This window comes from Inquilinus sp. 2KB_23 (assembly GCF_052115705.1).
Taxonomy (GTDB): domain Bacteria; phylum Pseudomonadota; class Alphaproteobacteria; order DSM-16000; family Inquilinaceae; genus Inquilinus; species Inquilinus ginsengisoli_A.
Map to the genome: position 1 here is coordinate 55,775 of NZ_JBFRHF010000030.1, position 51,027 is coordinate 106,801.

Below are 51,027 nucleotides of genomic sequence, written 5' to 3' on the forward strand. Positions count from 1 at the left end.
GCGTCGATCCCGGCATCTGGAAGGAGCGGGGGCTGTCGGCCGACGTGCCGGTGGCGATGAGCTGCGTGCCGGTGTGCTGGGGCGAATCCTCGAACGCCAAGGCGAAGTCCTATTTCGACGCCTATTTCGCCGCGGGCGCGCCGAAGGGCGTCACCTCCTCGGTCTCGCTGCTCTACTACGACTATGTCCACATGCTGGCCGAGGCCTGGACCAAGGCCGGCAGCTTCGATCCGGACAAGGTGGTCGACGCGCTGCTGGTGCTGCACCACCAGGGCGTGGTGTCGGACGACCTCAGCTTCAACGCCCATCACCAGGTCACCCACGCGACCGAGGTCTGCGTCGCCGACCCCGCCGGCAAGCTCAGCTGCGCCATGCAGCAGCCGCCGGCCGATGCGCCGATGTGAGCCGGCGGAACTGACCTGACCGGTAGCCGGCGGCGCCTTTTCGCCTCGCCGGTCCCGGCCTGCCGGAGGGCAACCCCCACCCCCTCCGGCAGGCCGGCCCATCTCGCCCCGCCGATCCGTTTCTTCCGGGACCCCGCCTTGGACATCCTCCTGCAGCAGATCCTGAACGGGCTGTCGATCGCCAGCGTGATCACGCTGATCGCGGTCGGGGTCACCCTGATCTTCGGCCTGACCGGCATCATCAACTTCGCCCATGGCGAATTCCTGATGGTCGGCAGCATCGTCACCTGGCTGGCGGTCGGCGCTGGCTGGGGCTTCCCGCTGGCACTGGTCGCCGGCGTCGCCTCGGTGGCGCTGTTGGGGCTGGTGCTGGAACGCGGGCTGTTCCGCTTCACCCTGAACCGGCCGACCAACGGGTTCATCGTCTCGCTCGGCCTGATCGTGGTGCTCCAGCACATCGTCATCCTGTTCTGGAACGCCAACCAGAAGAGCATCCCGCGGCCGCTGAACACCATCTGGGACGTCGGCGGCGTGCGCATCGCGGCGGTTCGGGTGATGGTGATCGTGGTGACCACGGCGGTGGTCGCCCTGACCTTCTTCATGATCACCCGCAGCCGCTACGGCCGGGCGCTGCGCGCCAGCGTCGAGGACCGTGACACCGCGGCGCTGATGGGCATCCCGGTGCGGCGCTACATCACCGGCGTCTTCGTCTTCGGCAGCGCCCTGGCCGGCCTCGGCGGCGCCCTGCTGATCGCCCTGTTCCCGATCACCCCCTTCACCGGCGGCACCATCGTGATGAAGGGCTTCGCGGTGGCGCTGATCGGCGGCCTGGGCAACCTTACCGGCGCCGTGGTGGCCGGGCTGATCCTCGGCCTGGTCGAAGGCTTCAGCGCCGGCTACGGCCTGTCGGAGTGGACCGACGCCTATTCCTTCGCCCTGATGATCATCGTGCTCCTGGTCCGGCCCAACGGCCTGTTCGGCGGCACCAGCGGCCCGCGCGTCACGTGAACGTTCCCCCGGGCCCTCCGCAATCCAAGGCTTCCGCGATGCAGTCCCGCTCTCCCGCCGGCCGCCTGGTCCTGGCGCTCGCCTTGTTCGCCGCGCTGGCGCTGGTGCCGCTGCTGGGGCCCAGCAACCGGCTCTTGTCCCTGGCCATCACCGCCGGCATCAATGTGGTGGCGCTGTACGGGCTGTCGGTGCTGTTCGGCCAGACCGGCATTCTGTCGATGGGCCATGCCGCGCTGGTCGGGGTCGGCGCCTACACCGCCGCCATCCTGGCGCGCGACTTCGGCTTCGACTTCTGGACCGCGATCCCTTTCGCCGCCGGGACCACGGCGCTGCTGGCGGCGGTGGTCGGCTTCCCCTCGCTCAGGGTCAGCGGCCACCATTTCGTGATCCTGACCTTCGCCTTCGGCCAGCTGCTGACCATCGTCCTGACCAATGGCGGCGACTTCACCGGCCGCGCCACCGGGCTCGACCTGGGGCAGCCGGTATCGCTGTTCGGCCTGGGGCTCGACCCGCTGCCGCAATTCTACTTGCTGACCCTCGGCTTCGTGGCGCTCAGCGCCGTGGCCAGCTGGGCCATCGTCAACTCCTCCTACGGCCGCACGCTGCGCGCGATCCGCGAGAACGAGAAGCTGGCGGCGTCGCTCGGCATCAATGTCGGGCGGCACAAGATCGGCGCCTTCGTGGTCAGCGGCGTCTTCGCCGGTGTGTCCGGCGTGCTGCTGGCCTATTTCCTGCGCCACATCTCGCCCAACCAGTTCTCGTCCTTCCCCAGCATCTACCTCGCCTTGATGGTGATGATCGGCGGCGCCCGGCTGCTGCTGGGGCCGCTGGCCGGCGGCATCCTGGTCGCCTTCCTGCCCGAGATGTTCGCGCTCGACCCGGTGCAGTCCCGCATCCTCTACGGCGTCTGCCTGATCGCGGTGATCCTGCTGCTGCCGAACGGGCTGATCGCCGGCGCCATCGACGGCTGGCGCAAGCTGTTCGCCCAGCGTGGCCGGCTGTCGGATGGGGCCCAGGCCGAGCGGCTGCCCGCCGCCAAGGCACCCGCTTCGAAGGCAGGAGGCTGACTATGGGCGCGCTCGAAATCCGCGGCCTCCGCAAGCAGTTCGGCGGCGTCGCGGCCCTGGCCGGGGTCGACCTGACCATCGTCGAGGGCGAGATCCTCGGCATCGTCGGCCCCAACGGGTCGGGCAAGACCACGCTGTTCAACGTCATCACCGGCGTGCACAAGCCGACCGCGGGCACGGTGACCTGGCGCGGCCGCGACATGACCGGCACCCCCGCCCATGCCGTGTCGCATGCCGGCATCGCCCACACCTTCCAGCAGGCCATGGCCTTCCCCGGCCTCAGCGTGCTGGAGAATGTGCAGATCGCCACCGAGCATTGCCGCACCGACGGCGAGCGGCCATTCCCCTGGCCGACGCCGGACGACCTGATCGGCTTCGTCGGGCTGCAGGCGCTGCGCCACGAGATCGCCGGCGTGCTGCCCTTCGGCAACCTGCGCCTGCTCGGCATCGCCCTGGCGCTGGCGACGCGGCCGTCGCTGCTGCTGCTGGACGAGCCGGCGGCGGGACTGAACGACAAGGAGACGACGACGCTGGTCGAGCTGGTGCAGCAGCTGCCCGGCCACGGCATCAGCGTCTGCGTCATCGACCATGACATGAGCCTGATGCAGCGCCTGTGCCGCCGCCTGGTGGTGCTGGATTTCGGCAGCAAGATCGCCGACGGCCCGACCGCCGAGGTGCTGGCCGACCCCAAGGTGCTCGAAGTCTATCTCGGAGGCGCGCTGTGACCTTATTGCAGGTGTCCGGCGTCTCCACCGGCTATGGCCCGACCACGGTCAACCGCAACGTGTCCCTGACCCTGGGCCAGGGCGAGATCGCCACCATCCTCGGGCCCAACGGCGCCGGCAAGACCACGCTGCTGCGCACCATCGCCGGGCTGGTGAAGCCGCGCGGCGGCAGCGTCGTCTTCGACGGCCGCGACATGACCGGCCAGCCGCCCGACGTCATGGCCAAAAGCGGGGTCGTGCTGGTGCCGGAAGGCCGGCGCATCTTCGCCGACATGACGGTCGAGGAGAACCTGCGGCTGGGCGCCTATGCAAGGCGGGACCAGGGTGCGGTCGATGCCGACGTCACGCTGATGGAAGGGTTCTTCCCGATCCTCGCCACCAAGCGCCGCGACAAGGGCGGGTCGCTCAGCGGCGGGCAGCAGCAGATGCTGGCGATCGCCCGCGGGCTGATGGCGCGGCCGCGCGTGCTGCTGCTCGACGAACCCTCGCTAGGCCTGTCGCCATTGATGGTGAAGGAAATCAAGGCCATCATCCTGGCCATCGGCGAGCGGTTCGGCGCCTCGATCCTGCTGGTCGAACAGAATGCGGGGCTTGCCTTGGGCGTGGCCACGCATGGATATCTGATGCAGCAGGGCCGCGTCGTCGCCTCCGGGCCGATCGACGAGCTGAAGAGCGCGGACCTGATGCGGGACCTCTACCTCGGCGGCGCGCCTGCGGCGGCCACTGCCTGAGGTTTGCGAAGCGGAGCAGGGCTGTGACGACGGATCTCACCATCTCCTATGGCCGCGGCCATCTGCCCATCCGCCTGCCGGCGGGGGCGCAGGTGACGGTGGTGCGCAAGCAGCCGCTGCCGGCCATCGCCGACCCGCATGCGGCGATCGCCCGAGCGCTGGCGCAGCCGATCGGCGCACCGTCGCTGGCCGAACTGGCGCGCGGCCGGCGCAGCGCCTGCATCCTGATCTGCGACATCACCCGGCCGGTGCCGAACCGGCTGTTCCTGCGGCCGATGATCGAGACCATGGTCGCCTCGGGCATCCCGCTCGACCGCATCAGCGTGCTGGTCGCCACCGGCCTGCACCGGCCCAATCTGGGCGAGGAGCTGGCCGAGCTGGTCGGCGACCCCTGGGTCCTGGAGCATGTCCGGGTCGACAACCACGACGCCCGCGATGATGCCGCCCATGTCGATTTCGGCCGGACCGCGACGCGGGGTACCCCGGTCAAGATCGACCGCCAGTTCGTCGAGGCCGACCTGCGCATCGCCACCGGGCTGGTCGAGCCGCATTTCATGGCCGGCTGGTCGGGCGGGCGGAAGGTGATCGCCCCCGGCGTCGCCCATCACGAGACCATCCGCACCTTCCACTCCGCCCGCTTCATGGAAGATCCGCTCGCGGTCCAGTGCAACCTGGTCGGCAACCCGCTGCATGAGGAACAGCTGCAGATCGTCGGCATGCTGGGCGAGGTCTACGGGCTGAACACGGTGCTGGACGAGGACCGCAACCTGGTCTGCGTCACCTTCGGCGAGATCATCGCCAGCCATGCCGCGGCGGTTGACTTCGTCAGCGGCGCCACCCGGGTGCCGGTGCCGCGCAAGTTCAAGACGGTGGTGACCTCGTCGGCCGGCTATCCGCTCGACAAGACCTACTACCAGACCATCAAGGGCATGGTGACGCCGCTCGACATCCTCGAGCCGGGCGGCACGCTGATCATCGCCTCGGAATGCTCGGAAGGCTTCGGCTCGCCGGAGTTCCGCGACGCCCAGACCCGGCTGGTCGAGCTGGGGCCGGAGCGGTTCCTGGCGACGCTGACGGCGAAGACCCTGGCCGAGGTCGACGAATGGCAGACCGAGATGCAGCTGAAGACCCTGCGCCTCGGCCGGATCGAGCTCTTCACCTCGGGCCTGAGCGAGGCCGAGCGCGGCATCACCGGCACGGCGCTGGTCGGCGACCTCGACGCGGCGATCGCCGCCAGCGTGGCGCGGTCGAACGACCCGGCGGTGGCGGTGATCCCCGAGGGACCGTACGTCATCCCGTACCATGCAAACGGTCTCTGATACCGGCGAGCTTGCGATCAGCCTGAAAGAACCGTCATTGCGAGGAGGCGAAGCCGACGAAGCAATCCGGGGGCCACGCCAAGCGGCCCTGGATTGCTTCGCTGCGCTCGCAATGACGATCTTTTCTTGGGCTCGCTTGTCTGAGAGCCCCTCAGCCCGCCTTCACCTCGGACCGCAGGGCGGCGTAGCGGTCGCGGGCGCGGGTCAAGTGCACCCGCATCGCCCGGCGGGCGGCGGTGGCATCGCCGGCGCGGATCGCGGCGAGGATCGCCTCGTGCTCCTGCCCGACCCGGCGCAGATGGCGCTCGCGCTCCGTCTGCGACAGGGCCGCGACCGGGATGCGCTGGCGCGGGATGACCACGTTGAAGACATCGAACACCCGGGCGAAATAGGCGTTGCCGGTGGCGGCCAGGATGGCGCGGTGGACGGCCAGGTCCTCGCCCAGCCCGACGGTCTCGGCATCGGCCCCGGGCGCCGAGATCGCCGCCAGGAACGCCGCCTGCGCCGCCTCGATGCGCTCCAGCCCGGCCGGGTCGCGCCGCTCTGCGGCCAGCCCCGCGGCCTCGACCTCGATGCTCAGCCGCAGCTCCAGCACCTGCAGCACGTCGGCGATCGATTCCAGCTTGTCCGGCTCGATCGAGAAGGACCGGGGCAGGGCGGTCTCGGCGACGAAGGCGCCCAGCCCCTGGCGCGTGGTGATCATGCCGCGGGCGCGCAGCGAGGCCAGGGCCTCGCGCACCACCGTCCGGCTGACGCCGGTGGCGGAGACGATGGCCTGTTCCGTCGGCAGGCGCTGGCCCGGGGCCAGATCCCCGGATTCGATCTGCGCCACCAGGGTCTCGATCAGCCCGGCCGTCAGATTGGGGGCCTTTCGAATCGCGCCGAAAGCCGCCGGATCCCTGCTCATCCTGTCCTTCAAACCCATTGCTCAGCGGCGGCCAGGATCGCAGCGCCCGCCGGGCCGCGCAAGTGCGCGCGGCCCGGCCGTTGATGCCGCGTTGTGGCCGCCGGGACAATCTGGAACAGTCCGCCCATGGAATTGCATCTCGATCCGGTCGGCGGCCTCGCGGGCGACATGTTCATCGCCGCTCTGCTCGACCTGTTCCCGCAGCACGAGGCCGGGCTGCAGGACAGCCTGGCCCGCACCGGGCTGCTGGCCGGCGTCGCCTGCCGGCTGCTGCCGCACAATGACGGAATCCTGGTGGGCCGGCGCTTCCGGGTCGAATGGACGGACGGGCACCACCATCACGGCGCGGACCACCACCACACCGCCTGGCGCACGATCCGCGAGGCGCTGGAGCGGTCGGACCTCGACCCCGCGGTCCGGGGCCACGCCATCGCCATCTTCCGGCACCTCGCCGAGGCCGAGGCGCGGGTGCATGGCGTCGATGTCGAGGCGGTCAGCTTCCACGAGGTCGGGGCCTGGGATTCGATCGCGGACATCGTCGGCGCGGCGCATCTGATCGCGGCGGTGGATGCCGACCGCTGGACCGTCGGCGACATCCCGCTGGGGTCCGGCCGGGTGCGCACCGCGCATGGTTTCCTGCCGGTGCCGGCGCCGGCGACCGTGCTGCTGCTGCAGGGCTTCGCCACCATCGACGACGGCGTCGCAGGGGAACGGGTGACGCCGACCGGCGCCGCCATCCTGCGCCATCTCTGCGGCGACAACGCCCGGTCGACGCAGCGGCGGACGCTGTCGGGCTCGGGCATCGGCTTCGGCACCCGCATCCTGCCGGGCCTGAGCAATTGCGTGCGGGTGCTGCGTTTCGACGGGGCGGCGGGGCCGGAGATCGACGGCGATGCGGTGCTGGTGGTGGAATGCGAGATCGACGACCAGTCGGGCGAGGACCTGGCGCTGGCGCTGGACCGGCTGCGCGCCCACCCCGCGGTGCATGACGTGATCCAGGCCCCGGTGTTCGGCAAGAAGGGGCGGATGATGGCGCAGATCCGGGTGCTGGCCCGGCCGGAGGCGCAGGACGAGGTGCTGCGGCTGTGCTTCGAGGAAACCACGACGATCGGCCTGCGCCACCAGGTGCAGCGCCGCGCCGTGCTGGCGCGGAGCATGGTCGAGGTCGAGGCCGGCGGGCAGCGGCTGCGGGTCAAGGCGGTCGACCGCCCCGGCGGCCGCACGGCGAAGGCGGAGGCCGACGACGTGGCCGGCCTGTCCGGCCACGCGGCGCGCCAGGCGCGGCGCCGGGCGGCGGAGGATGCGGTGGAGCCGAAGAAGCCATGAGCAGCGAGCGCAAACGGCTGGAGGCGATCATCGACGGCTTCGGCCCGATCGTCGTGGCGGTCAGCGGCGGCGTCGACAGCATGACGCTGGCGGTGCTGGCGCACCGGCGTCGGGGCGGGGACGGCGCCATGATGGTCCATGCCGTGTCGCCGGCGGTGCCGCCCGCGGCCACGGCGCGGGTGCGCGACTGGGCCGGGCGCGAGGGCTGGGCCCTGACCGTGCTCGACGCCGGGGAGTTCGCCGACCCGCGCTACCGCGAGAACCCGGTCAATCGCTGCTACTTCTGCAAGACCAATCTGTACGGCGCGATCGCCGGGCGCATCGACCGGCCGATCGCCTCGGGCGCCAATCTCGACGATCTCGGCGAATATCGCCCGGGCCTCGACGCCGCGCGCGAGCACGGCGTGCGCCACCCCTATGTCGAGGCCGGGATCGGCAAGGCGGCGGTGCGCGCTTTGGCCCGCGACCTCGGCCTCGGCGACCTGGCCGAGCTGCCGTCGTCGCCCTGCCTGTCGAGCCGGGTCGAGACCCTGATCCCGATCGAGCCGGAGACCCTGCGCGCCATCGACGCGGTCGAGCGGCTGGTGGCGGGGCGCCTGCGGCCGCAGACGGTGCGCTGCCGCATCCGCGCCACCGGCGTGGTGGTCGAACTCGACGGCCACAGCCTCGCCGGGCTGGTCGGCGGCGACGCATCGGAGCTGGAGGCGTCGATCCGCGCCCTGCTGCCGGCCGGGGCCGCGGCGGGGCCGCTGGCCTTCGCGCCCTACCGCGTGGGCAGCGCCTTCGTCGGGGTGCCGCGATGACCGCGAAGGAAGAGATCACCCTCGATTTCGACCGTGGCGGGCGCATCGGCCTGGACGAGGCGATCTACTGCGCCGGCAAGTCGGCGGTGCAGATCGGCGCCATCCTGGACCAGGCGGCGGCGCGCGGCGCCGGGCTGCTGCTGACCCGGCTGGATGGTGCCGGGTTCGAGGCCCTGCCGGCCGCCCATCGCGAGCGGATCGACTATTGCGCGGTGTCGCGCACCGGCTTCTTCGGGCCGCTGCGGCCGGTGGCGGCGACCGGGCTGGTCGCCATCGTATCGGCCGGCACCTCCGACATCCCGGTCGCCCGCGAGGCGGAGCGGACGCTGCGCCACCAAGGCCAGCAGGCCAGTCTGATCGGCGATGTCGGGGTGGCGGGGCTGTGGCGCCTGACCGACCGGCTGGAGGAGATCCGCGCCCATCCGGTGGTCATCGTCGTCGCCGGCATGGACGCGGCGCTGGCCAGCGTGCTCGGCGGGCTGGTGGCGGGGCCGGTGGTCTGCGTGCCGACCTCGGTCGGCTACGGCGTCGCCACCGGCGGCCGCACCGCGCTGGACGCCATGCTGGCCAGCTGCGCGCCGGGGATCACGGTGTGCAACATCGACAACGGCTACGGCGCCGCCTGCGCCGCCCTGCGGCTGATCCACGGCGCCCGGCAGCTGGCCGGGCGGCTATAGCCACCTATGCCGGGGCGACGTCGCGCTTTCGCCGGCCCGTCGCCGGGGGCAGTGCCGGCGGCGGCGCGGGCCGGTCCTGGGACAGGCCGACGCGCTGCGCCGCGCCGTTCAGATGGCTCTGCATCGTCTGCTGCGCCGCGGCCTCGTCCCGCGCCTCGATCGCCGCCAGGATCAGGTCGTGCTCGCTCAGCGTGGCCTGGGCCATGTCCTCGGACGGGTGCTGGTCGCCGGCCGCCAGGATGCTCTCGCGGACGCGTTCGGCGACGAAGCCGATGAACTGGACCAGATAGTCGTTGCGGGTCGCCGCCGCGATCGCGCGGTGGAACTCCAGGTCGGCCTGCAGCCAGGCGACGCTGCCATAGGGGGCGGCGGCCATCGTCGTCAGCGCCAGGCGCATCGCGGCGAGGTCCGTCGGCGTCCGGCGGTCGGCTGCCAGGGCGGCGGCGCAGACCTCCAGCGCGCCGCGCAGCTCGAACAGGCTGCTGAACGCGTCGCCGTGCTGCATGGCGTCGTGGTCGATCTTCAGCACCGTCGACTTGCTGTCCTCGGAGACGAAGGCGCCGCGGCCCTGCTGCGACCAGACCAGCCCTTCGGAGGCCAGCCGGGCGATCGCCTCGCGCACCACGTTGCGGCTGACGCCGAAGGTCTCGGCCAGAGCCTGCACGGTCGGCAGCTGGTCGCCCGGCTTCAGCCGACCGCGGGCGATCTCACGCGAGATCGAGCTGGCGACCAGGGTCGGCAGATGCGGTCCGCGGCTGACCTTGTCGAGCTTCAGCGCCATGGCCTCACCTGTTCTTGATTATCGAATCGTCCCGCAGGATACGCCCGTTGCTCAGAATATGCTTCGGATCCAACGCATCCTTCAGCCGGGTCACCAGGTCCAGCGCCACCGGGTCGATGCGGGCCAGGAAGGCGTCCTGCTTGACCCGGCCGATGCCATGCTCGGCGCTGATGCTGCCGCCCAGGCGGTCGACCACGTCGAAGATCAGCTCCTCGGCGCCGTGGAACAGCGGGTCCAGCGCCTCGACCGCCAGGCCGGCCGGCGGGATCACGTTGAAATGCACGTTGCCGTCGCCGACATGGCCGTAGGCCAGCGGCATCGCCTCGGGATAGCGGCCGCGCACCGCGGCCAGCGCCGCGGCGATGAAGTCGGCGATGCGCGAGATCGGCACCGACACGTCGGTGCGCAGGTAGCGCCCGCCGCGGCCCTGCGATTCGACCATGGTCTCGCGATACAGCCACAGCCGGTCCGCCTGGGCCCGGCTGGTCGCGATCACGCCGTCGCGGATGATGTCGTCGGCGCCGCCGAGGAAGGTCTCGATCAGGCCGCGCAGGTCGACCGCGCCGCCGGCCGACGCCTCGATCAGGACATAGGCCGGATAGGCCTCGGCCAACGGGTCGGGAAAGTCCGGCCGGGTGCGCAGCGTCACCTCGATGCCGTCGCGCAGGATCAGCTCGAAGGCGGTTAGCAGGTCGCTGCAGGCCCGGCGGGCGCGGGCGTACAGCTCCATCGCATCCTCGACCGAGGCCAGCCCGACCAGCGCCGTCTCGACCTGGGTCGGCTTGGGGAACAGCTTGAACGCGACGGCGGTGACGATGCCCAGCGTGCCCTCGCTGCCGATGAACAGCTGCTTCAGGTCATAGCCGCGGTTGTCCTTGCGCAGCACCTTCAGCCCGTTCCACACCCGGCCATCCGCCAGCACCACCTCCAGGCCCAGCACCAGGTCCCGGGTCATGCCGTAGCGCAGCACGTTGAAGCCGCCGGCATTGGTCGCGACATTGCCGCCGATGCGGCAGGTGCCCTGCGCCCCGAAGGTGATCGGCAGCAGGCAGTCGGCGTCGTCCGCGGCGGTCTTGGCGTCCTCCAGGATGCAGCCGGCCTCGACCACCATGGCGAAGTCGATCGGGCTGATCTGGCGGACCGCGTTCATCCGCTCCAGGCTGATCACGACCTCGCCCTCCGGCGCCGCCACCGCGGCCCCGACCAGCCCGGTCAGCCCGCCTTGCGGCACGACGCGCAGGCCGGTGTCCCAGCAATGCCGCATCAGGGCCGAGACCTGCTCGACCGACCGCGGCCGCGCCACCGCCAGCGGCCGGCCGAAATGGTCGCCCGACCAGTCGCGGCTGTAACGCTCCACATCCTCGTCCGCGGTCAGCAGCGCGTCGCCGGGCAGAATCTCCGCCAGCGCGGCGATCGCCGCGGCGCGGGAGGAAGCAGCTGTCATCAACGAGGGTCCCGAGGCATGATGTGGCCGGACAGCAAACACTGTTATCCTGTTATCATACAACTATGATGTTAGGCATCAAGTCATGTTTGCGTTCCGGCGCGGACAATCGGTCGCCGGGCCCTGGTCAGCCGCCCGCCTGCGCCAGAAGCCGGCGGATGATCGGCCGCACCTCGCCGACCAGGTGCAGCGACCCGGTGACCAGGATCCAGCCTCCCGGCGCCGCGACTGCCTCGGCGCGGGCCAGCGCCTCGCCGGGGTTCGCGATCGCCTCGGCGGCCAGCCCGGCGGCGGCGGCCAGATCGTACAGCTCGTCCGGTTCATAGGCCGGCGGGCCGCCGGCCGCGCGGGTGCAGATCACGATGGCCGCCCGCTGCTTCAGCACGGCCAGCATCTCGGCCGCCTGCTTGTCGCGGCCCAGCCCCAGCACCGCGGCGCAGGGGCCGGCCAGATCGGGCATGGCCTCCAGGTCGGCCAGCACCGCCTCCAGGTTGAACGGCACATGGGCGCCGTCCAGGACCACCGGCACCGGCAGGTCGAACCGCTCCATGCGGCCGGGAAGCCGCGCCGCGTCACGGGTCGGGCCGTCCAGCAGCCAGCCGGCGACCGGGCCGGGCGGCAGGTCCGGCCGCCGGATGGCGACGCCACGGCGGCCGATCTCGTCCAGCACCGCCCGCGCCAGCCCGGCATTGCTGTCGGCGATCGTCAGCCCGGGCCCGGGGGAGGGGCGGAACAGGACCGGGCAGCCCAGCGCCTCCGCCTCGGCCCGCACCACCGCCCCGGCCTCGCTGTCCAGCGCCACACCGGTGACCAGCGTCGCGCCGGGCTTGAGGATCCCGACCTTCTGACCGGCGATAGCGGCGTGGCTGGTGCCCAGCACGGCGGTGTGCTCCAGCCCGACATTGGTCAGCACCGCCACCTCGCCGTCGACGACATTGGTCGAATCGGTGCGGCCGCCCAGGCCGCATTCCAGCACCGCCCAGTCGACGCCCGCGGCGGCGAAGGCCAGGATCGCCGCCAGGGTCTCCAGGTCGAAGCGGGTGGCAGCCTGGCCCGGGCTGTCGCGCCGCACCGCGTCCTGCCGCGCCGCCCAGGCCTGGTCCAGCGCCGTCGCGAAGGCGGCCTCGTCGATCTCCCGCCCGCCGAAGGTCACCCGTTCGGTGATGCGCTCGATATGCGGCGACGAGAAGCGGCCGACGGCGAAGCCCGCCCGATGCAGCCCGGCCTCGACCAGCGCGGACACCGAGCCCTTGCCCTTGGTGCCGGCGACATGGACCGTGCGGAACCGACGCTGCGGCTGCCCGAGATGGGCGAGCAGGTCGCGCAACGGGTCAAGCCCGACCGGCATGCCGGCGCGGCGGTCGCGGCGTTCCCAGTCGACCACGCCGTCGAGCTGCGAGAGCGCGGCGGCAAGCGCGCCGGTGGGGGCGTCATGGGTCATCGCGGATGATCCGGTGTCGACGGGACGGGAAGGGGAGGCGGGCATTCACCAATAGGGGGCCCAGGGTCCCCAGGGGCCGGCATTCCAGTTCAGGGCGGCATTCTGGTTCAGCTGCGCCGCCTGCTCCTGCTCGTCCGCGATCCGCTTCTCGAACACCAGCTTTTGGTAGCGGCCATAGGCGGCCTGGTCGCCGACATAGAGGCAGCCGCAGATCGTCGGGTCGGCATAGACGTAGGAGACGGCGCCGTTGCGCAGGCTGGAGACGAATTTGTGCGGCGGCAGCCCTTTCAGCGACGCGATCCGGTCGGGCGTGTCGGCCGGCCGCAGGCTGAAGCCGGCGGCGGCCAGCATGTCCTCGCGCTGCCCGATCGCAGCCGGCGAATTGGCACAGGCGCCGAGCAGCAGGGCGGTGCCGACCAGGGCCGTCAGGTGAATGGGCTTGAGCATGTCCGGTTCCTCTCCTGCTGGGCGGGGGCGCCTGTCACCCCGCGCCCCGACACTGTCTGAGGATATCCCCGAGATGGGCGTCCGGCGATGCCCTTCCCAGCGGCCGGAATGCCGCATGGCCGTGAAGATCTCCCAGGATTCCTGCCGGCTGCGCGGGACATAGACGAACGTCGACTACGTCCTTGCCCGGTCCGCTTGGTAGGATTCGTCAACCCTGGCGCCGGGCCTTGTGCGGAATTCTGCCCGCGACCGGCACCAAGGACCGAACGATCAGGGAGGACCGGTCCATGACCGCCACATCGGACGTCGCCTACAGCGGCGCCGCCAGCGACCCTCTCACCAAGGGGGAAATACGCAAAGTCATCTTCGCATCGTCGCTGGGGACGGTGTTCGAGTGGTATGACTTCTACCTCTACGGCGCCCTGACCGCGGCGATCGCCAAGAACTTCTTCTCCGGCGTCAACCCGACCGCGGGCTTCATCTTCGCCCTGCTGGCTTTCGCCGCCGGCTTCTTCGTCCGGCCATTCGGCGCGCTGGTGTTCGGCCGCCTCGGCGACCTGGTCGGCCGCAAATACACCTTCCTGGTCACCATCGTGATCATGGGCGTGTCGACCTCGGCGGTCGGCTTCCTGCCGGGCTATGCGTCGATCGGCATCGCAGCACCTGCGATCCTGATCCTGCTGCGCCTGCTGCAGGGCCTGGCGCTGGGCGGCGAATACGGCGGCGCCGCGACCTATGTCGCGGAGCATGCGCCACAGGGCAAGCGCGGCTTCTACACCGCCTGGATCCAGACCACCGCGACGCTGGGCCTGTTCCTGTCGCTGATCGTCATCCTGGCCTGCCGCATGTCGATGGACGCCGCGGCCTTCGACGCCTGGGGCTGGCGCATCCCGTTCATGGTCTCGATCGTCCTGCTGATCGTCTCGATCTGGATCCGGATGCAGCTGAGCGAATCGCCGCTGTTCCAGAAGATGAAGGCCGAGGGCAAGACGTCCAAGGCGCCGCTGACCGAGGCCTTCGCCAACCGGGGCAACCTGAAGATCGTGGCGCTGGCCCTGTTCGGCCTGACCATGGGCCAGGCCGTGGTCTGGTACTGCGGCCAGTTCTATTCGATGCTGTTCCTGACCAACACGCTGAAGGTCGACGCCCAGACCGCCAACCTGCTGGTGGCCGCAGCGCTGCTGGTCGCCACGCCGTTCTTCCTGGTGTTCGGCGCCTTGTCCGACAAGATCGGGCGCAAGCCGATCATCATGGCCGGCTGCCTGCTGGCGGTCCTGACCTACTTCCCGCTGTTCCAGGGTCTGACCCACTACGCCAACCCGGCGCTGGAGGCGGCGCAGGCGTCGTCGCCGGTGACCGTCATCGCTGACCCGGCCGAATGCAGCGTGCAGTTCAACCCGGCCGGCACATCGAAGTTCACCAGCTCCTGCGACATCGCCAAGGCCTCGCTGGTCAAGGCCGGCGTGCCGTACAGCAACCAGGCAGGCCCGGCAGGATCGAAGGCCGAGATCGATGTCGGCAGCACCCGCATCGCCGCCTATGACGCGACCGCGGCGGATGCGGCGACTGTCGGTCCCGTCTTCAACAAGGGCCTGGCCGACGCGCTGAAGACTGCGGGCTATCCCGAGAAGGCCGATCCGGCGCAGATCAACCACTTCATGGTGTGGCTGATCCTCTTCGTGCTGGTGCTGTACGTCACGATGGTCTACGGCCCGATCGCGGCGATGCTGGTCGAGATGTTCCCGACCCGGATCCGCTACACCTCGATGTCGCTGCCCTACCACATCGGCAATGGCTGGTTCGGCGGCACCCTGCCGGCGATCGCCGTCGCCATCGTGGCCGGCACCGGCAACATCTACAGCGGGCTGTGGTACCCGATCATCATCGCCGGCGTCGCACTGGTGATCGGCACGCTGTTCATCAAGGACACCCGGCACGTCGACATCCGCAACAACTGATACCAGGCCCCGCCGATCCCGACTCGTCGAGATCGGCGGGGTTCCGCGCACTCCCGCCGGCCAGGCCGGCGCTTGTGTCTTCCCTGAGGCCGCGCCCACAATGGGCGCGGCCTTTTGTCTGGGGGAAGATGACCGACGCCACCGTTGTCCTGATCGCCGACGACCATCCCATGGTCCGGCGCGCCCTCGCCGAGACCCTGGCCGAGGTGATGCCGGCGCCCGTCCGTGTCATCGAGGTCGGCAGCTTCGCCGAGATCGCGCCGGTGCTGGAGCGGCAGGCGGTCGACCTCATGCTGCTCGACCTGTCGATGCCGGGGATGAACGGCTATGGCGGCCTGGCCTCGCTGCGCGCGTCCTTCCCCACGGTGCCGGTGGTGATGGTTTCGGCCAATGAGGATCCCGGCGTGATCCGCCAGGCCATGGAGTTCGGGGCCTCGGGCTACCTGCCGAAATCGACGCCGCTGGCCGGGATCGGCGAGGCGATCGAGACCGTGCTCGGCGGCGGGCTGTGGTTCCCCGATGCCTTGGATGCGCCGCCGTCGCCGGGGGAGCTGAGCCGCCGCGTGGCCGAGTTCACGCCGCAGCAGCTGCGGGTCGTGCTGCTGCTGGCCGAAGGCAAGCTGAGCAAGCAGATCGCCTTCGAGATGTCGATCACCGAGGCCACGGTGAAGGCCCATCTGTCGCATGTCTTCCGCAAGCTCGGGGTCCAGAGCCGGACCCAGGCGGTGATCGCGATCAGGCAACTCGGTCTGTTCGGGCCGCTGCCCGATTAGACTGATCGCTCGGTCAGCGATTTCGCCGCGATCTGCACCAGCAGCGCCCGCAGCGCCGCCGGCTTCAGCGGCTTGTGCAGCAGCGGCAGCTTCCGGGCGGCGGCCGCTTCCTTGAGCGCGTCCGTGCGGTCGGCCGTGACCAGGGCGGCCGCCAGCGGAGCCCCGAACATCGCCTCCAGGGCATCGAGCACGTCCAGCCCGGTTTCCGTGCCGGCGAGGTGATGGTCCAGCAGCACGGCGTCCGGCGGCCGACCCTGGCCGGCCATGGCGTCCAGCGCGCCGGCGGCATCGGTCACGGTGACCACGGCGCAGCCCCATTGCTCCAGCAGCGCCCGGGTCGCCGTCAGGATGCCGCGGTCGTTGTCGACGCACAGGACCAGCCGGCCGTCCAGGCTGGTCGCCGGCGACCGCCGCCGGGGCTGGGGTGACGGCCGGGCCGCCAGGGCGCCGTCCGCGGCCGGCAGGGCGATCTCGAACACGCTGCCGCGGCCCGGCCAGGACCGCACCGAGACCTTGTGTCCGAGCATCGCCGCGATGCGGTCGACGATGGCCAGGCCCAGGCCCAGCCCCGCCGGTTCGTCGTCGGCGGCGCCGTCGAGACGGCGGAACTCCTCGAAGATGGTGCCGATCTGCTCCGGCGCGATGCCGGGCCCGCTGTCCCAGACCTGGATCATCACCTGGCCGGCACGGCGGCGGCACCCGACCAGGACAGTGCCCTGGCGGGTGTAGCGCACCGCGTTGGACACCAGGTTCTGGACGATCCTTCGGATCAGCGCCGGATCGGTGACCGCCAGCGCCGTCGACGGCACCACCCGCAGGCGCAGGCCGCGGCGGCGTGCCACCGGCTCGAATGGCAACGCCGCACCGCGCAGGATCTCCTCGACCGCCACCGGCCGCGGCTGGGGCTGCAAGGCGCCGGCATCCAGCTTCGACATCTCCAGCAGTGCCTGCAGCAGCTCCTCGACCGCGCCGAGCGAGCCGTCGATGTGCCGCACCAGCGGCGCCTCGGGCCGTCGCGCCAGCCGTTCCGCCAGGGTGGCGGTCAGCAGCCGGGCGGCGTGGAAGGGCTGCAGCAGGTCGTGGCTGGCGGCGGCCAGGAATCGGGTCTTGCCCAGGTTGGCGGCCTCGGCGGCGGCCTTGGCCGCGGTCAGCTCCTGGTTCAGCGCGGTCAGCTCGCGGGTCCGCCCGGCCACCCGACGCTCCAGCGTTTCGGCGGTCTCGCGCAGGGCGGCCTCGGCCCGGCGCTGCTCGGTGATGTCCTGGTACAGGGTGAAGAAGCCGACGATGCGGCCGGTCTCGTCGCGATGCGGGATGTAGGTCCCGTGCGCCAGTTCGACCCCGGCGGACGTGAAGTCGATCTCGAACTCCTGGCGCCGCCCGGCCAGCACCGCGTCGACCCGCGGCTTCAGCCGGGCATAGCGTTCCTCGCCCAGCGCGGTGCGGATTGGCAGGCCGTTGGCCTGGCCGCGCTCCAGCCCCAGCGCTTCCTCATAGGGACGGTTGGTGAAGCGGTAGTGTTCGTCGCGGTCGACATAGGCGATCAGCACCGGGACGTTGTCGGTGTAGATGCGGATCCGGCGCTCGCTCTCGCGCAGCGCGTCCAGCGTCGTCACCCGCTCGGTGACGTCGGTGCAGACCAGCACGAAGCCGCCATCGGGCATCGGGTTGGTCTGCAGCTCCAGCACCCTTCCGTCGGCGCTGCGCCGCTCATGGCTGTGGGTCTGGTGGCGCAGCGCCGGGTCGCGCTGCTCGTGCAGCAGCACCGAAAGGTCGAACAGCGCGTCCCGGCCATGGCCGGGTTCGACCAGGGCCTCCAGCGGCATGCCGGTCCGCACCAGCGGCTCCATCAGCTCCAAGAGCGCCACGAAGCGGCCGTTCCAGGCGGCCAGGCGCAGGTCGCGATCGAACACGCCGATGCCCTGGCCGATGTTCTCCAGCGTCGCGCTCAGCAGGTCGCGGTTGAACAGGATGGCTTCGGACGCCTGGCGCAGCAGGGTCTGCGACCGGCCGATCGAGGTCCGCTGCCGGCGGATGGTGGCGGCCACCATGATCCGTGCGGAGGCGGCGCCGATCGCGCCGCTGAGCAGGCGTTCGGTGTAGTCGGCCAGGTCGCGGTCGCGCAGCATGGCGGCCGGGCCGCCGAAGGCCAGGGCCGCCTTCTCCGCCCCGACGAAGCGGCCGACCAGCCGCTTCAGGTCGTCGAAGGCGGCGGCGCGGTGCGGGGTGCCGGGGCCGCGCCGGGCCTCGATCGCCGGCGCGACGAAGGCGTCGGCCTGCTGGCGGTCGCGCTCGCCGGCCCGCACCAGCAGCGACACGCCGACCAGCAGGGCGGTGTTGAGCGACAGGCTCCAGAAGGCGCCGCGGGTCAGCGCGTCGAAGCCGTCGACCATGCCCCACAGCAGCCCCTCGGTGCCCAGCAGCGAGGCCCCGTCGGCATCGGACACGGACGGCACCAGGAAGACCGCGACCCAGATCAGGAAGCCGCCGGCCATGCCGGCGAAGGCGCCGTGGCGATGCGCCCCCCGCCAGTACAGCCCGGCGATCAGGGCGGGGCCCAGCTGGGCCACGGCGCAGAAGGCGATCAGGCCGATCGCGGCCAGCGGCAGCCGCCCGCCGATCACGGCGTAATAGCCATAGGCCAGCAGCAGGATGGCGAGGATGGCGATGCGGCGGACGCGCAGCAGCAGCAGGCCCAGCGCGCCGTCGCTGCGCGAGGCGGCGCCGCTGCGCAGCAGCAGCGGCATCACCAGCTCGTTGCTGATCATGGTGCTGAGCGCGACGGTCTCGACGATCACCATGCCGGTCGATGCTGACAGCCCGCCCAGGAACACGGCCAGCGACAGCAGCGGTTGGTCCGCCGCCACCGGCAGCGCCAGCACGAACAGGTCGGGGTCGGCGGCGGCGCCGAGGGTCAGCATCCCGGCGACGGCGATCGCCGGCACGAACAGGTTGATGGCGCCGAGATAGGCCGGGAACAGCCAGCTGGCGGTGCGCAGGTCGGCCGGCCGGCCCGCCTCGACCACGGCGACATGGAACTGGCGCGGCAGGCAGATGAAGGCCAGCGCCGACATCACCGGGATCGACACCCATTCCGGCCCGATCGAGAACCCCTCGACCCGCGCCCGCAGGTCGGCATGGTCCATCAGCCGCGTCGCCAGGTCGCCCGGCCCGTCGAACATGACGAAGGTGACGAACACCCCGGCCGCCAGCAGCGCGCCGAGCTTGACCAGGGATTCGAAGGCGATCGCCAGGATCATGCCCTGGTGCCGCTCATTGGCCTGGACGTGGCGGACGCCGAACAGGATGGCGAACACCGCCATGGTCAGGGCGACGTAGAGCGCGGTGTCGGCCCAGAAGGGTGGCGGCGCGCCCAGCTGCCGGGCGGCCTCCGGCCCCGCCGCCAGCGCGCCGAAGCTGAGCGACACCGCCTGCAGCTGCAGCGCGATGTAGGGCAGCACCCCGACCAGGGCGATCACCGTCGCCATGGCGGCGACCACGCGGCTCTTGCCGTAGCGGGCGGCGATGAAGTCGGCCACCGAGGTGATGTTCTGGATCCGGGCGACGCGGATGATCTTCCGCATCATGGGATAGCCCAGCACGATCACCAGGATCGGCCCGACATAGATCAGGGTGAAATCCAGCCCGTGCGACACCGACCGGCCGACGCCGCCATAGAAGGTCCACGAGGTGCAGTAGACCGCCAGCGACAGGGCATAGACCAGCGGCTCGCGCAGGCCGGACCGCCAATAGGGCGCGTTGCGGTCGCCGAGGAAGGCGACCGTGAACAGCAGCCCGAGATAGCCCAGGGCGATCGCCCAAAGCAGCCAGTCCGCCACCGCGCCCCCGTTCCCGACCCCGCCGGCTCCCGCGGCGTCCGCCCCAGGCTAGCAGAATGCGCCGCCGGCCGAAGCCCGGACGTGGCCGGGCCGCTCAGGCCTGGCCGGCGAAGCGTTCGATCAGCCAGCGCGCCGCCGGCCCCGGCGGGGTGTCGGTGCGATAGGTCATCTGGAAGGTGTAGACGCCCGGCCGCCAGTCCGGCAGGTCCAGCGCCACCAGCCGGCCGGCGTCGATGTCGCCGCGCACGATCGGCTCGGGCATCCCGCCCCAGCCCACCCCGGCCAGCAGCAGCGCGTGCTTCGCCCCGAGGTCGGCCAGCCGCCACGTCTTCACGCTGGCGACGGCGAAATCACGCCCCCGGGTCAGGGGCGAACGGTCGGTCAGCACCAGCTGGATGTGGTCGCGCACCTCTCCCGGCAGGCGGGACCCCGGGCGGGCCAGCGGATGGAAGGGGGCGGCGACCGCCAGCATCCGGACCGCGCCGATCTGCAGCCGCTCGGTGCCCTCGGTGCGGATGTTCAGCGGCCCGGTGATGCCGATCGTGGCCGTGCCGTCGAGCACCAGCTGGGTGACCGCGCCCAGCGCCTCGACATGCAGGCGCAGCGGCACGGTCGGGAACTCCAGCTGGAAGGCCTGCAGGGCGTCGACCAGCCGGGCGGTCGGCAGCATCACGTCGACGGCCAGCGAGACTTCCGGCTCCAGCCCCTCCAGCAGCCCCTTCACCCGCGCCCGCAGCTTGTCGACGCCATCGGCCACCGCCCGCGCCTCGGCCAGCACGGCCTGGCCCGCCTGGGTCAGTTCCGGCCTGCGGGTCGTCACCCGGTCGAACAGCGGCACGCCGAGCTGGGCCTCGAGATGGTCGATCGCATAGGTGACGGCCGAGGTCGCGCGATTCAGCCCGCGGGCGGCGGCCGCGAAGCTGCCGGCTTCGGCGACGGCAAGCAGCACCCGGATCTGGTCGAAGGTCGGGAGTCCGGGTTCTGACATTTCTAATCTCTTGAAAAGATCATTCGATATTATACGGATTTTTCGAATATGCGAATGCCCCTAGGGTCCTCTGCCGCCGAACCCTCCGGTCCCTCAGAGCGAAACCCAGGACATATCGACATGAATCCCTCGACATCCCTCGTCCCGGCCGTCGGCCGGCTGCTGCTCGCCCTCCTCTTCCTGCTCAGCGGCTTCGGCAAGCTCGCCGCGCCCGAGGCGACCATGGGCTACATCAGCATGGTCGGCCTGCCCCTGCCGCAGATCGCCTACGCCGTCGCCCTGCTGATCGAACTCGGCGGCGGGATCCTGCTGCTGGTGGGCTTCCAGACCCGCGTCGTCGCCCTGGTCCTGGCCGTGTTCTCGGTGGTCACGGCCCTGTCGTTCCACTTCGACTTCGGCGACCAGAACCAGATGATCCACTTCCTGAAGAACATCGCCATCGCCGGCGGCTTCCTGCAGGTCGTCGCCTTCGGGGCCGGCAGCTTCAGCCTGGACGCTCGCCTGGCCGCCGACAAGCCGGCCACCGCGGGTGCTTCGGCCAGGGGCTGACCGGCCGCTGCTCCATCCCGTCCTCGAATGCTTGGTTCGAGGACGGGCAGCCAGGATTCAGACCGCCGCTTCGAGCGGCCGGATCTCGCCGGTGGTGCCGTCGGTGAGGCCGAGATCGGTGACATGCGGCCCCGGATTGCAGGCCAGGCTGGCGCCGGTCACGGCCTTGAAGGTGCGGTAGGGCGGCTGCCAGTCGGCAATCCCGCCCGCCGCCGCCTTCAGCGCGGCGAAATCGCTGGCCACCTCGGTCGCCGGCGCGTCCGACAGCAGGCCGCAGACCGGCAGCGCCACCAGCGCCGTCACCGCGCCACCCTCGGCCACCGCCATGCCGCCGCCCGCCGCGATCACCGCATTGGCCGCCGCCGCCATATCGGCCGGATCGCGGCCGAACACGGTCAGGTTGTGGCTGTCATGCGAAATGGTGGTGGCCAGCGCGCCGCGCCAATGGCCCCAATCGTCCAGGATGCCGATCTGCGGCACCGCCGGGCGCCGGCCATGGCGGTGGATCACCGCCATCAGGATCTTGTCGTCCGACAGCACCACCGTGCCGTCCTGAACCGCCACCTCCAGCGCGCGCCATTCGGTGAAGCGCGGCCGGAAGATCGAATTCACCACGGCGGCGTCCCGGCCGGGCAGCCGCAGGACGAAGTCGTCGGCGGTCAGCGGCGCGACCTTGACGCTGTCGTGGAAGGCGTCCGCCGGCCGGCCGAGCGGCCCGGTGGTCAGCCGACCATCGACCGCGACCTCGCGGCCGGAGGCGAAGACCCGCTCGACGCCGAGCGTCTCCAGCCCATCAAGGATGACAAGATCGGCGCGGCGGCCGGGCGCGACCAGCCCGAGGTCGCGGCGCCCCAGCCGCATCGCCGCATTCAGCGTCGCCGCCCGGATCGCATCGATCGGTTTCATGCCGTAGCGGATCAGCCGCCGCAGCACATCGGCGATGCCGCCGACCGCGACCAGATCGTCCGGAAAGATGTCGTCGGTGCAGATGGTCAGGGTCTGCGGCAGGTGGGGCAGGGTGGCCAGCGCCGCCACCGCGCCGGGCAGCACATAGTCGTGCGACCCGCGCAGCTCGATGGCGAAGCCGGCGCGCAGCTTCGCCAGCAGGTCGTCGCCGGAGGTGACCTCGTGGTCGGACTGGATGCCTGCGGCGGCGAAGCCCTGCAGCGCCGCGCCCTCCAGCCCGCGGGCATGGCCGCAGACCAGCTTGCCGCTGGCCAGGCCGGCGCCGACCACGCCCTGCATCGGCTCGCTGCGGTCCAGCACGCCGCGCATGTTCATCACCTCGGCGACGCCGGTGATGTCGGGCCAGCGCAGCATCTCCGCCATCTCGCCGCCGGCGAAATCGGCGCCGCCGACCTCCAGCCCGGGGGCGGAGGGCACGCAGGACGGTGCCAAAGTGAGGATGCGCAGCGGCAGGTCGCGCCCGGCATCGATCGCCCAGCGCACCCCCGCCAGCCCGGCGACGTTGCCGACCTCATGCGGGTCCCAGCAGATCGTGGTCGTGCCCTGCGGCACCACCACCTCGGCATAGCGCCGCGGCGTCACCATCGAGCTTTCGACATGCATATGCGTGTCGATCAGCCCGGGGGCGACGAAACGGCCGGCGGCGTCGACGGTGCGTGCCGCGTCGCTGCGGCCGCCCGGCGCATGCACGCTGGCGACCAGGGCTCCGACCAGGCCGATATCGGCGGCGCGGATCTCCGACGTCGCGACATCGATCAGCCGGCCGCCGGTGATCAGCACATCGAAGGGCTCCAGCCCCCGGGCGGCGCGCACCGCACGGTCGCGCAGGCTGGAGTCGTCGAGGTCATGGGGTTCATGGGTCATGACGGCAGCCTCGGTTGGGCGGAAAACGCGGCGCGGTCGAGCGCGCCGAGCACCAGGGCGCGGATGCGCGTGACATCCGGCACGGTAGCGATATCGGCATTGGCCGGCGCCTTGCGCGGCACCCGCCATTCCACGACGGTCATGCCGCGGGTCAGGCGGCCGGACAGTTCGGCATCCAGCCGGGCCGGGCGGAAGGCGACCGTCTCCGGCTCCAGATAGGCCGCCGCGGCCACCGGGTCGTACAGCGTGTGCGGCGCCGATCCGTCGGGCTGGATGATGCGGGCATAGCCGTCCAGCAGGTCGCCCAGCACCGCGGCCTTGTCGCCGCCCACGGCGCGCAGGCGGTCGGCATCGGCCACCGACACCTGCACCGGCCGGCAGGCATCGAGCCCGACCATCGCGATCCGGACGCCGGCATCGATCACCAGCTGGATCGCCTCGGGGTCGACGGCAGCATTGAATTCGGCGGTCGCGGTGTGGTTGCCCGGTCCGGCACTGCCGCCCATCCAGACCAGGCGGCCGATGCGGGGCGCCAGATCCGGCCGCGCGGCCAGCAGCGCGGCGATGTTGGTCAGCGGCCCCAGCGCGAGGATGTCGCCGCCGCCGCTTTCGAGATAGCGCGCCAGGGCCGGCAGCGCGGGCTCGGCGGACAAGGCGGTGTCTGCTTCGGGGAAGCGGCGGCCGGTGCTGGGCATGCCGCTGTCGCCCAGCGCATAGGCGGCGGTCATCAGCGCGCCGACCAGCGGCCGGTCGCGGCCGGGATGGATCGGCATGGTCCAGCCGAAGAAGCCGGCGGCGTCGCTGGCGTTGCGCGTCACCCGCTCCAGCGGGGCGTTGCCGGCGACCAGCGACAGGCCGGCGATGGCCACGTCGGCCGCATCGGCCACCATGGCGATGGCGACGATGTCGTCGAAGCCCATGTCAGTGTCGATCCAGACCTGGCGCATGGCGGTCACTCCCGTTCCATCACGGCGGCGGCGGCGAGCGGCAGATCGAAGGCGATGTCCGCCCCCGCCGCATGTCGGGGCGCCGCCGCTGGCACCTCGGCCTTCACCGGCCCGGCCGGCGTCTCCAGCAGGTATTCGACGGTCTGGCCGAGATAGGACACGCCGCGGACGCGGCCCTGGTGCGGCCCGGTGCCCAGCGCCACCGCCTGCGGCCGCCAGCCCAGCGCCTTCGCCGTCTCCGGCAGGGCGAAGCTAGGCGCCAGGCTGCCGCCGGACGCAGCCAGCCGGCCATGCTCGACCGCAAAGGTGTTCTCGAAGCCCATGAAGCGGGCGACGAAGGGGGAGCAGGGCGCTTCGTAGATCGCGTCGGGCGTGCCCATCTGCTCGATCTTGCCGGCGCGCATGACGATGATGCGGTCGGCCAGCGCCAGGGCCTCCGACTGGTCATGGGTGACATAGATCATGGTGATGCCGAGTTCGCGCTGCAGCCGGCTCAGCTCGCTGCGCATCTCCAACCGCAGCCGGGCGTCGAGGTTGGACAGCGGCTCGTCCAGCAGCAGCAATTGCGGCTCGACCACGATCGACCGGGCCAGGGCGACGCGCTGCTGCTGCCCGCCGGACAATGCCTTGGGCAGGCGCTGGCCGAAATCGGCCAGGCCGACATTGGCCAGCGCTGCCGTGACGCGACGGCCGATCTCGCCACCCGGCAGACGCTTCAGCCGCAGGCCGAAGGCGACGTTCTCGAACACCGAGAGATGCGGGAACAGCGCGTAGGATTGGAACACCAGCCCGACGCCGCGCTTGTTGGCCGGCACGCGGGTGATGTCGCGCCCGGCCAGCGTGATCCGCCCGGCCGCAGGCGCCATCAGCCCGGCGATCGCCCGCATGGTCGTGGTCTTGCCGCAGCCGGAGGGGCCTAGCAGCGCGACCAACTCGCCCTGGCCGAGCGAGACGCTCAGGCTATCGACCGCGACCTGGCCGCGATAGGCGAGGGTCAGGCCGTCGAGACGCAGGAAATCCTCAGACATAGCGCGACAGCCCCAGCAGGCGTTCGGCGACCAGCACGATCGCCAGCGACATCAGCGCCAGCAGACCGGACAGGGCGGCGACCGACGGGTCGTAGTTGAATTCCATGTAGAACATCATGTCGATCGGCAGGGTCGACACCCCCGGGCCGGACAGGAACAGCGACACCGGCACCTGGTTGAATGAGGTGACGAAGCCGATGACGAAGGCGGCCATCACGGCGCTGCGCACATTGGGCAGCACCACCCGGAAGAAGGCGCCGGCCCGGCTGGCGCCCAGCAGAACCGCCGCCTCCTCCATGTCGACGCGGAGATTGCGCAGGCTGGCCGACACGATGCGCACGGCATAGGGCACCAGGAGCGCGGTGTGGGCGACGAACAGCGCCGCGATCACGGGGATACCGGCCGGGATCACCAGATGCCGCAGCAGGGCCAGGCCGACGATGATGCCGGGCACGATGATCGGCGCGGTCACCACGGTGCGGATCACCTCGCGCCCCGGCACCTCATAGCGTTCCAGCGCATAGGCGGCGGGGATGCCGAGCAGCAGCGCCGCGCCGGTGGCGCCGAGCCCGAGCGCCAGCGACAGGGCGAAGCTGGACCGGAAGCTCTCGACCTCGAACACCTTGGCGACCCAGCGCAGCGACAGCCCCTGCGGCGGGAAGGACAGGGTCTCGCCGCCCGACAGCCCGGCGATGCAGATCAGCAGGAACGGCCCGATCAGGAACACCATCACGGCGAGAAGCAGGATGCGGCCGGCGATGCGCATCAGCCGGCCCTCCGCCGCGCCGTGGCCAGCCGCTTCAGCACCACATTCGTCAGGATGCTCATGCCGATCAGGATCACCGCGATCACGCCGGCCGCGGCATAGTCATTGGCGACCGAGACGCGCTGGTACATCAGCGTCTCCAGCATCAGCACCTTGGACCCGCCGAGGATCGCCGGGGTGACATAGGCGGTGAGCGAGCCGACGAAGACCAGCGTGCCGCCGACCACCAGCCCCTCGCGGGTCAGGGGCAGCAGGATGCGCCGGAACACGGTCCACCAGGATGCGCCCAGCACCCTGGCCGCCGGCACCACATCCGGCGGCAGGTTCTCCAATGCGCTGACCAGGGGCAGCACCATCAGCGGGAAGAACAACTGGATCAGGCCGATGAAGATCGCGGTTTCCGAGAACAGGAAGCGGATCGGCTCGTCGGTCAGGCCGATCCCGGTCAGCGCCACGTTGACGATGCCGGTGCGGCCCAGAATCACCAGCCAGGCATAGGTCCGCGCCACCGGCGAGATCATCAGCGGCAGCACCAGCAGGCCGACCAGCTTGCCCTTGGCACCGGGCGAGGCGTCGACGATCACCAGCGCCACGGCATAACCGACCACCGCCGACACCGCGGTGACCGCCAGGCCCAGGCGGAAGGTGCGGAAGAACACGTCGCGGTTCAGCGGCTGGGCGAAGAAGTTGGTGAAGTTCTCCAGCCCCCAGCCGGCGGCCGACTGGAAGCTGCCGGCCAGCAGGATCGCGACCGGCAGCAGGAAGCCGACCGCGACGAACAGCGCCGCGGGCGCCATCAGGGCCAGGCCGATGCCTCGTCGTTCGAACATGGCGCCCGTCCTCCGCGTCCTTCCGGGGCCTACTGGGTGACCTTGGCGTTCCAGCCGGCGACCCAGGCATCCCGGTTCTCCAGCATGTCCGCCGGCTTGATGAAGTGCAGGCTGGCGGCGGTCTCGGCGCCATAGGTCAGCGATTCCGCGGTCGCGGCCGGCACCTCGACATTCTTGTTCGCCGGGCTGTCGACCAGGTCGGTGGCCAGCCGGGTCTGCACTTCCTTGGACAGCCAGTAGTCGATGAACTTCAGCGCCAGCGCCTCGTTCCTGGTGCCCTTGACCAGGGTCAGCACGTTCATGCCGCCGGTCTGGCCCTCGCTCGGCGTCGCCCATTTGATCGGCAGGTCCAGCTTGCGGATGTTGGCCCAGCCGAAGCGGCCGACCACCGCTGCCAGGATCTCCTCCTGCTCGAACAGCTGCGGGATCTGCGACCCGCGCTCGTAGAAGGTGACGACGCCCTCGCGGTTGGCGGCGATCGCGTCGATCCCGGCCTTCAGGTCGGGCGTGGTGCCGCCCTCGGCCTTGTCGATCATGTAGATGGCGGACGGGCCCTGGGTGGTGGTGATGTTCGGCAGGGCGATGCGGCCGGCCAGCTCCGGCTTGAACAGATCCTTCCAGCTGGTGATCGACACCTTGTCCGAGCGGTAGACGATGCTGGTGGAATAGAAGGTGTAGCCGACCGCCATGTGGCCGCCGAGCGGGTCCTGGGCGATGTCGTACAGCGCGTTGTAGTTGGCCAGCTTCGAGACATCGATCGGCTGGACCAGGTCCTTGCGCACCGCCTCCAGCGCGTTGAAGTCGGCGATGGCGGCGACGTCGATCACCGGCGCCGCCTTGTTGGCCTCCAGCTTCGCCAGCCGCTCGCTGCTGTTGCCGGTCTCGACCACCAGGGTGCAGCCGCAGGTCGCCTCGAACGGGTCGTACAGGTCCTTCTTATAGGCGTCCTGCGCGATGCCGTAGACCGAGATGGTCAGGGTCGGGGTCTCGGCGAAGGCGGGCAAGGCCATGCCGAGAAAAGCCAGCGCAGCGCCGGCGGCAATCCGTGTCGTCCTCATGATGCACCCCCTGTCAGGTGTTGGTTCTTGTGGCGTGGCTTTGCCGTCGACGCCCGCAGCACGAGGTCGACGGGGAAGAGGCGGCTACCCTGGCGTTCGCCGGTGGCGACGGCCAAAGCGTGGTCGGCGATGGCGGCGAGGTCCTGCCGCACCGTGGTCAGCGGCGGCGACACGATCCTGGCCCAGACCAGGTCGTCGAAGCCGGTGACCGAGATGTCCTGCGGCACCCGCACACCCCGCGCGGCCAGGGCGGTGACGAAGCCGATGGCCAGGGCGTCATAGGCGGCGGCGCAGGCGGTGAAGCCGGCCGGGTCGGCCGCCGTGCCGATCTCGGCGCCGGCCTCGAAGCTGGTGGTGGAGTGCCGGAGCTGCGGCGCGATGCCGGCGGCTGTGAAGACCTCGATCATGCCGGCGGTGCGTTCCTGCGCCACCTTCGAATCCTTCGGTCCCGCCAGGAGTAGGATGTCGCGGTGGCCGAGGTCGGCGAGGTGACGGGCGACCTGCCGTCCGCCGTCGCGATGGTCGCTCGACGCGGTGTTGCCGCGGGTGGCGGCGCTGTCGATCACCGCGACCGGCACGGGCTGGGTGCCGGCTTCGACCGTCGTGCCGCGGGTCGGGATGATCACCAGCGCGTCGATGCCGCGGCCGATCAGGTTGTCGATCTCCGCCGCCTGGCCCTCGGCCGTACCCAGGCTGTCGCCGACCAGCACGGCGAAGCCGCGGCGCTTGGCGGCGCGCTCGATCGCCTGGGCGAAGATCGGGAACAGCGGTTGGCCGAAATCCGGCACGATCAGGCCGATGGTGGCGCTGCGGCCGGTGCGCAGGGCGCGGCCGGCATGGGCGGGGATGTAGTGCAGCTCCCCCGCCAGCGCCCGGATCCGGCCGGCCAGCTCCGGCGACAGCCGGCCCTTGCCGCGCAGCGCGTTCGACACGGTCGCCCTGGACACGCCGAGGCGGCGCGCGAGGTCGAGCATGGAGGGCGGGCGGCCGGGCATCGGCTGGCCTGTCACAGCGGGTTGATTACACGATTAATCAACCATTTGGGCCGGATCGGCGCAAGCCGGAATCACAACCCCCTTGCCAGGTGCCACCGGATTCGGGATGATACGTATCAGTAATACGTATCACTAGGCCGAGATGGACAGCCCCAAAGCCCGGCGCATCACCCAGCGCGACGTCGCTCGCCTTGCCGGCGTGTCGCAGACGACCGTCTCGATGGTGTTGAACGGCACGCCCTCGCCCTCGATCCCGGCCGAGACCTGGGAGCGGGTGCAGAAGGCGGTGCGGGACCTCGGCTATGTCCCCAATCGCTGGGCCCAGGCGCTGAAGACCAGCCGGACCATGACCATCGCCTGCGTCGTGCCCGACATCTCGAACCCGTTCTACCCGGCGCTGCTGCGCGGGCTGCAGGCGGTGGCCGACGATGCCGGCTACGACGTCATCACCATCAACACCGACGGCACGGCCGAGCGGGAGCAGCGCTTCATCAACTGGAGCCTGGAGGGCCGCGTCGACGGCATCGTTGGCGTGTTCTTCACGCTGCGCGCCACCGAGTTCAAGCCGCTCACCGATGCCGATATCGGCGTCGTCCGCATCGAATCCCGGCCCAAGACGGGCGGGCCGCTGCCGGTCGACAACCTCTATGTCGACAATGAGGCCGCCGCCGCCGAGGTCACGCGCTATCTCGTCGGGCGCGGCTGCCGCCGCATCGCCATGGTCGCCGGCATCGGCGGGCCGCAGGACGGCCGCCGCCACGGCTACGAATCGGCGCTGGTCGCGGCGGGCGGCACCCCGATGATCGTCGCCGACCAGGAGTTCACCGAGGAGGGCGGCCATCGCGCCGCCCGGGCGCTGCTGGCGCTGTCGGACCGGCCGGACGCCATCTTCGCGGCCAACGACCTGATGGCGATCGGCGCCATGGCGGCGGCGCGAGAGGCGGGGCTGTCGGTTCCCGGCGACGTCGCCATCGCCGGCTTCGACGACATCTTCGCGGCCCGGCTGGTCACGCCGTCGCTGACCACCGTCTCGCAGTTCCAGTACGACCTCGGCAAGGCGGCCGCCGAAGTGCTGCTCGATCGCCTGCAGCGCGGGAATGCGGCCCCCGGCACGAGCCAATCGATGCCTTTTCGCCTGATCGAACGGGATTCGACCTGAAACGGGCCTGAACGCGCCCGGAGCACACAAGGGAGGAGCAAGCCATGTCGAGCCTGAAACACCTTGCCGCCGCGGCCGGTCTCGCCGCCGTGGCCCTGGCCGCCGCGACCGCATCGGCCCAGGACAAGAAGCCGATCACCTGGTGGTACGAGACCGCCGCACCGGAGAACCAGGAGAACCTGCAGACCATCCTGGTCGACCCGTTCAACGCCGCCCATCCCGACCAGAGCCTGTCGATCGACTTCCGCGGCGCGGAGCTCGACAAGCAGCTGCGCATCGCCATGCTGTCCGGGTCCGGCCCCGACGTCGTCTACACCGCCGGCCCCAGCTACGTCGCCGCGATGGCCCAGGCAGGGCAGCTGCTGCCGCTCGACGACTATGCCGCCAAGCTCGGCTGGAACGACCGGCTGCTGCCGATCTTCCTGGAGATCGGCAAATACGACGGCAAGCTGTACGCCCTGCCGAAGACCTATGAGACGCTGGGGCTGTTCTACAACAAGACGCTGTTCGACAAGAATGGCTGGCAGCCGCCGAAGACCATCGCCGAGTTCGAGACGCTGGCCGACGCCATGCTGGCGAAGGGCATCGTGCCCTTTGCCGCCGGCAATGCCGACTGGCGGCCGGCCAATGAACACTACGTCTCGATCGTCCTGAACTCGATCGCCGGGCCGGACAATGTCTACAAGGCGCTGACCGGCCAGATCCCCTGGACGGCGGAGCCCTTCGTCAAGGCGATCGACACGCTGAACAAGTGGTGGCAGGCCGGCTATTTCGGCCCGAACTACTTCTCGCTGACCGGCGAGCAGGCCTTCGCCCAGGTCGCCACCGGCCAGGCCGGCATGGCGCCGACCGGGACCTGGAACTTCACCAACGTCCCGCGCTACTTCCCGGCCAACAATGCCGAGCCGGCCTTTGTCGGCTTCCCCAGCGCCGAGGGCGTGCCCTATCCGATCTACGCGCTCGGCGTCGGCTCGACCTTTTCGATCGCTGCGACCTCGCAGAACCCTGATGGGGCGGCCGCCGTCATCGACATGGTGTTCAGCGACAAGTTCTACGGCGACATGAACTCGGCCTGGCAGGGCGAATGGAACACGCCGCTGAAGGACCTGTCCAAGGTGACGATGGCCGACAGCGTGCTGCCGCTCTACGGCCAGACCATGAAGAACCTGGCAGGGGCGGTTTCGGCCGGCCAGTACGGCTACACCACCTGGACGTTCCTGCCGCCGGCGACCGACACCTATGTGGTCAGCGGCATCGAGGAGGTGTGGCTGGGCAAGATCACCACCGCCCAGTTCCTCGAGACGCTCGACGCGACCTTCAAGCAGGACCGGGAGCAGGGCAAGGCTCCGGCGATTCCGAAGCGGTGAGCACTATCCGCCGCGCCCGACAGCCGGAGGCCGCCATGTGGCTGTACCTGGTCCCGACCTTGGCGATCAACCTCGCGGTCATCCTGATCCCGGCGCTGCTGACGGTGGCGCTGGCCTTCTTCCGCTGGGACGGGATCTCGACCCCGGTGTTCATCGGCCTCGGCAATTTCTCGGCCCTGCTGAACGACGGGGTGTTCTGGACAGCGCTGCAGAACAACCTGATCTGGACTGCGATCTTCCTGGTGGTGCCTATCGCGATGGGGCTGCTGGCCGCCGCCATGCTGCTGGTGGCCCGGCGCGGCAGCACCTTTTTCCAGGTGATCTACTTCCTGCCGGTGATCATCGCCACGGCGATCACCGCCCGGGTGTGGCAGGGCATGATCTACAGCCCGGTCACCGGCGTGTTCGGGCTGCTGCAGAAGACCGGGCTGCCGCTGACCAACCCGCTGTCGCAGCCATCGCGGGCGCTGTTCGGCGTGGCGACGGTCGATCTCTGGCACTGGTGGGGCTTCCTGTGCGTGATCTTCTTCGCGGCGCTGCGCCAGGTGCCGCAGGAGCAGATCGAGGCGGCCCGCCTCGAAGGCGCGAAGTTCTTCCAGATGATGCGCTACGTGCTGCTGCCGGCGATCCGCCCGACCATCACGCTGATGATGATCATGACGGTGATCTGGTCCTTCCTGGTGTTCGACTTCGTCTACATCCTGACCCAGGGCGGGCCGGCCTTCTCCAGCGAGGTGCTGTCGACGCTGGCCTACCGCAAGGCGTTCTACGACCTGAATGTCGGGCAGGCGGCGGCCGCGGCCCTGGTGATCAGCCTGTTCGGTCTGGTCGCGACCTTCTTCTACATCCGCCTGCAGTCGAAGGAGGGCGCGTCATGAGGCTGGTCGAAAGCCGGGCGACCCTTGCGGTCAGCTATGTCGTGCTCGGCATCGGCGCCTTCACCGCCCTGTTCCCGATCGCGCTCCTGGTCCTCAACGCGCTGAAATCGGCGCCGGAGATCCTGCTGAACCCGCTGGCGCTGCCGCAGACGATCCGCTGGGACAACTTCGCCCGGGCCTGGAAGGATGCGCGGTTCAGCCAGACCTTCGTCAATTCGGCGGTGCTGACCGCGCTCACCATCTTCCTGGTCTGCACCACCGGCTCGGCCTCGGCCTATGTGTTGGCGCGCAAGAAGATCAAGCGATGGAAGATCGTCACCTTCTACCTGCTGGCCACCACCACGGCGCCGATCCAGCTGTTCCTGTTCCCGCTGTATTTCGGCTTCGCCAAGCTGGGGCTGATCAACAACGTCTTCGCGGTGTCGCTGGTCTACACCGCGATCTACAGCCCCTTCGCGATCATGCTGCTGCACACCTATTTCCAGGCGGTCCCGCGCGAGATCGAGGAGGCGGCGCTGGTCGACGGCGCCACACATTGGCAGGTCTTCGTGCGGGTGATGCTGCCGATGGTCTCGCCCGGCATCCTGACCGTGGCGCTGATCATCGGCCTCTACTCCTGGAACGAGTTCCTGATCGCCACGACCTTCCTCCAGCGCCAGGACAAGCTGACGGCCGTGGTCTCCTTCTTCCTGCTGTCAGGCCAGTACAGCTCCGACTGGGGCGAGATCATGGCCGCGGCGCTGATCGTCGTGCTGCCCATCGTCGTCCTGTTCGTCGCGCTGCAACGCCGCTTCATCGAAGGCATGGCCGGCGGCTCGGTCAAAGGCTGAGCCCCTCTCCACCCCAAACCGGAAGAGCATCTCATGAGCACCGCCGCCCTCCCGAACGACTATCTCGAGCGCGTCTATGCCGGCGTGCTGGGCAAGCTGGTCGGGGTCTATCTCGGCCGTCCGTTCGAAGGCTGGACCTACCAGCGGATCATGCAGGAGCTCGGCCCGATCGAGTACTACGTGCATGACCGGCTGGGCGTGCCGCTGGTGGTCACCGACGACGACGTCGCCGGCACCTTCACCTTCGTCCGCGCGCTGGAGGATTACGGCATCACGCCGGACCTCTCCGCCGAAGACATCGGCAAGTCCTGGCTCAACTACCTGGTCGAGCACCGCTCGGTGCTGTGGTGGGGCGGCAACGGCAACTCCACCGAACACACCGCCTGGCTGAACCTGAAGCGCGGCGTCGCGGCGCCGGCCAGCGGATCGATCGAGGTCAACGGCGTGACCGTGGCCGAGCAGATCGGTGCGCAGATCTTCATCGACGGCTGGGCCATGGTGGCGCCCGGCCAGCCGGACCTCGCGGCCAAACTGGCGGAACAGGCCGGCAAGGTCAGCCATGACGGCGAATCCGTCCACGCCGCCGTGCTGTGGGCGGCGATGGAGGCGGAGGCTTTCGTGTCGTCCGACATCGACCACCTGATCGACACCGGCCTCGCCCGGATTCCCGGGGACAGCCGTATCGCCGCGCTGATCGCCGACATCCGCGCCTGGCACCGGCAGCATCCGGACTGGCGCGAGACCCGGCAGAAGATCGAGGACCATTACGGCTACGACAAATACCCCGGCAACTGCCATGTGGTGCCGAACCACGCGCTGATGATCATGGCAGTGCTGTATGCGCCGGACGACTTCCAACGCGCGCAGATGATCGTCAACACCTCGGGTTGGGACACCGATTGCAACGCCGGCAATGTCGGCTGCCTCCTCGGCATCATGCACGGCCTTGACGGCATCGAGGCCGGGCCGGACTGGCGCGGCCCCCTGGCCGACCGGCTGCTGATCTCGTCGGCCGACGGCGGCAACTCGATCAACGACGCGGTGCGGGTCGCCTACCAGCTCGCGGGGCTCGGCTCCCGGCTCGCCGGCGGCCCCGGCATCGCCGCGCCCAAGAATGGCGCGCAGTTCCACTTCTCGCTGCCGGGCAGTGTCCAAGGCTTCCGGGCAGAGCACGGCCACGGCCTGATCGACCATCTCGCCGTCGAGAACGTGCCGGTGCCGGGCGGCCGCGCCCTGGCGCTGCGCTATCGCGGCCTGGGGCCGGCCCAGGCCGCGGCGGTGACGACGCCAACCTTCAGCCCGCCGGAAGTCGTCAATATGCGCACCTACGACCTGATGGCGACGCCGCTGCTGTATCCCGGCCAGACCTTGTCGGCCAAGGTTGCGGCCGAACCGGGCAACCGCGGCGACGTCACGGTCGCGCTGCGGCTCAAGGTCTACACTGCCGAGGATGCGCTGCGCACCGTGGACGGCACGCCGATGACGCTGAAGCCGGGCCGGACGGAAACCCTGTCCTGGGTCCTGCCCGATCTCGGTGGCCAGCCGATCGCCGAGATCGGCCTGGTCGTCACCGCCGCCGGCCCGCGTGCCGACGGCGCGGTCATCCTCGACCACATGCGCTACGACGGCGCCCCCGACCTGCATCTCCGCCGCCCGGCCGAGACCGGCGATTTCTGGCGCCAGGCCTGGGTCAACGGCGTCAGCTTCTTCTCCAAGCGCTTCCCGCCCTCGTTCCGCATCTCGCAGGACCGCGGCGAGGGCATCATTATCCACGGCACAAGGCAATGGACCGACTACAGGGTCGCCGCCGACGTCATGATCCATCTCGGCAGCGAGGCCGGCATCGCCGTCCGCGTCCAGGGCCTGCGCCGGTACTACGCCGCCCTGCTGTCGCGCGACGGCATGCTGCGGCTGGTGCGCCAGCGCGACGAGGAGCGGACGGTGCTGGCCGAGACGCCCTTGGCCTGGTCGCTCGAGACGGCCTACGAGATCGTGGTCGAGGCGGCCGGCGGCCGGATCGCCTGCACCATCGGCGACACGGTGCTGTCGGCGCAGGACGGCTCGCCGGAGGCCTTCAGCGACGGCGGCATCGGCCTCCTGGTCCATGAGGGGGCGCTGTCCAGCAACGATGTCCGCGTCACCGGCGTCCCACCGCGCCCCGGAGTCTGACCAAGGCTGTCCGGTTGAGGCGGGTCTCAATTTCTAGTGTCATTGCCCGGCTCGACCGGGCCATCGAGAGCGGCTCTTGCCACCCTGGATGCCACGGTCAAGCCGTGGCATGACATCTGGAAATTGTGAGTGCCCTCAGCCGATGACATCCGCCCCTGTCGATGCGATGCCGGAGCCGCGGACGGCCCGGATCGTCCTGGTGACGCCGGCCGATGCCGTGGTCGGCAGCCTGGCGCCGGTCCCGGTGTCGACGCCCTGGTGGCAGGAGGCCGGGCCGGTTGGTCCGCGCGGTTCGCGACCACCATCGCGTCGAGGTCACGATCCTGCCGCTGCTGGAGACGCAGCGCGACCGGCGCGGGGCGGGGCCTGGCGCCTGGGGCGATGGGTGAAGAACGGATTTTCCTTGCCACGCTTTTCGCTTCGGAGGTCACATCCGCCGATCCGGTCGAGACGGCCTGCCAGCGACGGTCCGAGAATGCCCAGAGAGCTTGCCCCGCACCACAGCCCCATGGAGGCGGATTGAACGCGGACATCCGCGACGGTCGCCACCGGCACGGCCGCGTCCTGCCGCTTCTCACCATCGCCCTCGCGCTGGCGATCTTCCTGTTCGACACCTTCAGCCCGATGAAGATCGCGGTGGCCGTGCTCTACGCCATCGTCATCTTCATGGCGGTCGGCTTCGTCGACCGGCGGGGCATCGTCACCGTCGCGCTGGCCTGCGTCGCGCTGACCATCGTCGGTTTCGCCGCCGGGGCGGAACGTCCCGGCTTCGAGGCCCATCTGCTGCGCGGCCTGGTCAGCCTGTCGGCCATCGCCATCGCCACCCTGCTTGCCATCCGCAACCAGGCGGCGGCGGCCGTGCTGGGCGAGAGCGAGCGGCGCTGGCGCACCATCTTCCAGTCGGTCGGCGTGTCGATCTGGGAGGAGGATTTCTCGCGCGTCCGCCGCGCCTTCGACGATCTCGCGCGGCAGGGCGTGTCCGACTTCCGGCGCCATCTGGAGGATGATCCGCATTTCGTCGAACGCTGCATCTCGCTGGTCGAGATCGTCGACATCAACGACGCGGTCATCCGCCTGCTGGGCGCCAGCGACAAGGCCGAGGTCCTGACCCAGCGGCGCCGCTTCTTCCTGCCCGAAACCGTGGTGGCGTATCGCGAGCTGCTGATCGCCCTGGCGGAAGGCCGGCCCTCCTATGCCGGGGAGAGCGCGCTGCAGACCATCGCCGGCGAGCGGCGGTCGATCCTGATCACGGCGACCTTCCCGGCCGACGGCACGCGCATCAGCGGCCTGATCAGCGCCGTCGACATCACCGAGCGCAACCGGGTGGAGCGGGCGCTGGCCCAGGCGCGGGCGGAGCTGGCGCATGTCTCGCGCTTCATCACGCTGGGCGAGCTGGCGGCCTCGATCGCCCATGAGGTGAAGCAGCCGCTCGCCGCGATCGTCACCAACGGCCAGGCCTGCCTGCGCTGGCTCGACCGCCCGGTGCCCGACCTGGCGGAGGCCCGGGCCTGCGCCGAACGCATCGTCGGGGAAGGCGGGCGCGCCGACCATGTCATCCAGCGGCTGCGCGGCCTGGCCCGCAAGGCGGATCCCGAGCGGCTGGCGGTCGATGTCAACGCGGTCGTCGACGAGGTCGTCGAACTGATGCAGCGGGACATCGCCGACCATCAGGTGGCCCTGCGGCTGGACCTGTCGCCCGACCTGCCGCCGGTGCCGGCCGACCGCGTCCAGCTGCAGCAGGTGCTGATCAACCTCGTGATCAACGCCCTCCAGGCCATGGCGGCGGTGTCGGGCCGCGAACTCACCGTCGAAACCCGAGAGGATCAGGCGGGGGATGTGCTGGTGTCGGTCGGCGACAGCGGCGTCGGCCTGGACGAGGAAGCGATGGCGCATCTCTTCGCGCCGTTCTACACCACCAAATCCGACGGCATGGGCATGGGGCTGTCGATCTGCCGGTCGATCATCGAATCCCATGGCGGGCGGATCTGGGCCACGCGCAACGCCGGCGCCGGGGCCGCCTTCCACTTCGTGCTGCCCGTGACGCGGAGGAGGGCCGCTTGACCCAGGATCCCGCCGCGGCGCCGCTGGTGCTGGTCGTCGACGACGAGGCGGCGGTGCGCGACGCGCTGGACAGCCTGCTGCGGTCGGTCGGCTTCCGCGTCGCCACCTACGCCTCGCCCCAGGAGTTCCTGCGCAGCGACCTGCTGCAGGCCGCCAGCTGCCTGATCCTCGACATCCGGCTGCCGATCGTCAGCGGGCTCGACTTCCAGGTGCAGCTGGCCCAGTCGGGCATCCATGTCCCGGTCATCTTCATGACCGGCCATGGTGACATCCCGATGAGTGTGCGGGCGATGAAGGCCGGGGCGGTCGATTTCCTGACCAAGCCGTTCCGCGACCAGGACCTGCTCGACGCCGTCGCGGCGGCGATCGAGCGCGACCGCCAGCGGCGCGCGGCCGAGCACCAGTTCTCCGGCATCGAGAGCCGGTACGAGACGCTGACGCCGCGCGAACGGCAGATCATGGCGCTGGTCACTTCCGGCCTGATGAACAAGGAGATCGCCGGCCGGCTGGGCCTCAGCGAGATCACGGTGAAGATCCATCGCGGCCATGTCATGAAGAAGATGATGGCGCGGTCGATCACCGACCTCGTGCGCATCGCCGATGCGCTCGAGGCCCGGCATCGCAACCGGTCGGTCGACTAAAACCTCCGTATGATTTTCGGGGCCGCCCGGCCGGCGCATCATCGCCTGGATCGGTCGCTCTCTGTCCGCCGCGCGGCCGCCGGTCGCGCCCAGTGTGGAGACGGGCCCATGCCGCGGTCCCCCGTGGTTGCGATTGTCGATGACGACGCCTCGGTCGGCCGGGCGACCGGCAGCCTGGTGCGGTCGTTCGGCTTCGCCGTCCGGACCTTCCCGTCGGCGGAGCAGTTCTTGGCCGCGCCAGACCGGGACGAGGTCGCCTGCGTCATCACCGACGTGCAGATGCCGGGCATGAGCGGGATCGACCTCTATTGCGAGATGCACGGGCGCGGATCGGCGGTGCCGTTCATCTTCATCACCGCCTATTCCGAGGCGCGGGTGCGGCAGCATGCCGGGCCGGCCGCCCGCATCCTGCGCAAGCCCTTCGACGGCCAGGTCCTGGCCGACTGGATCGAGGCGGCGTGCGGGCGTGCCGGAGTGGCGCCGGTGGGGTCGGGGCGGTGATCGGGGATGGCGCGGGTGAAATCGTTGTCTCTGGGCGGAAAGCGGTCACTGTCGGACGTCACGGCCGCGTCTGCCTCGCACCATTGGCGGACATCGCCCGTGGCTCTCCAAAGAGAACCTGACCAGTCAAGCCGGGTTCGGCCTAACGCGGCCGAGCTTGGCGGAGTCTACCTTGACCTTGCGTAGGCGAAACAGTCACGCGGCTCGCTGCTGACATTCGGATGCATGATCCATCGGCGAAGCAGCCCTTCGCGCTCCAGGCCGACCTTCTCCATCACCCGGGCGGAGCCGATATTCTCGCAGTCGCAGACGTCTCCGATGCGCCAGATATCGCGCTGATCCAGCGCCCACTGCGTCGCATGTGACAGCACTTCGGTCATCAGCCCCATCCCCCAGAACGGGCGCGCAAGGACATATCCGTATCCGAGACGATGCGGGGCGGGGTGCCGCAGGGCGAATGAGCCAATGATCTTCCCGTCACGCTTGCCAACCAGCACATAGGTCTTCGACTGCGCCTCAACCTGGCAGCGAGCGATGTGCGCCTCTGTCTCCGTGATCGCGACGTGAGGTCGCCATGTCAGAAAGCGGGTCACCTCCGGATCCTGAGCATATCCGTCGAAGATGGCCGCGGCATCGCCCGGCGCGATCGGCCGAAGCATCAGTCTGGCGGTCTCGAGGCGCTCCGGGAACATGCATGCCACCCTGCCACGAAGCTGACGATCTGTCAGCCGATCGGGATTGCGTTGACAGTGCACTTTTAGCGATCTTCTTGTCTTCCCTCGCGGTCGCAATGGCGTTCGAGAAATCGCATGTGCCGGCCGGTCCCACCAGACCCGCCGATGCCCCAATTGAAAACGTTGCCCCGCAGGCCGGCGAAAACCAGTAGGAAAAGGCCGACATTCACCTCGACATAGCGGGCAAGTCTTCCAGCTTTGATCGAGCCTCGACCTAGGCGGCCCGGCGGATCGTCACCGGGATCGACTTGTAGGCCGGGGTGCCGCTGCGCTCGTCATACTGGCCCAGCGCCACCAGCCCGTTGGCCTCCGGATAATACGCCGCGGCCGACCCGGCGGCGATGTCGTGCGCCACGGCGGTCATGCCGTGCAGCACGCGGGGCCGGTCCTCGCCTTCGGCCACGGTCTCGATGTCGATGCGGTCGCCGTGGCTGAGGCCCAGCGCCGCGAGGTCCTGCTGGTTCAGGAAGATCACGTCGCGCCGGCCGGTGATGCCGCGGTAGCGGTCGTTCAGCCCGTAGATCGTGGTGTTGTACTGGTCGTGGCTGCGGATGGTGGTCAGGCGCAGCGCGCCGGCGCCGCTGGCCCGCGGATCCTCCTCGACCCCGGCGCAGACCAGGAAGTTCGCCTTGCCCGATGGCGTCAGCCACTTGCGGTCCGACGCCGCGACGGTCAGTCGGAAGCCGCCGGGGGTGGCGATGCGGGCGTTGAAATCGTGGAAGTCGGGGTAGACCGCCTCGATCTTGTCGCGGATGCGGGCATAGTCGGCGACCAGGCCGGCCCAGTCGACCTTGGTGCCCGGCAGCGTCGCCAGCGCCAGCCCGGCGACGATCGCCGGCTCCGACCGCAGCTGGTCCGAGGCCGGGGGCAGGGTGCCGCGCGAGGCGTGCACCATCGACATCGAATCCTCGACCGTGACGGATTGCGCGCCGGTCTCCTGGATGTCGATCTCGGTGCGGCCGAGGCAGGGCAGGATGATCGACTCCCGCGCCAGCAGCAGGTGCGAGCGGTTCAGCTTGGTGGCGATGTGCACAGCGAGGTCCAGCTTGCGCATGCCGGCGAACACCGCCTCCGGGTCGGACATCGCGACGGCCAGGTTGCCGCCCAGGCAGATGATCGCCTTAGACCGGCCCTCGCAGATCGCCTGGATCGATTCCACCGCGTTGTGGCCCTTCCCGCGCGGCGGGTCGAAGCCGAAGATCTGCTGGATCGCGTTCAGCAGCCCGTCCGACGGGATCTCGGTGATGCCGACGGTGCGGTCGCCCTGGACGTTGGAATGGCCGCGCAGCGGGCAGATGCCGGCGCCCGGCCGGCCGATGTTGCCGCGCAGCAGCAGCAGGTTGGCGAGCTGCTGCACGTTCGAGGTGCCGTGCAGGTGCTGGGTCAGCCCCATGCCGTAGCAGATGATGACGTTCTTGGCGGCGGCATAGACCTGCGCCGCGGATTCGATGGCCGCGCGCGGCAGGCCGGACTGGGCCTCGATCACCTCCCAGGACACGGTCTCCAGATCCGCCGCCAGCGCCTTGAAGCCGGTGGTGTGCTCGGCGATGAAGGCCCGGTCGAGCAGGCTGTCGCCGCCGGCGGCGATGGCCGCAGCGTCTGCGGCCAGCAGGGCCTTCATCATGCCCTTGAACACCGCGACGTCGCCGCCGACCTTGACCTGGTGGTAGGCCGAGGCGATCGGGGTCGAGCCGAGGGTCAGCATCTCCAGCGGGCTCTGCGGCGCGGCGAAGCGCTCCAGCCCCCGTTCGCGCAGCGGGTTGAACACCACGATGGGCACGCCGCGCTTCGCCGCCTCGCGCAGGGTGGTCAGCATGCGCGGGTGGTTGGTGCCGGGGTTGTGGCCGATGCAGAAGATCGCGTCGCAGAGGTCGAAATCCTCCAGCGTCACGGTGCCCTTGCCGACGCCGATCGACACCGGCAGGCCGACGCTGGTCGCCTCATGGCACATGTTCGAGCAGTCGGGGAAGTTGTTGGTGCCGTATTCCCGGACGAAGATCTGGTACAGGAACGCGGCCTCGTTCGAGGTCCGGCCCGAGGTATAGAACTCGACCACGTCGGGGTCGTCATAGCCCTGCAGCGTCTCGCCGATGCGCCGGAACGCGTCGTCCCACGAGACCGGCAGGTAGCGGTCGGTGGCCCGGTCATAGGCCATCGGATGGGTCAGCCGGCCCTCATCCTCCAGCGCGTAGTCCGACCAGGTCCACAGCTCGGCAACGGTGTGCGCGGCGAAGAACTCCGGCGTGGTGCGCTTGCTCGTGGTCTCCCACGACACCGCCTTGGCGCCGTTCTCGCAGAACTCGAAGGACGAGGTGTGCTTCGGGTCGGGCCAGGCGCAGCCGGGGCAGTCGAACCCCGCCGGCTGGTTCATCCGCAGCAGCGCCCGGGTGTCCTCGGCGATCGCCATCTGGTCCTTGATCGCCCGGGCCACCGCGCCCAGCGCGCCCCAGCCGCCGGCCGGCCCGTCATAGGCTTTGACGCCGGGAACGTCCTGATCCTTGGTCTTGGCCATGGCACTGCTCCTTGAACAAGATCGACTACCGCCGACGGAACCCCGTCACGCCCGGGGCATGGCATTCGACGGCCGGGATGCCGCCGGGGCTGCAACACCGGCTTCGGCCTCGCGGCCGCTGCCGCGCTCCTGCGCCCAGTATCCCAGCCCGACCATCAGGCCGCCGCCGACCAGGTTGCCGAGCGTCACCCACAGCAGATTGTGGACCGCGCCGCCGAAGGTGACAGTGTCGGGATGTTCGCCCAGCAGCGCCAGCGCGAACACGAACATGTTGGCGACCGAATGCTCGAAGCCGCAGGCGACGAAGATGGCGATCGGCCAGAAGATCAGCGCGATCTTGGCCGCGTCGTTCTCGGTGCGGCCGCACATCCAGATGGCGAGGCAGACCAGCCAGTTGCACAGCAGGCCGCGGGCGAACAGCTCATAGCCCGGCGCGGCCATCTTGGCCGCGACCACGCCGAAGAACTCGCTGCTGCCGTCGGTCAGCAGGGTACCGCCGCCGGCCATGTGCAGCAGCGCCGCCAGCACCACGGCGCCGACCAGGTTGCCGACCCAGCAGGAGATCCACACCAGCACCATGTCCAGCGTGGTGCTCGCGCCGCGCAGCACGGCGAAGGGCATGTACATCGCGGTGCCGGTGAACAGCTCCGACCCCGCGAAGATCACAATGGTCAGGGCCGAGGCGAACACCGCCCCCATGACCAGATGCGCCCAGGCCGGGTCGGCATGGGCGCCCACGGTGAACATGAAAATGTCGCCGAAGCCGATATAGGCGCCGGCCAGGGCCGACCCGATCAGGAAGCTGACCAGGTGCAGCCTGACCATCTCGGCCTTGTGCGCGCCGGCGTCGGCGTATTTGGCAATCGTGTCGCGGTACATCGCCCACTTTCCTCATCTGCGGCATCGGGAACCCGAGCAGGCCCCGCCGGCGGTCTTCCCCCTCCCGATGCCGGCCCCTGTTCCACGCGGGACAGGGGCCAGGCGCAGTCAAGGCGCCGGCGTCAGCTGGGGACGACGGGCGACTTCTGCTTGCGCAGCGCGTCCATGACGGTCTTGTCGAGGTTCAGATGGCCCTGCACCAGTTCCGGCGGCGTCAGGGCCAGCCACTGGTTCAGCGAGACGTCGGCGTAGTAGCCGCTCTTGAACATCTCGAGGAAGCGCAGCGTCGTGGTGCCGGTGTTCTCGATGTAATGGCCCATGGCGAAGGGCACATAGCCGACATCGCCGGCCACGTAGTCGATGGTGCGGGCGGACCCGACCGCGCCGAACACACCCATGCGGGCCTGGCCTTCGATGTAGTACTGCCACTCATCGGCGTTCGGGTGCCAGTGCAGCTCGCGCATCCCGCCCGGCTCGATCTCGACCAGCGCCGCCGCGATGGTCTTGGAGGCCGGGAACACCGAGGAATCGGTGATGCGGACCGTGCCGCCCCTGGTCTTGATCGGTGTCTGCGCCATCATCTTGTGGCTGAAGACCTGCGGCACCTGCGTCGCCCCGGCGATCTTGTCGCCCGCCAGCGGGCCCGGCACCGGCAGGTTGAAGATGTAGCGCTCATGCGGGTCCGGCGTGTGGCCGAAATACTTCGGATCGACGCCGAAATTCTTGCCCAGCACGTCGGTCGGCACATGCTTGAACCAGTCGCTCAGCAGGAAGGTGCCGTCCTCGTCGAATTCGCCGTCGTCGAAGACGAGCAGGAATTCGCAGCCGTCCTTCCCAAGACCCTGGATCGAATGCGGGATGCCCGAGGGGAAGTACCAGAGGTCGCCGACGCCGACATCGTCGACGAAGTTGTTGCCCGCGGCGTCGACCGCGGAAATCCGCGCCTCGCCATAGAGCATGAAGGCCCACTCCGCCTGCTTGTGCCAGTGCAGCTCGCGCGTGCCGCCAGCGTTCAGGCGCATGTTCACGCCCGCGATGTTCTTGGAGACGCTGAGCTCGCGGATCGTGACCTGACGGGTCCAGCCGCCCTCTTCCTGGCGCATATGCGAGTCGGAGAACGAGTAGCGCAGGTTCTGGAACGTGCCGCTGTCGGTCCGCGGCGGGTTCAGGAAGCTCGGGTTCTCCTGGTCGCGCACCAGATCGCGCGGGCCCGGATCGGTGCCGCCGCGGCCGGGGGTCTTCGGCTGCAGGGCGTCCGCGCCTTGGGCATGCGCGGCGGTGGCGGCGACGGCGAGGCCGCCTGCGGCCATCGTCGTGAGCGCGTTGCGGCGGGTGAACATGGTCATGACTTTCCTCCAGTCAGTGTCGTGGTCCCGGCTTTTGAGGAGCCGGACCGCACGCCGTCGCGCCGGCCTGGCGCGGCGGCGTCGTGGGATCCACGCGTCGATCGTCTTCCCCGGGGAGGCGGCGAGGCGAGGGCCGGGACACGGGGTGTCCAGGGCCTTTTCCGCGCCGTCGGCCAAGGCCGATTGGCACGCTTGCTAAAGGGTCGGGATCCGGCCGGCGGTGCGATCCGCAATTCAGAGGGAACGTTCAGCTTCCCAGCGCTGGCCATGATGGCGATCCCGACATTGATGCGCCGGGGAAGCAGACGCCTTCGGCGCGATCGCCGCCACTATATTGGCGGTCATTGCGGTAACCATGTGTGATGCGGCGATCATACTTCAGTATAGGGCGCAGCCCACGGTTCCAGCCGTTCTGCCTGGATTCTCAGCGTATCCAGATTCCTCGGATTCCTGATGTTGTGTGTTCACAAACGCGTAATATATCGGTTTATGTATTCTAAAGGCTTGCGGATCGTCGTTCCGGTATTCATATTGAGGCGACAATCGGATCGGTCCACGGCGGTCCTCGGGACCCGCCAAGCCTGCGGAGATTGCGCATGGATGCCGCACGAAGCTGGTCGAAGCTGCCCCTCCGCAAGCAGCGGCGCGTCGAACGGATGGCCGCCTTCGCCGACGGCCGGGTGCTGCGGCCCGACCGCATCGTCCAGGCCTTGGAGGCGCTGATCGAGCCGGGCGACCGGGTCGCGCTCGAGGGCGACAACCAGAAGCAGGCGGACTTCCTGTCGCGGTCCCTGGCCGAGGTCGACCCCGGCAAGGTGCACGACCTGCACCTGCTGATCTCGACGCTGGGCCGGCGCGAGCATCTCGACCTGTTCGAGCGCGGCATCGCCCGCAAGGTCGACTTCTCCTTCGCCGGGCCGCAGAGCCTGCGCGTCGCCCAGCTGCTGGAGGACGGCAAGCTCGAGATCGGCGCGATCTACACCTACATCGAGCTCTACGCCCGGATGTTCGTCGACCTGACGCCGCAGGTGGCCCTGGTCTGCGCCGAACAGGCCGACCGGCACGGCAACCTCTACACCGGCGCCAACACCGAGGACACGCCGACCATCGTCGAGGCCACGGCCTTCCGCCACGGCGTGGTGGTGGCCCAGGTCGACCGGATCGTCGACGAGCTGCCGCGGGTCGACATCCCGGCCTCCTGGGTCGATTTCGTGGTCGAGGCCGACCGGCCCTTCGCGGTCGAGCCGCTGTTCACCCGCGACCCCCGCCACATCAACGAGCTGCAGATCCTGATGGGGATGATGATCATCCGCGGGATCTACGAGCGCCATGGGGTCACCGCCTTGAACCATGGCATCGGCTTCGACACCGCGGCGGTGGAACTGCTGCTGCCGACCTATGGCGAGAGCCTGGGGCTGAAGGGCAAGATCTGCCGCAACTGGGCGCTGAACCCGCACCCCACGCTGATCCCGGCGATCGAAAGCGGCTGGGTCGAGAGCATCCACTGCTTCGGCAGCGAGGTCGGCATGGGCGAATACATCCGCGCCCGGCCCGACATCTTCTTCGTCGGCAGCGACGGCAGCCTGCGGTCGAACCGCGTGTTCTGCCAGCTCGCCGGGCAGTACGGCGTCGACCTGTTCATCGGCTCGACCCTGCAGATGGACGCCGACGGCAACTCCTCCACCGTCACCCTCGGCCGGCTGGCCGGGTTCGGCGGCGCCCCCAATATGGGGCATGATCCGCGCGGCCGCCGCCATGCCAGCGAGGCCTGGCTCAGCCTGATGACCTCGAAGGAACCGGTCGCCCGCGGCCGCAAGCTGGTGGTGCAGACGGTCGAGACCTTCAAGGCGGGCGGCGTGCCGGCCTTCGTCGACACCCTCGACGCGGTCGAGGTCGGCCGCAAGAACGGCATGCCGATCGCGCCGGTGATGATCTATGGCGACGACGTCTCGCATGTCGTGACCGAGGAGGGCATCGCCTATCTCTACAAGGCCGAGGGCGGGGAGGAGCGGCGGGCCGCCATCGCCGCGGTGGCCGGCGCCACCGAGATCGGGCGGCGGGCGGAGGCGAAGCGCACCGCCGACCTGCGGGCGCGCGGCATCGTCGCCTTCCCCGAGGACATCGGCGTCAGCCGGCTGCAGGCCAACCGGTCGCTGCTGGCTGCGCGCTCGATCGACGATCTGGTGACCTGGTCCGGCGGCCTCTACGACCCGCCGGCCCGGTTCCGCGGCTGGTGAGCGTCATGGCCGCCGCTGCTCTCGCTCTGGTCGATCGCGCCGAGGCCTGGCCCGGCGTGGACGGCCTCGCCGACCTCGCCGTCTGGGCCCTGATCGAGGAGGCCGAGCTGACCCCCAAGCCGGGGCTGGTCGACCGCCGCGGCTCCGGCGCCCACCACGATCTCGACCTCGCCCTGCTGCACCGCTCCGCGCGGTCGCTGCGGCCGGCCTTCCGGGATATGGCCGAGGCCGCGGCCGGCCACGTGCCGGACCGGTTCCTGCGCGAGGAGCTGGCGGCGATCGGCCGCGACGGCGAGCGCGCCATGATGGCGGCGACCGGCGGCAGCAACGCCCATCGCGGCGCGATCTGGGCCCTCGGCCTGCTGCTGGCCGGCGCGGTGATCGCGGGCGGCGGCGGCCCCCGGCGCATCGGCAACGTCGCCGGCGCCATCGCCCGGCACCCCGACCGTTTCGCGCCCCCGGCCGCCAGCCACGGCACCCGCGTGCGGGACCTGCATGGCGTGTCCGGCGCCCGCGGCGAGGCCTGGGACGGCTTCCCCCATGCGGTCGCGGTCGGCCTGCCCGCCCTGCGCGCCGCCCGCGGCGCCGGGGCCGGCGAGGCGGAAGCGCGGCTCGACGCGCTGCTGGCGATCATGGCGACGCTCGACGACACCTGCCTGCTGCATCGCGGCGGCCAGGGTGCGCTCGACGCGGCGCAGGCCGGCGCGCGGGCTGTGCTCGCCGCCGGCGGCACCGCGCATCCGGCCGGGCGGGCGCGTCTCGCCGCGCTCGACGCCGACCTGCTGGCACGCTGGGCCTCGCCCGGCGGGTCGGCCGACCTGCTGGCCGCCACCCTGTTCCTCGATTGCATCGACCGGAGGGTCGCCCCATGGAACGCCTGACCTTCGACTATCCCGCCACCGCCCCGGTGCCGAAGCGCGCCCATGTCGGCGTCGTCGGCTCCGGCAACCTCGAAGTGCTGATCGAGCCCTCGCCGGACGGGCGGGCGCGCGTGGTGGTCAGCACCAGCGTCGACGGCTACGGCGCGGTGTGGAAGGCGGTGCTGGACCGCTTTTTCGAACGCCATGCCGTCGCGGCCGCGGTCGAGATCAACGATTTCGGCGCGACGCCGGGGATGGTGGCGCTGCGCCTCGAACAGGCGGTGGAGGCGACGAGATCATGAACGCCATCGTTTCACGCGACAGCTTCATCGAGCTGACCGCCCGCGACCGCGCCCGGGCGCTGCTCGACGCCGGCAGCTTCCGCGAGATCCTGGGGCCGTTCGACCGGCTGACCTCGCCCTGGCTGCCGCTGCAGGGCATCGTCACACAGGCGGATGACGGGGTGGTGCTGGCGCGCGGCACCATCGACGGCCAGCCCGCGGTGGTCGCCGCCATCGAAAGCGCCTTCCAGGGCGGCAGCATGGGCGAGGTCGCCGGCGCCAAGATCGCCGGTGCCCTGGAGCGGACCCTGGCGGACCACCGCAAGGGCGTGCCGACCCGGCCGGTGATCCTGTTCGAGACCGGCGGCGTGCGGCTGCAGGAGGCCAATCTGGGCCTCGCCGCCATCGCCGAGATCCACGCCGCCATCCTGGCGCTGCGCCCGCATGTGCCGGTGGTCGGCGTCATCTCCGGCCTGGTCGGCTGCTTCGGAGGCATGTCGCTGGCGGCGGCACTGTGCAGCACGCTGATCGTGACCCGGCAGGGCCGGCTGGGCATGAACGGGCCGGAGGTGATCGAGCAGGAGGCCGGGATCGAGGAGCTCGACTCGTCGGACCGCCGGCTGATCTGGAGCCTGATCGGAGGTGAGCAGCGGCACGCCGCGGATCTGGTGGACACGCTGGTCGGGGATGATGTCGCGGCCATTGCCGCCGCCGTCCGCGCCGCCTTCGCCGCCTTCGCCGCCGGCGTTGCGGCCCGGCCCCGCAGCGCGGCGGTCGAGACCTGGCGGGCCCGGCTGGCGGCGATCGACCCGGCCGCGCCGCCATCGCCGAACGACCTGCGAACCCTGTGGGGCGAGGACATGCCATGAGCACCAGCGCATCCCTGAGCAGCCGCGGCCGGACCTGGCTGGCGGCCCTGACCGGGCAGGCCCCGGCCACGGTCGCGGGCACCTCCACGGTGCTGACCGCCGACGCCGATCTCGGCGGCAAGACCGCCCGCTTCATCGCGGTGGTGCCGGACCCGGCCAACCGCTTCCCCCGTGCCCGCCAGGGCGAGGTCGGGCTGGAGGAGGGGTGGGGGCTGGCCGCCGCGGTCCAGGCGGTGATCGCCGCGGACCGGGACGGATCCCGCCGCCCGATCGTGGCGCTGGTCGACGTCACCAGCCAGGCCTATGGCCGGTTGGAGGAACTGCTGGGCGTCCACCTCGCCTGCGCCGCGGCGGCGGACGCCTATGCCGCCGCCCGGCTGGCCGGCCATCCGGTGGTGGCGCTGCTGGTCGGCAAGGCCGTGTCCGGCGCCTTCCTGGCCCATGGCTACCAGGCCAACCGCCTCCTGGCGCTGGATGATGACGGTGTGCTGGTCCATGCCATGGGCCGCGAGGCCGCCGCCCGCGTCACCCGCCGCACGGTGGCGGAGCTGGACCGGCTGGGCGAGCAGATCCCGCCGATGGCCTATGGCGTGCGCAGCTTCGCCAAGCTCGGCCTGCTGCACCGGCTGATCGAGGGCGTCGCGGCGGATGCGCCAGGGCCTGCGGACGTCGAGCGGGTGCGGACGGAGCTGGCGCAGGCCGTGGCCGACATCCGCGCCCGGGGCGATCGCGATCTGTCCTGCCGGCTGGACTCGCCCGCCGCCCACGACACCCGCGCCGCCTCGATCGCGGTGCGCCAGCGGCTGGCGGAGCAATGGGACGCGGCCTGACCGTGGTGAAGGGCGAGGGGGCCTCGCCTGAGGGGTCTCCCCAGGAGCCCCCACCCCGTCATTGCGAGGAGGCGAAGCCGACGAAGCAATCCATGGCGCCGCTTGGACGGCCCGATGGATTGCTTCGCTACGCTCGCAATGACGATGAAGGGCGTGGGGGAGGGGACGCATCAGTCCTTCCCCATGACCTGCTACGGATCGATCCCGGGCGGCTCGGCGAGTTGCCGAATTGGGCCGTCGCCTCGCTCGACGCCGTCCCCTGGGTCGTGGTCCGGCGCGCCCCGCCGCGCGACGGCCAGCTGCCGGTCGGCATCCGCGGTGCCGGGCGCGGCGAGCGCTGCGCCGCCTGGCTGCCGGCCGATGCGGTCGTGGCCGTCCGCACCCCCGAAGATCTCGCCACCGCCGCCGCGTGGCGCGGCCATGCCCGCCGCGGCGATGTTCCGGCGCTGGCCATCCTCGACCCGGTGGCGGAGCTGCTGGGCGGCCGGGCCTGGGGGCCGGCCGGCAGCGTCGGCTTCGAACTCGCCACCGGCCACCTCGCGGCGCGTCGGGACAGCGACCTCGACATCGTCCTGCGCGCCCCGGATCGGATCGACCAGGATCTGGCGGATCGTCTGACCGCGGCCCTGGCGCGGCTGCCGGTGCGGGTCGATGTCGTGCTGGAGACACCGCTGGGCGGCTGCAGCCTGGCGGAGGTCGCGGCCGGCGGCCGGCCCCTGGTGGTGAAGACGCTCCACGGCCCACGGCTGGTCGACGACCCGTGGCCGGCCTCGCCATGAGCATCGCCTTCCTGTGCCCGGGGCAGGGGGCGCAGAGCCCGGGCTTCCTGCACCGCCTGTCCGACCATCCCGCCATCGCCGCCACGCTCGACGAGGCCGGTGGCGTGCTTGGCCGCGACGTGCGCGACCTCGACGGCGAAGCCGTGCTGCGCTCGACCGTGGCGGTGCAGCTCTCCGTGGTGATCGCCGGTGTCGCCACCGCCCGCGCCCTCGCCGCCGAAGGGGTGGTGCCGGACGCGGTCGCCGGGCTGTCGATCGGGTCCTTCACCGCCGCGGTGGTGGCCGGCGCGCTGGCCTTCGCCGATGCCCTGCCGCTGGTCGCCTTGCGTGGGCGGTTGATGGAGCAGGCCTACCCCGCCGGATACGGGCTCGCCGTCCTGGTCGGCCTGCCGCAGCGGCGGGTGGAGCAGATCGTCGCCGCGACCGGCGGGGCGGCCGCGCCGCTCTATCTCGCCAACCTCAACGGGCCGGCCGAATTCGTGCTCAGCGGCGCCGACGCGGCGCTGGATCGCGCGATCGAAACGGCGCGGCAGGCGGGCGCGCGCCGGGCCGAGCGGCTGGCCGTGGCGGTGCCGTCGCATTGCCCGCTGATGGATGGGCCCGCCGCGGCGCTGACCGCCGCGGTCGCCGCCGTGCCGATCGCGGCGCCGCGCCGGCTCTATGTCGGAAACCGCCGGGCCCGGGCGCTGCGCGACGCCGCCGCGGTGCGCGAGGAGCTGGCGACCAACCTGGCGCATCCGGTCCGCTGGGACGACGCCACCACCCTGCTGGCCGAACATGGCGCCACGCTGTTCCTGGAGCTGCCGCCCGGCGACGTGCTGACGCGCCTGGCCGCGGCGGCCTTCCCCGACGCGGTCGCGCGATCGGGCGACGGCCTGTCCATCGCCGGGGCGAAGGCGTTGGCGGCACGCTGCAGCAACGCTCGATGATGCCTCACGGCGTTACAGCAGTAGCCTGGTTCCGCAGGGGTGAAATCGTCCGGTAACGGCCCGGGGCAATGCTTTCAGCATGTCCTGAAGCCGAGAAATCCCGATGAATCGACGTGAAGCCTTGATCCTCGGCGGCACTGCCGCCTTCGCCGCCGGGGCCGTGCTTTCCCGTCCGGCCGGTGCCGCGGTCACGACCGGCGGCATCCCGCATGCGCTGCCCCGGCCGATCACCATCGGCGACCGCCGCGTCGCCGCGGCGGCGTCGGTCAACGCCTCCGGCCCGTTCAAGCAGCCGAAGCTGCCCTTCGCCGAAAGCGCGCTGGCCCCGACCATCAGCGCCGAGACCGTCGGCCTGCACTACGGCAAGCACCACAAGGCCTATTTCGACACGCTGAACAAGCTGGTGCCCGGCACGCCCTATGAGTCGATGACCTTGGCCGAGGTGGTGGTGAAATCCGCCACCAACAAAGACACCGCGATCTTCAACCAGGCCGGCCAGGCCTGGAACCACGATCTGTACTGGGAGC

46 protein-coding genes (1 of these 46 running past the window's edge) are annotated in these 51,027 nt (G+C 70.5%); 28 read left to right on the forward strand and 18 right to left on the reverse strand.

Annotation, left to right across the window (positions count from 1 at the left end; all coding sequences use genetic code 11):
- The 6 genes from AB4112_RS29920 to larA all read left to right on the forward strand — a co-directional run.
- A protein-coding gene (locus AB4112_RS29920) for an ABC transporter substrate-binding protein (protein WP_441724935.1) crosses the window boundary here: on the forward strand, positions 1-404 show its 3' portion. The gene continues 808 nt to the left of window position 1, outside the view; the window shows 404 of its 1,212 coding nt (coding positions 809-1,212); its start codon lies off the left edge, out of view; its stop codon occupies positions 402-404.
- A gap of 138 nt (positions 405-542) precedes the next feature.
- Positions 543-1,412, forward strand: coding sequence for a branched-chain amino acid ABC transporter permease (locus AB4112_RS29925; RefSeq protein WP_309796911.1), 870 nt, complete (start codon positions 543-545; stop codon positions 1,410-1,412).
- 38 nt (positions 1,413-1,450) lie between these two features.
- The gene (locus AB4112_RS29930) at positions 1,451-2,479 is read left to right on the forward strand and encodes a branched-chain amino acid ABC transporter permease (protein WP_309796913.1); all 1,029 of its coding nucleotides are present in this window, start codon (positions 1,451-1,453) and stop codon (positions 2,477-2,479) included.
- A 2-nt stretch (positions 2,480-2,481) separates the two neighbouring features.
- Positions 2,482-3,204, forward strand: a complete 723-nt coding sequence (locus tag AB4112_RS29935; RefSeq protein ID WP_309796915.1) for an ABC transporter ATP-binding protein — start codon at positions 2,482-2,484, stop codon at positions 3,202-3,204.
- Positions 3,201-3,935 carry an ABC transporter ATP-binding protein gene (locus AB4112_RS29940; protein ID WP_309796917.1) on the forward strand — a complete coding sequence of 245 codons (735 nt, stop codon included), beginning with the start codon at positions 3,201-3,203 and terminating at the stop codon, positions 3,933-3,935. The genes AB4112_RS29935 and AB4112_RS29940 overlap by 4 nt, the downstream gene beginning before the upstream one ends.
- A 23-nt stretch (positions 3,936-3,958) precedes the next feature.
- The gene (larA, locus tag AB4112_RS29945) at positions 3,959-5,254 is read left to right on the forward strand and encodes a nickel-dependent lactate racemase (RefSeq protein WP_309796919.1); all 1,296 of its coding nucleotides are present in this window, start codon (positions 3,959-3,961) and stop codon (positions 5,252-5,254) included.
- 151 nt (positions 5,255-5,405) lie between these two features.
- Here the strand turns inward: larA and AB4112_RS29950 are convergent, their stop codons facing one another.
- On the reverse strand, positions 5,406-6,161 hold the full coding sequence (locus AB4112_RS29950; protein ID WP_309796921.1) for a FadR/GntR family transcriptional regulator: 756 nt from the start codon (positions 6,159-6,161) through the stop codon (positions 5,406-5,408).
- Between the two features lie 126 nt (positions 6,162-6,287).
- Between AB4112_RS29950 and AB4112_RS29955 the strand changes: the two genes are divergently transcribed.
- Genes AB4112_RS29955 through larB form a run of 3 tightly spaced genes read left to right on the forward strand, consistent with a single transcriptional unit; the run spans position 6,288 to position 8,967 of the window.
- Complete coding sequence (locus AB4112_RS29955; protein WP_309796922.1) at positions 6,288-7,487, forward strand: LarC family nickel insertion protein; 1,200 nt, start codon at positions 6,288-6,290, stop codon at positions 7,485-7,487.
- Entirely contained in the window at positions 7,484-8,290 is an 807-nt protein-coding gene (locus tag AB4112_RS29960; protein ID WP_441724942.1) for a hypothetical protein, read from the forward strand. The genes AB4112_RS29955 and AB4112_RS29960 overlap by 4 nt, the downstream gene beginning before the upstream one ends.
- Entirely contained in the window at positions 8,287-8,967 is a 681-nt protein-coding gene (gene larB, locus AB4112_RS29965; protein WP_309796926.1) for a nickel pincer cofactor biosynthesis protein LarB, read from the forward strand. Before AB4112_RS29960 ends, larB begins: the two co-directional genes overlap by 4 nt.
- Positions 8,968-8,971: 4 nt before the next feature.
- Here larB and AB4112_RS29970 read toward each other — a convergent pair whose 3' ends face one another.
- The 4 genes from AB4112_RS29970 to AB4112_RS29985 all read right to left on the reverse strand — a co-directional run bounded on the left by AB4112_RS29970 (position 8,972) and on the right by AB4112_RS29985 (position 13,080).
- The gene (locus AB4112_RS29970; RefSeq protein WP_309796929.1) at positions 8,972-9,748 is read right to left on the reverse strand and encodes a FadR/GntR family transcriptional regulator; all 777 of its coding nucleotides are present in this window, start codon (positions 9,746-9,748) and stop codon (positions 8,972-8,974) included.
- Between the two features lie 4 nt (positions 9,749-9,752).
- On the reverse strand, positions 9,753-11,192 hold the full coding sequence (locus AB4112_RS29975) for an FAD-binding oxidoreductase (protein ID WP_441724947.1): 1,440 nt from the start codon (positions 11,190-11,192) through the stop codon (positions 9,753-9,755).
- A gap of 127 nt (positions 11,193-11,319) precedes the next feature.
- On the reverse strand, positions 11,320-12,633 hold the full coding sequence (locus AB4112_RS29980) for a bifunctional folylpolyglutamate synthase/dihydrofolate synthase (RefSeq protein WP_441724950.1): 1,314 nt from the start codon (positions 12,631-12,633) through the stop codon (positions 11,320-11,322).
- Positions 12,634-12,678: 45 nt separating this feature from the next.
- Positions 12,679-13,080: a hypothetical protein gene (locus AB4112_RS29985; protein WP_441724953.1), complete on the reverse strand. Its 402-nt coding sequence runs from the start codon at positions 13,078-13,080 to the stop codon at positions 12,679-12,681.
- Positions 13,081-13,367: 287 nt separating this feature from the next.
- Between AB4112_RS29985 and AB4112_RS29990 the strand changes: the two genes are divergently transcribed.
- Both AB4112_RS29990 and AB4112_RS29995 read left to right on the forward strand, forming a co-directional pair.
- Positions 13,368-15,038 (forward strand): MFS transporter, encoded by a 1,671-nt coding sequence (locus tag AB4112_RS29990; RefSeq protein WP_309796938.1) that lies wholly within the window; start codon positions 13,368-13,370, stop codon positions 15,036-15,038.
- 128 nt (positions 15,039-15,166) lie between these two features.
- Entirely contained in the window at positions 15,167-15,811 is a 645-nt protein-coding gene (locus tag AB4112_RS29995) for a response regulator (RefSeq protein WP_441724956.1), read from the forward strand.
- On the opposite strand, the gene AB4112_RS30000 is transcribed toward AB4112_RS29995, so the two are convergent.
- On the reverse strand, positions 15,808-19,647 hold the full coding sequence (locus tag AB4112_RS30000) for a NahK/ErcS family hybrid sensor histidine kinase/response regulator (protein ID WP_441724958.1): 3,840 nt from the start codon (positions 19,645-19,647) through the stop codon (positions 15,808-15,810). The genes AB4112_RS29995 and AB4112_RS30000 overlap by 4 nt on opposite strands.
- Before the next feature lie 94 nt (positions 19,648-19,741).
- A complete protein-coding gene (locus tag AB4112_RS30005; protein ID WP_441724961.1) occupies positions 19,742-20,635 on the reverse strand; it encodes a LysR family transcriptional regulator in 894 nt (297 codons plus the stop codon).
- 120 nt (positions 20,636-20,755) lie between these two features.
- On the opposite strand from AB4112_RS30005, the gene AB4112_RS30010 reads away from it, so the two are divergent.
- Positions 20,756-21,184: a DoxX family protein gene (locus AB4112_RS30010; RefSeq protein WP_441724964.1), complete on the forward strand. Its 429-nt coding sequence runs from the start codon at positions 20,756-20,758 to the stop codon at positions 21,182-21,184.
- A gap of 57 nt (positions 21,185-21,241) precedes the next feature.
- On the opposite strand, the gene AB4112_RS30015 is transcribed toward AB4112_RS30010, so the two are convergent.
- Genes AB4112_RS30015 through AB4112_RS30045 form a run of 7 tightly spaced genes read right to left on the reverse strand, consistent with a single transcriptional unit; the run spans position 21,242 to position 28,617 of the window.
- Entirely contained in the window at positions 21,242-23,014 is a 1,773-nt protein-coding gene (locus AB4112_RS30015) for an adenine deaminase (RefSeq protein ID WP_441724967.1), read from the reverse strand.
- Positions 23,011-23,961: a nucleoside hydrolase gene (locus AB4112_RS30020; protein WP_441724970.1), complete on the reverse strand. Its 951-nt coding sequence runs from the start codon at positions 23,959-23,961 to the stop codon at positions 23,011-23,013. The genes AB4112_RS30015 and AB4112_RS30020 overlap by 4 nt, the downstream gene beginning before the upstream one ends.
- A 5-nt stretch (positions 23,962-23,966) precedes the next feature.
- On the reverse strand, positions 23,967-24,989 hold the full coding sequence (locus tag AB4112_RS30025) for an ABC transporter ATP-binding protein (RefSeq protein WP_441724973.1): 1,023 nt from the start codon (positions 24,987-24,989) through the stop codon (positions 23,967-23,969).
- Entirely contained in the window at positions 24,982-25,755 is a 774-nt protein-coding gene (locus tag AB4112_RS30030) for an ABC transporter permease (protein WP_441724976.1), read from the reverse strand. Before AB4112_RS30030 ends, AB4112_RS30025 begins: the two co-directional genes overlap by 8 nt.
- A complete protein-coding gene (locus AB4112_RS30035; RefSeq protein WP_441724978.1) occupies positions 25,755-26,585 on the reverse strand; it encodes an ABC transporter permease in 831 nt (276 codons plus the stop codon). Before AB4112_RS30035 ends, AB4112_RS30030 begins: the two co-directional genes overlap by 1 nt.
- 29 nt (positions 26,586-26,614) lie before the next feature.
- Complete coding sequence (locus AB4112_RS30040) at positions 26,615-27,643, reverse strand: ABC transporter substrate-binding protein (RefSeq protein WP_441724981.1); 1,029 nt, start codon at positions 27,641-27,643, stop codon at positions 26,615-26,617.
- Positions 27,640-28,617: a LacI family DNA-binding transcriptional regulator gene (locus tag AB4112_RS30045; RefSeq protein ID WP_441724984.1), complete on the reverse strand. Its 978-nt coding sequence runs from the start codon at positions 28,615-28,617 to the stop codon at positions 27,640-27,642. The genes AB4112_RS30040 and AB4112_RS30045 overlap by 4 nt, the downstream gene beginning before the upstream one ends.
- Before the next feature lie 163 nt (positions 28,618-28,780).
- Here AB4112_RS30045 and AB4112_RS30050 point away from each other — a divergent pair, with 163 nt between their 5' ends.
- From AB4112_RS30050 to AB4112_RS30085, 8 genes are all read left to right on the forward strand, one after another.
- A complete protein-coding gene (locus tag AB4112_RS30050) occupies positions 28,781-29,797 on the forward strand; it encodes a LacI family DNA-binding transcriptional regulator (RefSeq protein ID WP_309796961.1) in 1,017 nt (338 codons plus the stop codon).
- 44 nt (positions 29,798-29,841) lie between these two features.
- Positions 29,842-31,164 carry an ABC transporter substrate-binding protein gene (locus AB4112_RS30055; protein ID WP_309796963.1) on the forward strand — a complete coding sequence of 441 codons (1,323 nt, stop codon included), beginning with the start codon at positions 29,842-29,844 and terminating at the stop codon, positions 31,162-31,164.
- Positions 31,165-31,199: 35 nt separating this feature from the next.
- The gene (locus tag AB4112_RS30060) at positions 31,200-32,042 is read left to right on the forward strand and encodes a carbohydrate ABC transporter permease (protein ID WP_309796965.1); all 843 of its coding nucleotides are present in this window, start codon (positions 31,200-31,202) and stop codon (positions 32,040-32,042) included.
- Positions 32,039-32,872 (forward strand): carbohydrate ABC transporter permease, encoded by an 834-nt coding sequence (locus AB4112_RS30065; RefSeq protein ID WP_309796967.1) that lies wholly within the window; start codon positions 32,039-32,041, stop codon positions 32,870-32,872. The genes AB4112_RS30060 and AB4112_RS30065 overlap by 4 nt, the downstream gene beginning before the upstream one ends.
- Positions 32,873-32,905: 33 nt before the next feature.
- A complete protein-coding gene (locus AB4112_RS30070; RefSeq protein ID WP_309796969.1) occupies positions 32,906-35,041 on the forward strand; it encodes an ADP-ribosylglycohydrolase family protein in 2,136 nt (711 codons plus the stop codon).
- Positions 35,042-35,560: 519 nt separating this feature from the next.
- Positions 35,561-37,102 carry a sensor histidine kinase gene (locus tag AB4112_RS30075; RefSeq protein ID WP_309796971.1) on the forward strand — a complete coding sequence of 514 codons (1,542 nt, stop codon included), beginning with the start codon at positions 35,561-35,563 and terminating at the stop codon, positions 37,100-37,102.
- Positions 37,099-37,743, forward strand: coding sequence for a response regulator transcription factor (locus AB4112_RS30080; RefSeq protein WP_309796974.1), 645 nt, complete (start codon positions 37,099-37,101; stop codon positions 37,741-37,743). The genes AB4112_RS30075 and AB4112_RS30080 overlap by 4 nt, the downstream gene beginning before the upstream one ends.
- Before the next feature lie 108 nt (positions 37,744-37,851).
- Positions 37,852-38,244 (forward strand): response regulator transcription factor, encoded by a 393-nt coding sequence (locus AB4112_RS30085; RefSeq protein WP_309796976.1) that lies wholly within the window; start codon positions 37,852-37,854, stop codon positions 38,242-38,244.
- A 167-nt stretch (positions 38,245-38,411) separates the two neighbouring features.
- Here the strand turns inward: AB4112_RS30085 and AB4112_RS30090 are convergent, their stop codons facing one another.
- From AB4112_RS30090 to AB4112_RS30105, 4 genes are all read right to left on the reverse strand, one after another.
- Positions 38,412-38,936: a GNAT family N-acetyltransferase gene (locus tag AB4112_RS30090; RefSeq protein WP_309796977.1), complete on the reverse strand. Its 525-nt coding sequence runs from the start codon at positions 38,934-38,936 to the stop codon at positions 38,412-38,414.
- A 256-nt stretch (positions 38,937-39,192) separates the two neighbouring features.
- Positions 39,193-41,490 carry an FdhF/YdeP family oxidoreductase gene (locus tag AB4112_RS30095; RefSeq protein WP_441724993.1) on the reverse strand — a complete coding sequence of 766 codons (2,298 nt, stop codon included), beginning with the start codon at positions 41,488-41,490 and terminating at the stop codon, positions 39,193-39,195.
- Positions 41,491-41,535: 45 nt separating this feature from the next.
- The gene (locus AB4112_RS30100; RefSeq protein WP_309796982.1) at positions 41,536-42,369 is read right to left on the reverse strand and encodes a formate/nitrite transporter family protein; all 834 of its coding nucleotides are present in this window, start codon (positions 42,367-42,369) and stop codon (positions 41,536-41,538) included.
- 122 nt (positions 42,370-42,491) lie between these two features.
- Positions 42,492-43,715, reverse strand: coding sequence for an oxalate decarboxylase family bicupin (locus AB4112_RS30105; protein ID WP_441724997.1), 1,224 nt, complete (start codon positions 43,713-43,715; stop codon positions 42,492-42,494).
- Positions 43,716-44,311: 596 nt separating this feature from the next.
- On the opposite strand from AB4112_RS30105, the gene mdcA reads away from it, so the two are divergent.
- From mdcA to AB4112_RS30145, 8 genes are all read left to right on the forward strand, one after another.
- Complete coding sequence (gene mdcA, locus AB4112_RS30110; protein WP_441725000.1) at positions 44,312-45,952, forward strand: malonate decarboxylase subunit alpha; 1,641 nt, start codon at positions 44,312-44,314, stop codon at positions 45,950-45,952.
- Positions 45,953-45,957: 5 nt separating this feature from the next.
- Entirely contained in the window at positions 45,958-46,833 is an 876-nt protein-coding gene (locus AB4112_RS30115; protein ID WP_441725002.1) for a triphosphoribosyl-dephospho-CoA synthase, read from the forward strand.
- Complete coding sequence (locus tag AB4112_RS30120) at positions 46,821-47,114, forward strand: malonate decarboxylase subunit delta (RefSeq protein ID WP_309796989.1); 294 nt, start codon at positions 46,821-46,823, stop codon at positions 47,112-47,114. Before AB4112_RS30115 ends, AB4112_RS30120 begins: the two co-directional genes overlap by 13 nt.
- A complete protein-coding gene (locus AB4112_RS30125) occupies positions 47,111-47,962 on the forward strand; it encodes a biotin-independent malonate decarboxylase subunit beta (RefSeq protein WP_441725006.1) in 852 nt (283 codons plus the stop codon). Before AB4112_RS30120 ends, AB4112_RS30125 begins: the two co-directional genes overlap by 4 nt.
- Complete coding sequence (gene mdcE, locus AB4112_RS30130) at positions 47,959-48,792, forward strand: biotin-independent malonate decarboxylase subunit gamma (RefSeq protein ID WP_441725008.1); 834 nt, start codon at positions 47,959-47,961, stop codon at positions 48,790-48,792. The genes AB4112_RS30125 and mdcE overlap by 4 nt, the downstream gene beginning before the upstream one ends.
- A 92-nt stretch (positions 48,793-48,884) precedes the next feature.
- Positions 48,885-49,571, forward strand: a complete 687-nt coding sequence (locus tag AB4112_RS30135) for a malonate decarboxylase holo-ACP synthase (protein WP_441725011.1) — start codon at positions 48,885-48,887, stop codon at positions 49,569-49,571.
- A complete protein-coding gene (mdcH, locus tag AB4112_RS30140) occupies positions 49,568-50,500 on the forward strand; it encodes a malonate decarboxylase subunit epsilon (protein ID WP_441725014.1) in 933 nt (310 codons plus the stop codon). Before AB4112_RS30135 ends, mdcH begins: the two co-directional genes overlap by 4 nt.
- A gap of 103 nt (positions 50,501-50,603) precedes the next feature.
- Positions 50,604-51,027: superoxide dismutase (locus AB4112_RS30145; protein WP_441725017.1), on the forward strand; the 424-nt coding region annotated here is incomplete at its 3' end.

What these genes read in the sequence shown, in the direction of transcription:
- AB4112_RS29930 (WP_309796913.1), top strand. Translation starts at nt 1,451, where the DNA reads ATGCAGTCCCGCTCTCCCGCCGGCCGCCTGGTCCTGGCGCTCGCCTTG.
- AB4112_RS29935 (WP_309796915.1), top strand. Translation starts at nt 2,482, where the DNA reads ATGGGCGCGCTCGAAATCCGCGGCCTCCGCAAGCAGTTCGGCGGCGTC.
- AB4112_RS29950 (WP_309796921.1), bottom strand. Translation starts at nt 6,161, where the DNA reads ATGAGCAGGGATCCGGCGGCTTTCGGCGCGATTCGAAAGGCCCCCAAT.
- AB4112_RS29955 (WP_309796922.1), top strand. Translation starts at nt 6,288, where the DNA reads ATGGAATTGCATCTCGATCCGGTCGGCGGCCTCGCGGGCGACATGTTC.
- AB4112_RS29960 (WP_441724942.1), top strand. Translation starts at nt 7,484, where the DNA reads ATGAGCAGCGAGCGCAAACGGCTGGAGGCGATCATCGACGGCTTCGGC.
- larB (WP_309796926.1), top strand. Translation starts at nt 8,287, where the DNA reads ATGACCGCGAAGGAAGAGATCACCCTCGATTTCGACCGTGGCGGGCGC.
- AB4112_RS29970 (WP_309796929.1), bottom strand. Translation starts at nt 9,748, where the DNA reads ATGGCGCTGAAGCTCGACAAGGTCAGCCGCGGACCGCATCTGCCGACC.
- AB4112_RS29975 (WP_441724947.1), bottom strand. Translation starts at nt 11,192, where the DNA reads ATGACAGCTGCTTCCTCCCGCGCCGCGGCGATCGCCGCGCTGGCGGAG.
- AB4112_RS29980 (WP_441724950.1), bottom strand. Translation starts at nt 12,633, where the DNA reads ATGACCCATGACGCCCCCACCGGCGCGCTTGCCGCCGCGCTCTCGCAG.
- AB4112_RS29985 (WP_441724953.1), bottom strand. Translation starts at nt 13,080, where the DNA reads ATGCTCAAGCCCATTCACCTGACGGCCCTGGTCGGCACCGCCCTGCTG.
- AB4112_RS29990 (WP_309796938.1), top strand. Translation starts at nt 13,368, where the DNA reads ATGACCGCCACATCGGACGTCGCCTACAGCGGCGCCGCCAGCGACCCT.
- AB4112_RS29995 (WP_441724956.1), top strand. Translation starts at nt 15,167, where the DNA reads ATGACCGACGCCACCGTTGTCCTGATCGCCGACGACCATCCCATGGTC.
- AB4112_RS30005 (WP_441724961.1), bottom strand. Translation starts at nt 20,635, where the DNA reads ATGTCAGAACCCGGACTCCCGACCTTCGACCAGATCCGGGTGCTGCTT.
- AB4112_RS30010 (WP_441724964.1), top strand. Translation starts at nt 20,756, where the DNA reads ATGAATCCCTCGACATCCCTCGTCCCGGCCGTCGGCCGGCTGCTGCTC.
- AB4112_RS30015 (WP_441724967.1), bottom strand. Translation starts at nt 23,014, where the DNA reads ATGACCCATGAACCCCATGACCTCGACGACTCCAGCCTGCGCGACCGT.
- AB4112_RS30020 (WP_441724970.1), bottom strand. Translation starts at nt 23,961, where the DNA reads ATGCGCCAGGTCTGGATCGACACTGACATGGGCTTCGACGACATCGTC.
- AB4112_RS30025 (WP_441724973.1), bottom strand. Translation starts at nt 24,989, where the DNA reads ATGTCTGAGGATTTCCTGCGTCTCGACGGCCTGACCCTCGCCTATCGC.
- AB4112_RS30030 (WP_441724976.1), bottom strand. Translation starts at nt 25,755, where the DNA reads ATGCGCATCGCCGGCCGCATCCTGCTTCTCGCCGTGATGGTGTTCCTG.
- AB4112_RS30035 (WP_441724978.1), bottom strand. Translation starts at nt 26,585, where the DNA reads ATGTTCGAACGACGAGGCATCGGCCTGGCCCTGATGGCGCCCGCGGCG.
- AB4112_RS30040 (WP_441724981.1), bottom strand. Translation starts at nt 27,643, where the DNA reads ATGAGGACGACACGGATTGCCGCCGGCGCTGCGCTGGCTTTTCTCGGC.
- AB4112_RS30045 (WP_441724984.1), bottom strand. Translation starts at nt 28,617, where the DNA reads ATGCTCGACCTCGCGCGCCGCCTCGGCGTGTCCAGGGCGACCGTGTCG.
- AB4112_RS30050 (WP_309796961.1), top strand. Translation starts at nt 28,781, where the DNA reads ATGGACAGCCCCAAAGCCCGGCGCATCACCCAGCGCGACGTCGCTCGC.
- AB4112_RS30055 (WP_309796963.1), top strand. Translation starts at nt 29,842, where the DNA reads ATGTCGAGCCTGAAACACCTTGCCGCCGCGGCCGGTCTCGCCGCCGTG.
- AB4112_RS30060 (WP_309796965.1), top strand. Translation starts at nt 31,200, where the DNA reads ATGTGGCTGTACCTGGTCCCGACCTTGGCGATCAACCTCGCGGTCATC.
- AB4112_RS30065 (WP_309796967.1), top strand. Translation starts at nt 32,039, where the DNA reads ATGAGGCTGGTCGAAAGCCGGGCGACCCTTGCGGTCAGCTATGTCGTG.
- AB4112_RS30070 (WP_309796969.1), top strand. Translation starts at nt 32,906, where the DNA reads ATGAGCACCGCCGCCCTCCCGAACGACTATCTCGAGCGCGTCTATGCC.
- AB4112_RS30085 (WP_309796976.1), top strand. Translation starts at nt 37,852, where the DNA reads ATGCCGCGGTCCCCCGTGGTTGCGATTGTCGATGACGACGCCTCGGTC.
- AB4112_RS30090 (WP_309796977.1), bottom strand. Translation starts at nt 38,936, where the DNA reads ATGTTCCCGGAGCGCCTCGAGACCGCCAGACTGATGCTTCGGCCGATC.
- AB4112_RS30095 (WP_441724993.1), bottom strand. Translation starts at nt 41,490, where the DNA reads ATGGCCAAGACCAAGGATCAGGACGTTCCCGGCGTCAAAGCCTATGAC.
- AB4112_RS30100 (WP_309796982.1), bottom strand. Translation starts at nt 42,369, where the DNA reads ATGTACCGCGACACGATTGCCAAATACGCCGACGCCGGCGCGCACAAG.
- AB4112_RS30105 (WP_441724997.1), bottom strand. Translation starts at nt 43,715, where the DNA reads ATGACCATGTTCACCCGCCGCAACGCGCTCACGACGATGGCCGCAGGC.
- mdcA (WP_441725000.1), top strand. Translation starts at nt 44,312, where the DNA reads ATGGATGCCGCACGAAGCTGGTCGAAGCTGCCCCTCCGCAAGCAGCGG.
- AB4112_RS30115 (WP_441725002.1), top strand. Translation starts at nt 45,958, where the DNA reads ATGGCCGCCGCTGCTCTCGCTCTGGTCGATCGCGCCGAGGCCTGGCCC.
- AB4112_RS30120 (WP_309796989.1), top strand. Translation starts at nt 46,821, where the DNA reads ATGGAACGCCTGACCTTCGACTATCCCGCCACCGCCCCGGTGCCGAAG.
- AB4112_RS30125 (WP_441725006.1), top strand. Translation starts at nt 47,111, where the DNA reads ATGAACGCCATCGTTTCACGCGACAGCTTCATCGAGCTGACCGCCCGC.
- mdcE (WP_441725008.1), top strand. Translation starts at nt 47,959, where the DNA reads ATGAGCACCAGCGCATCCCTGAGCAGCCGCGGCCGGACCTGGCTGGCG.
- AB4112_RS30135 (WP_441725011.1), top strand. Translation starts at nt 48,885, where the DNA reads ATGGCGCCGCTTGGACGGCCCGATGGATTGCTTCGCTACGCTCGCAAT.
- mdcH (WP_441725014.1), top strand. Translation starts at nt 49,568, where the DNA reads ATGAGCATCGCCTTCCTGTGCCCGGGGCAGGGGGCGCAGAGCCCGGGC.